The organism is Corallincola spongiicola, from assembly GCF_004284785.1.
In the GTDB taxonomy this organism is placed as follows: domain Bacteria; phylum Pseudomonadota; class Gammaproteobacteria; order Enterobacterales; family Neiellaceae; genus Corallincola; species Corallincola holothuriorum.
On sequence record NZ_SHLY01000006.1, the window covers coordinates 1 to 57,671 of the forward strand.

Genomic DNA, 57,671 nt, shown 5'->3' on the forward strand with positions numbered 1-57,671 from the left:
GATAACGTTGTTCGTCCATAGCTACGGCGGTGCGGGTGTACAACAAGTTTGATAAACGAGGAACCACCCAGAGAGCGGTGGTTTTATTTGGGCGCGTTATAGGTCCTGTTATCAAAGGCGTTAGCTGCCTTAAGTTTGAGTGAAAATGGAAAAATTTGGCCTAGCTCTTCTCATCTATGGAATTGCTCGCTCGGTGATTTTTAACCTTGTGGGCGTAGCTCGAAGTCTTTGGGCTTTAACGTGGAAAAGAGTTCCGGGATGCCTAACTTACTGCAACATTGAATCAAGCATCGCAATCCGTGGCGCTAGGCTCTATAAGCTCGAAATATGGTACTCGTATGTTGTCGAAGGTAAGCAATATACCTCGAAGCGATTTGCATTTAACTACTCTGAAAACTCTTTGCTCTCCGTGCACAAGCTAACTCGTTGGCAAGCCCGCAGGCCAAGGAGTTTAAGCGTAAGGGTAAATCCAAAAAATCATGAGCATGCGGTTATCTTTGCTGGTGTTACCGGTTTCCATGTCATTAACTTGTTGCTACCGCTGCTCTCCGGTCCAATGCAATTCGTCGAGCGGCAGCTTATAAGGCAGCTAACAAGTAAATCTTAGGGATGCTAAATAGAGCGCGGCTGCGCCGCATTTATCACCCCAAATTCAGGCGTTACGTGTTTCTGGAGAGTTGAGTGCTAGGAAAATTATTTGGAAAGAAGAAAGAACCTAAGCAACTTGAAGCAAAGGTTTCAGATATGGAGTTTCTCGGTGATATAGAGGGGAACGGAGTTGATGCATTAAGACTTGAAGTCGGGAAGATTCTTTTGAAATTTCCGCAAGTCAAGAATGCATATTTCTCAAAGCTGAAGTATAAAGGCGAGGAAAAATTCCGTATTGCGCTTGTGATTGATGCTTCTGAAGCATCCAGCAAATTGGGCAAAGATATAGCCGAGCAATGTGCTGGTATATCACCAATGGACGTAATGTTTTCGAATTCTTGTGCAAACGCCTTGCTTAGCGACATTGTGGCCAGTTCCGAGCCTCTTTTTAGCGATGGAAATCTCTTGTTTGAGTGCCCAATTATTGTTTCGCGGGGCACAAATCAGGAAATGCCCCAAGAGTGGAATGGAGCAATTCTTTGTTATTACGTAGCAGCTGCAGATTACGAGTCAGCATTACTTAGAGCCGCTGATGATTTAAAGTCTGACGGCTACAAATATGAAAATGTTCACGATGGCAAGGTTAGTCAGTTAGATCCAGCCGTTTGGTGGGATCAATATGTCATGGAAAAGTGGTCTGAGTACTCTGAACATTTCCCTTCTCAAGAAGATATGCAAGTTTTGGTAGTTACAGGCGGCATGCACAAAGGGCCAGCTTTGGGGTGGGAGAATGAAACAGTCAACACTTAACAAGCGCATGTTGTCGGACTGGTTTTTCGCTGCGCTCCAAACCAGCCCCAAATGCGGGCGTTAGGTTTTTATTCAAATGACACTAAAGATAGAAGGCTACGGTACAGTTGCGATTGCTTTTGCCCTTATGACTGTTGTGGGATGTGGGTACGTGCTTTCTCAGACCTTGCCGGATGCTTTTCAAATGGAGCGCTACGAAAGGGCTTCAGTTCCAGCTTTCGAAATCATTAATGTCGTAATGGGAAATGTTGGCAGAGCCTTGGCGACAATTGCGGCATTTCTGGTACTGGCCAAGAGAAGATCTGCGTTCCCGATTATGGCGGCAGCTTTTATCCTTAGCTTGGCTAACTCTGTTCTATACAGCTATCCCACGTTTGGAGCAGTATTTGCGAATCCTTCAGTTTCCAACATTGCTTGGCACTATGTACCACTGCTTTTTTACGGGCTGTTTCTCATAGTTCTTTTAACAAAGGCTAAGTCGCTCTTGCCAGGGGCGGAACCTAACAATGCAAGTCACTAACTCGTCGCTGCGCTCCTCGGGAACAACGAACACGACGCGGCAAGCCGCTGTCCGTTGCCCGTGCTTGCGGCGTTAGGGCCTTGCCAACCAACATTTAATAAATCAAGGAATAGTTATGATGAAGTACACAGCATTAGCACTTGTGCTCTCGACTCTAATGGGCTGCGCGGCGACGCAATCGGGTAGCGAAACGAAGGCGGGGAATTTTGTTTTAGCCGGCCCAGCGAGTGCAGATGGGGATACTGTGTCAATGCGTTGGCGGTATGGGATGGCGCTCAGCTTCGATGTAAATGAAATCGAAAAAGTAGACTTCGCCTGCAGCCCAATAAACGGCGCGAAATTCTCAAAGGCGGGTTCTGAGTTAAAGGTGCTAAAAAATGGCGTCGTATTGGCCGAGGGGCCCGTGCTTGAAGTGTCAGTTCAATCAACGCCTTGGCTATATGCTGAGTACACGACTAACGCTATTTGTACCGCCAATATGATACTTATAGACGGAACAGAAGCATCACTGGTGGCTCCAGTTAATTTTACGGCAGCGGTAAAAAAGACGACGTTGCAGCAATTCGCTTTGACTCATCAAGTTAACAAGGGTTAGCCTTAACAATGCAAGTCACTAACTCGTCGCTGCGCTCCTCGGGGACAAAGGCCACAGCGCGGCAAGCCGCTGTCCTTTGCCCATGCTTGCGGCGTTAGCACTCAAGGAAGATTATGAGAAAAATTCTACTTTCATTTGTTGTTTCAGTTTTGCTTCTCGGATGCGCTTCAAATGGCCAAGTGCAAGATGCATCAGGGAGCCGATTTAGCCCGTACTGGCAAGCTAAGACAGAAATAGAGAATGTCGAGTTTGATACACTTGTCACTCTTGGAGAAGAGCGTTTGCCTGAGGAGTATCGCCTTACGGAAGATGAACTCAAATTTTTAAAGTCTCCTGATATGATTGAAAGTGTTCATGAAATATATATTCGCAACAATTCCGTCGACGACGTCGTTGTTGAGGTGTTGGCATTTAATGCAAATGGGCATTTCGGTAGTCACAAGGGGCATGAGTACACCGTCAAACCAGGTGAATGGGTAAAGACTGCACCTCATGTCTCGGTGTCATCAATCTATAGTGCAGAGTTGTTCAATTATGGGTTCAAGTGCCTGATTAACGGTGTTGAACACGACGTGAAGGGTAAAACTCGTCGCCTAACCGTTGAAGAACTCGAGCGCTAACAAGCTCAACCAATGCAGTACTTTGTGAATGACAGAGTACAGAAGTTTGATAAGGTCATTTTTGACATTCGAGCACCAGACTTGGCTGAGCGAGAGTTGTCAGGGTGTCGTCTAATGGTTAATTATTGATGGGCGATTTTACTGCTAACAAGAAAAATCGGAGCGCCGCAAATAGACGCGGTTGAGACTCCCTACGCGAGCTCCGGTCGCCCCTGTTTTAGGCGTTATATTCCTTGAGAGATATGCGAGACATCAGCGATATAATCCGAGATCTAGATGAGTTCAAACCTGTCAATGATGACTGGAGTGCTCTCGACCTACTAATCGACGAAGCAATTGAGGCAAACAGCCCTCAGCTAATTACTCCTCTTCTCAGTATTCTTGAGAGAAACCAGTCGCATGACGGGTTTGGAGTATTCTGGTCTATTGTCCATGGGCTGGAGAGCATGGACGGATATGAAGCTGAGCTAAAAAATTCCGTCCTACGCAAGCCACATGAACTAAGCGTTGTAATGCTTAATCGCCTTGTGAATTCGAGTGTTTCTGACATTGCCGGAACCCCGATAAATGCTCTGATTGAGCAAGTGGCTATGGATGTGAATGTCCCAGAAGACATAAGAGAGACTGCCAAAGATCTTCTTGATGATTAGTGTTTCGGAATGTACAAGCAAATTAACTAGGCATTCGTCGCTGCGCTTCTCGCGGGGATAAATGCCACGACGCGGCGAGCCGCTGACTTTTGCCCGTGGCGTTAAGTGCACAAATGAATATGGAACTAGACAACGAAACTTGGCTAATTGAGTTCGGTGATGATGTAATCGAAAAGAAAGCCGAACTCGGAATTGAGGCTCTGACTGACTACGAAAAAGTAGTGTACTGTTTCTGGGTCATTGATTACTCGATTAGAAACTCAGGCACACTAGATGCGATCGAAGATATCTATCCTGAAGCTATATCTGAGTTTGAGGCTTTAGCCGGTAAGAATCATTGGTTGTCAAAGTTCAACATCAAGGAAGTTAGCAGCAGTGAGGAAGCGTACTACCGTAATTTTGAGGTTTTTTGCAGTGAATTACGTTCAGTTCAAACCCGTATTTAATAAGTCAAAGCACGCGGACCTGGCATAGTTGTCATCTTTTTTATAAAAAAGCCGCTAACTTGCTCCCTGTTTTAGGCGTTATGAGTATCATGAATTTTAAGTACTTTAGAGATCCCGACAATTTTGCTTTTAAAACAGACGAGCCAATGAAGTGTTCAGTTTGTGGCATGCTTGGTGTCTGGTTTGATGCTGGTGGATTCTACGGTATCGACGAAATCGAATGCATCTGTGATGATTGCTTAGCTGCGGGAAAGCTCAAAGCACTTGAGATCGAGGCTAATGAAGCTTTTGGTGGCAGTGCTGAAGAGATTGAAGAGATTGAAGAGATTATCTTTGCTACGCCTGCGCTTCCAACATGGCAAGGCTGTGTTTGGCCTTATGTGGATGGAAGCTTTTGTGTATTCGAACGAATAGCGTCAAAGCAGGATTTTGATAGTAAAGAAGAGTTTAAAAGGGCCTTCTCTAATAAAGTCGCTGAACAATCTGATTTGGAGTGGTTGTGGCAAACCCTTCCCGAAAAAACGGTTGAGAACTATCAGCAAGGCGGTGATGTCACAGTTTACTTGTTCTCAAATAATGGAGCTAAGTACTGTACCTGGGATGCTAACTAATACTCATAACAAACAAATTAACCAAAGCACTCGTCGCTCCACTCCTTAGCTTAGCCTGCTCAAGCCAACCCATGGTTGGGGCATTATATTTTCAAAAATCTGGGCGTTAGTTTTACTCGTGCTCTCTCTAGTTTAAGGATTAAATAGAGCTGTTATGACCAAGAGTTTCTACTTTTCTTCGGCAGTCACATCGTTAAGCCTGTTGTTGATATCTGGGCTATTTAGCTTGGGCTTTTTGGGCGTTGATAGTGGCATTGGAGTCATCTGGTATTGCACATTGTTTACGAGCTTTATTTTGTGGGGAATGGGGTGGCTTTTGATTGTCAGGTTGCTAGGCGTTGACAATGTTTATATATCCATACCATTTTTGCTTTTTATCAATATCACAGTGATGCTTTTACTACTAATGCCATCCGTTATTTTTATCGCTGGAATTTTTAACGAGTGGCTGGCTCTGCTGTTTGGTGCGATGGCTTTTGGTGGTTTTCTCATTCCAGTGATTACAAAGTTAAGCAAACGGAATTGGTATATAAAGGATGCTATTTCAAGAGGGCGATTTTCTATCTCGGCGTCAACATCAATCCGATTTGATCCTGAAGTTGAATATAGTATTTGGAAATTAGCGGTAAATGAAAATTCTAACGTGTCAGGGAAAATTAGTAAGATTGCCATGGGGCTGATTCTACCTGTTTCAATAGCATTTTCCCCTCTCGCAGCAGACTCTTTGTGGTTTGCGTTTATCTCGTTGTTCTCACTCTATTTTGCTTATGCTGCATCAATCTTTATTCGTTTGCCCTTGCTTGATAGCCTGACCCTTCTCAGTTTTCGTAGGAACATAGATTATGGAAAACAAAGTGGCCACGAGCTATGAAAATATAACAAACGCATCAAGTCGCTCGCAGGCTCATTTGGGCAACAAAACTACACGGCATTTTGGTTTTGTGCTGTTTATTGGCCGAATAGCAGAAATTCTTGTTTAGACGGGCTGGTAGGCTTCAGCTTATGCTGTGCTTAGTCGAAGTAATCGTATGGAGCTTTTAGTTTCCAAATGACGGCCTTAGTCACGCCGGAATCGTCGACGATCTCTCCCGCAATCACATTATTTTCATTAATAGCGTAAGCAGCACCTTGATTGTCATTGGTTGGTAGTAGATGCATCACTTTAGATGCGAAATTTAGATAAAACGGCAGACGGAGAGCATCAGCATTATCAGCTTCACCTATGATGCGTTGCTGAGCATTGATGTCATGAGCGATACTGCTCGCGCCGCCCAGCGTGCCTAAACGTACCGCTCCGGTAGAGGTAAATAGTGCTGCAATTTTGTGTACGGGACCGGGAGGTTCGCTGTGGATCCAACCCACTACATCTCCGGTGTCATTAAGTCCAAGTGCTTCACTCCACGAAAGATCATGCTGAGGGAGGTGAGTCAGTATCTCATTTTCCCAGATAAACGCTCGAGTAGCAGATTGGTCTTGCCCCACAACAGTACCTGATTGATTTATCGCATTGGCTGCTCGTGGCAAGAAGTGAGTTACTAAAGGGGCGGGTTCTAGGTTGTTTTTCCAAATAACAGCGGTTGTCATAACTGAACCGATTATCCAGTTATCGTTATTAATTGCTGTGGCTTCCCCAAACGCCTCATCAGCAAGCTCGTCGTAAAGATCGATGATATAACCGTTACGCCAAACGACAGGATGATAATTACCATTTGAGTCCTGACTTCTCCCGACGACAGCACCTCTGTCATTGATGCCAAGTGCAGCACTGTTGAGGCCACCATCTAATGGCCCCAAATCAATCATGGTATTGTCGCGATAAAGGAAGCCATGAATAGATCCAGACTCGGTGTCTGCAATACCAACCACTTCGTTATTCACATTGATGTCACGGGCTGAACTGAAGCTCCCGCCGGGTAGCGTGCCAAGCTCAATGACTTCATAATGTCCAGCGCACCCTGCGGCAAACATCAAACATAGTAGCAGCGGCAGATACCAAGACAGTTCCCTCTGAGGGATTATCATCGTTGACTCTCAAGTTAAGTGACAAAGAACAAACGTATAGATGTAAGGTAGCAGTATTCCATTTAGTGTGCTTTTGAGGGCGCGGCTGCTGTTAGGATATTTCGCTGGCATTGCTGCTGTGGCGCAGCAGTCCTTGGCCGAGCTGAGTGTTTAAACGGTTTGGTGACTGTCTCTTCGCATCTTATTTGTTGCTAGGTAATGACTCAACGAAAGGAAGTAGATGAAATTCAAAATTGAGAAACCAGAGCACTTATATGCCAAGTGCAGCTCAAACGGCATCACAATATCTTTTATTTTCAATGGTACAAAAACAGGGCATTGTGGCGGTTGCACGTTAACCACTGGTTTGGGGGCGTATAACGGGGTGCCGGGCAAAAACACCTTAACCTTGAAGTTCGATTCCTGGCAAAGCGGTGCTGACATTGACTTCAAAATTGCGCTTGTTAATGCGCCCAGCTTAGCCGACGTTGATGCAGGTAAGGTGCTTCACGTATGGACTGAGAAAGATTTTGCCAGCCAGCCAGATCAGGAAGAGATTGAACTCATATTAGAGTGTGATGGCTACTTCCCGACGTTGGCGCCCTTTATTGCTAAGTATGAAAGTATTAATCGGGTCCTATTCAGTGATGTACCAGAAGCAATTTTTGAGCACGTAGTGCAGCAAAAAACTGATCAGCTTAAAGAGGAGCTACAGCAGTTTAGTGATGAAGCGGAAGCTAAAGACTTCCTTAATCAAACCATTGAAGAGGTGAGTTCCTACGTTGGCGGAACGCTTGAGGAGATGGAATCAGGCCGGTTAGATTGAGCATGGGCTGATTATGCCTTGTGTTGATACTCAAATTATGAGTATTTTCTATGGCTTACTGCATCGCAAGGTCGCAGACTCGGTTCCGCAGGCACTCAATATGTGCCTTGGGTATTTAGAGGGATCCTGCTGTGCGATTTTTAAACAACGTAATTTATCTGCTAATGAGATTAATAGGAAGTTAGATGGAAGGTACAAAATTAGGCGCGTTAATGGATTTAGCGGCCGATGCTCAACGTCTTATTCAACAGGATTATGAACAGATTAATCCCATTGTCGGCGCTCATACGCGGTTAAGAGAGCAGGGTATCCCCGCTGACGCTATGACGATTGACTGTCCCCAGTCAGGAAAGCGTATCGTCGTGATGATACTTGATGCTAATCCTGAGCAGATTATTTGTACTTTTGGCTTCAAAGATAAAGACGCCGACGAGAGTACACTTAAAATAGCTTTTTCTGACATTAAGATGGGAACAATCTATCAATGGATAGAAAGCCATTTTTCTTCAAATTAGCAAGGTTGATCTCAGGGGGGATATATCTGGGGCGTGTAGATCTGTCCTAGCTGCATTCCCCTCGCTCCGTTGTATCCGGAACCGTCAATGTGTGGCTTTGATGATTGCAGTACGGAGGTGAAAGTTCATTTGCATCATGGAGCTGTCAGGCTTGTTTGGGTCGCTTGCCAGTGACAAGCGCCAGTAAAAGATACGCTATATGGAGTAGGCTGCTAACCCTATGCACCCAAAACTCAAAGGACTGATCAAAACCATGTTGCTGGCACTATCCATCCTAAGCATCGGCCTTGTTTTTTTAGCATGGTATTTGGGCTTTTTTGGCCAATCGCTGTTTCCTACCACGCCAAGGGCGGCTTACTTCACGATATCCTCGGGAGAAAACTGGCTGGAAATCCAAACATTTAATAGCGCATTTGCCAGCAATAATCGCCAGCAACGTCATCTATTCCCGCAGTTCCTTATGGGCTATGGTTCGACTGCGGCGGGCAGTCTCACTGGGTATTTTGATCTACCGGAAGGAGAGGTGTTGCCTGATACCATCGTAATCTCTTACCGAATCGCTCCGCTGGATCGTAAAGTGGCAGAGGCGTTTTTCAGTTCGGGGGAGGGTGACTCATTGGCGCAGTGGGATGCGTTTATAAGCCAGCAGTTAAATCTTCAACGTGCTGAATATCAGAGCTTCAATTTAAGCCTCATGCAGTACAAAGATGACTTGGCGTACCAGGCATCAGCCAAAGATGGACGGCAGTTGTTGCTCCTCAATATCCGCTTTCAGGCTGATGGCCAGCCGCTGCTTAATTTCAGTAATACCTATCAAAACATGGATCCCCGCTGGATGCACTGACGCCAGAGCGCTAAATCGCTTGGGCTTAGCTTGCAAATACCAAGCGATGCCTGTGCTACGAGCACGGAACAGTATGAAAGTGAAAATGTTAATTTAAAGGTGTGAATTTTGAAATAATGTAATTAAAAAGTTGTACGTAATTATGTATTATGACTAAAAACGTCACAACTAAATCGAAGATGAACAAAAAATCACCGCTTTCTCGCAGCCAATTTCTTGGTTGTATTTTTTTTATAAGTCAGTTGTTTTTTTGGGTGCCTAATGCACTGGCGATAGTCACCTTAGACGCAGAAGTAAAAGTGTCTGATAAAGGCTTGTATTTTGATGGTGTTGATCTTGATTATGAAAATGTAGATAACCCTGATACTGGTGAAAAGTACGACTACTTCTTCGGTCGTAGTATCTCTGCTCACGGAGATGCGGTGAAAACGTATAAACATTATGTTTTCATGACGTGGTACCGCGGAGGGAAATACGACCGCCATGTTATGTTGTCACGTTACAATACCCTTACTAGAACATTAAAATCAATTGAGTTCCCTCATCAACACACCGGTTTCAGAGGTAATCCATTAGTTGGTGAGTCACATAACACCATTGGGCTTGCGGTGAGTCCCGTTAATGGGACTATTCACATGGTTTATGACATGCATGCTTATGATGATAATAACCATGATGGCAAATTTAGAGATGATTTTTTCCGTTATTCATACAGTATTCCTGGTACCGCTGAAGTTAGTGATGACCAATTTACTTTAGATAGATTTGTAAAAGACACCAGCCCGGTCAGCCAAGGCGATGATGATTATAAACACTTAACCATGACCGGTGACCTAGCAGACAAAAGTAACTTCGCCCGGTTAACATACCCTAAATTTTTTACCAATACAGACGGCACCTTACTACTCTACATGCGCTTGGGTGGTAACAATAATGGTGCGTATGTTTTTAATCGCTATGACGCAGCCAGCCAAAAATGGTCAAGGTTTACAAACTTCAATCTTAATAATCAAATCAGCCATGGTAATCATGAGAACTGGGGCTTATATGGTGATATGAAGTATGTAAATGGCAAACTTCGTGTCGGATTTCAAAAGCGAAGTGGTGATAATACAGATAAATACCAGTATCAGAATGGTGTTTACTATGCTTACTCTGATCATCCAGAGGGTTTTGGTTCTTGGAAAACTCATGATGGTAAGTCAATGACATGGCCATTAGTGGATGCAGATGAAATTAAAATATTTGAGCCAGGTGATTATTTTAATCACGATGAAGCTAACTCCATATATATTGTTGATAAGTTTGATTGGACTGTAACTGAAAAGGGTGATTTGCATATTGTCAGCAAAGCAAGATCTTCAAACAAGTCTCGCCCAGATTATCAAGAGATTAACTTTCACTCCTATAAGCCTGCTGGTGAAGATGAGTTTATCATCAGTACCGACTTTGTCGGTGCCGATGGGATTTATACTTCAGGCGATAATATTTACATTATTGGCTTAAATAATGGTCGCCCTTATGTAGAGAAAGCACAAGGTGGCACCAATGAGTTTACCCGAATATATGAATCAAACAGTGGTTTAAGCTTTAACCATGGCACCATTTTTATTGATAAAGGCAAGCTGTATTACTTCTTAATGCAACGAGGTAGTGGCAACTCTAACCCTCTTTATCTGCAGATCATAGATTTAGATATTGATCATGGTGGCCCAGCAGGGTTCGATTTTAGTGCTAATGAACAACAGACTGTCGTCGTTTCGGGGGTGATGGATATTGCTTATGGCACCCAAGGGCAGTTTAATTATTTATATGGTCAAACTGAAAATGTCGTTTGCGACACGAGTCAGTTTGGTGACCCTTTCCCACAAAAACAAAAGCGTTGTTACACTCGTACGGTATCAGATCCTAGTGTCCAGGTTGATATCAATACCAGTGCTAGCACGCTAATGGCTGGTTATGATCAATTGCTTATTGAGGTCGAAGCTCAGAGTGGCATTGTTGATGGTCAAGTCGTTAATACCTCACTGTACATTAATGATCAGTTCATTCGTAAAGAGGCTGTTGCGCCCTATTTATGGGGTGACCAAGGCCGTGATGAATTATTGGGCCTTAGTGTTGGCGAACATACAGTTAAAGTTGTTGCAATAGACGATAAAGGTTTTACCGGTGAAGCGACGTTGTTGATTAATGTTGTTCCACCATCATATGAGCTAAACGAGCAACATTACTTTGATGGCAACGAAACTGAGATTTCATTTGCTCATCCATTTTCTTTAGGTAATCAGTCTTTTGGGTTTGAAGCGAATGTGCGTCCTTTATCTAATAATGGCGTTATATTTGAATACTTTGATAACCAAGTTGGTTATCAAGTGGGATTAAATAATGGCAAGGTTATCGCCGCTATAATCAACGAAAGCGGGCAGGTTAACTTTTTGTCTTCAACCTCTTCGGCGTCATTAGGGCATTGGAGCCATATTTATGTTAATTATGATCATGGTGAAGAAACGCTGTCGTTATATTTTAATGGCGTACTTGAAGCTCAAAAAAATGTAAACAAAATCACCTCGACCACGGCTGGGAATGCGTATGTTGGTCAATCTAAATCGCATTTCTCAAATACCACGCCATATAGTGGAATGATTGATGACCTTCTGGTGGTTAGAGTTAATAAGCTGGCGCAAGAAGTTGAAGCTAGCTATACCCAGAGCCGTAAAATTCCATCTGATCAATCATCTTTAGATACAGATAATGATGGCACTATCGACCTATATGATGCGTTTCCACTCGATGCTACGGAAACATCAGACACTGATTCTGATGGCGTTGGCGACAATAGTGATGTCGACATTGATGGTGACGGCGTTGACAATGAAGATGATGCATTCCCATTTGATAGAGACGAAACTCACGACAGTGATAACGACGGTATAGGCGATAATGCGGATGTGTTTCCGAATGATCCTGATGAATCAGCAGATGCTGATGCGGATGGTGTAGGGGACAATTATGATGCATTGCCTTTTAATCCAGAGGAAAGCCTGGATATAGATAGTGATGGATGGGGAAATATTCAGGATGAACTTCCCCTGTCCCAGTTTTTTCACCGCAACAATAATATATTGCGTAACTCAGATGCAGAGCAAGATGCCGATTATTGGGATTCAGCTGAACCAAATGGTAGCAGTGCAGATATCACAAGTGCTGAATCGTACACCGGTCAGCACAGCTTCCAGCTAACTAACAATTCTGAAGGCGATGCCGTTAGTTGGAAGTCAAACTTGATCAATCTTTCGCCTAGTACGAGGGTGTTAAATCTATCTGGCTGGGTAAAACGCAGTACAAGTTCTATTGATGAAGCGCAGGTGTGGTTACGCACTGAGCAGCTAGATGACAATAGAAAATTCTTTATATCAACCATTACTTTTGAAGGTAATGATTGGCAATTCTTTAGTTTTGATTATGAGCACACAGAAGATATTGGGACTATATCGTTTGTTAGATTGCAATTAGAACAGTCTGGTACTGTGTGGTTCGATAATTTAAGCCTAAATGTGCTCACGTCGGCTGATAACGACCTTGATGGTATTGATGACGCGATAGATTCAGACGATGACAATGATGGATATCTAGACGGAGAAGATCCTGCGCCTTTCGACGGCAGCATTGGACCATTTACTGATGATGACTCCGATGGGATTTTAGACGGTTTGGATAACTGCGTACTCATAGCTAATCCAAACCAGGCCAACTTTGACAACGACAGCGAAGGCGATCTCTGTGATTTGGATGATGATAATGATGGCGTGCCGGATACTGAAGATTTAGATCCATTCAATGCCAGTATTGGTCGAGTTGCTGATAGCGATGCCGACGGCATTTCAGATGACGTGGATAACTGTGTCGCCACTGCTAATCCAAGCCAAGTGAACTTTGACAACGACAGCGAAGGTGATGCCTGTGACTTGGATGATGATAACGACGGTGTGCCTGACGCGTATGAGTTACAACATGGCTTAGATCCATACAACAGTGCCGATGCTGAGCAAGATCTGGATAATGACGGTGTCAGTAATATTGATGAGTTTTTACAAGGATCGGACATTGCTAAGGACGACGTATTACCAATATTGACCCCACCAAAGAATATACAAGTTGACTCTACTGGTCCGCTAACTCCCGTTGATTTAGGTGTTGCGACAGCATTTGATGAGAAAGACGGTGTCATCGTGCCACAAGTGGACAATGCTGGCCCCTTTATTCCTGGGCGTCATATCGTTACTTGGTCTGCAACGGATATAACCGGAAATAAAGCGCAAGTAGAGCAAATTGTTGATGTTGTTCCTATGGTTAACTTCTGGGCATCGCAAATTATTGATGAGGGGAGCGTAGCCGAACTCACTGTTACTTTGAATGGGACGCCGATTGATTACCCTGTCACCATTCCCCTTCGGATCAGAGGAACAGCAGAGAGCAGCGAAGATTTTATCGCCACTGCCAATGAAATTGTCATTGATTCTGGTACTTCTAAAACTCTACTAATATCGTCTGTTGCTGATGATATCTGGGAAGGTGAAGAAACGATAGAATTCACGATGCAAAACCCTATCAATGCAGCCTTAGGGAGTATAAATACTCATACAATCACGCTGACAGAAGAGAACATTGCACCACAAGTTAGTATATATGTAAGCCAAAATGATACCCCTGCAACCACGGTGTATACCGATTCGGGCCAAGTCGTTATTAGTGCGAAGGTTGTTGACCCTAATCCAGATGATTTACATTATTACGACTGGAGTTTGACTGATAATCGTATTGCTCCTCTGATTGTTGATGAAGCTGAGTTTAGTCTAGATCTACAATCAATAGAATCTGGATTGTACTACGTGGCGGTCAGTGTTGAAGATGACGTTGTTCCTCCTTTGTCTGCAAGTACACAGTCATTGATACGTGTTGCTAAACAGTCTCCTCAGTTAAGTGAGGAACAAGATAGTGATGGTGATGGAATTGCTGACTCAGAAGAGGGTTTTGGGGACCGTGACGGCGACCGTATTCAAGATTATTTAGACGCCACTAACGATGCGAGTTTATTGCCAACAGGAATAAATGACGCGATGATTATAGGCCAAAGCCACGCTAAACTGTTACTTGGTAATATTGCTTTTTCTACTGGAAAAAATAAGGCTTCAGTCACATTAGAAGAGCTATCAGAATTTGCAGACCAAATGATTGCTAATAGGGCAACAGCCAGGGCTATAGGCGCTCAAGCGTCACTAGATCAGTATGTAAATGGTATTTTCGACTTTTTAGTGACTCACTCTAGTACAACGTCCACGATTGATGTCGTGATCCCGCAGACGGCGACTATACCTGATGGCGCGTTATATCGTCACTATCAACGCGGCTGGCAGGATTTTATTATTGACGATCAAAATATCCTAATGTCAGCGCCAGGTGAACTAGGCGTGTGTCCAGCTCCTGGACATAAAAGTTATCAATTAGGTCTAAATTCAGGTGACTACTGTATTCAGTTATCTATTGAAGATGGTGGATTAAATGATGCCGACGGGGTGATGAACGGAATAGTTGAGCATACTGGTGGTATTGCGATGACCACATTACCGGCTCCTAACTTACAAGTCACAAACGTCCCAGTAACTGAGCGTGATTTTTCATCCGGTGATGGCGAAAAAGTGGTATTAGCTTTTAAGCTTGTCAATGATTCAACTGACGTTGTGTTAAACCAGTTAACCTTTGCTGCTAGCGGCGAGTTAAACGATGTAACAGAGATTATCGGCGTAAGCTTATATCTGGATAAAAACCAAAACGGTATTCCTCAAACTACTGAATTGTTATCTGAAAGTAACTACAGCATTGATAATGGAGAAATAACATTCGAGTTTAATTCGCCCTATCAATTGGCTGTGGGTGAGTCTCACTTTGTATTGACTTACAAACTGTAAATTAGAGATTTAAGATGAAAGTGTTAAGGTTAAACGGTGTAATAATTTTCGCTTTGATGATGTTGCAAGGTTGCGGTGGGGGCGGCGGTGATTCTGGTGACGATAACACCACACCGATACCTGAAACAGCTGAAAAAACGTTTACGGTAAAATTGATTAATATTGATGCCACACAAGTTAGTAACGGTGAGGCAATTGAGTTAGAAACAGATATGATAAGCAGTACAGGTACGGTAATGGTAAGCCAATAAATTTATATTATCAGTTTTTAAAAGCTGTTTAGGATGATGGCAATATCGCTTTTTGAAACAGCCTCTGACTGTATACCCACCTGACACGGCTACCAATTCACTCTGGCTTTGTGCTGTTTGCTGCGCCTCTGAAGGGTTTCAGAGGCGTATGTTTAGAGTGTAGGAGTGCGTGCCCCGAGCGTTTCGAACTTCCCTCTCAAGAATCGCAGCATAACTGAGCAAGGCGTTAGCACCTGCCCAAATTGCGCCTTCTGATGAATGCACACCATGCCAACAGTAAGCCGATACCATAGCTGATGCTACCGCCACCGCTAGCGTCTGTTGCTTCAGGCTCAGACTCCGGTGCTTGCTCTGGCTCCGTCTCAGGCTCTGGTTGCGGCTCAGGCTCTGGTTGCGGCTCAGGCTCTGGTTGTGGCTCAGGCTCTGGTTGTGGCTCAGGCTCTGGTTGTGGCTCAGGCTCTGGTTGTGGCTCAGGCTCTGGTTGCGGCTCAGGCTCTGGTTGCGGCTCAGGCTCTGGTTGCGGCTCAGGCTCTGGTTGTGGCTCAGGCTCTGGTTGTGGCTCAGGCTCTGGTTGTGGCTCAGGCTCAGGCTCAGGCTCTGGTTCAGTTGTCTTATCTTTGATTGTCAGCGCGACCGTGTTGTCGGTGCCGGGGGTCGCATTCTCAACGTTTGTTATGGCGATGTTCAGTGTTTCATCCCCCTCAATCAGTTCATCTGAAAGTAGTGTGACGGTGAAGCTGACTTCGGTGCCATCGCTAATAACAACACTGCCATCAGTGATGTTGTGGTCCTGATGATCAGCGGTGCCGTTGAGGGTGTATGACACGGTGACGGGGTAATCCTCTGCCTGTTCAGACAGCATCATTTTAATCGTGATATCACTGCCTTCGTCGGCAGTTACACTATCAATGGCAAAGCCATCTACAGCAAAGCTTACTACTGGCAGTTCTTTTACTGGGTCGATGCAATCTTCCCCAGGTAAACCGTAGCAACCGTTACCAGTAGGGCCAAACTCTCTGCTCCAGGTTATGCCTGCCGTCCAGTTGGCATTTTCACCGTCTTTTTCATATGCGCCAACATCGGGCAGCCCGTCGCTGACATCATCTGTAATACCGGCGATGACCCGGCCATAGTCAATCGGCGAGGTGTTTGCTTTCAGGCGGAAGTCACCATTCGCATCATCAACAAAAGGAGACTCTGCGACCGTCAGGTTATTTTGCTTATCTGATTGTGGCTCCCAATCGCTTTTGTCAGAGAGGTTGTTCCAGACACTGACATTTGAGAATGCGGTGCCGTCCTTATGCCATGCCCCCATGGTGACGCTGCCATTCCACAAGGTGTTGTTGTAGATGTTGATGTCAGTGCCGTTCCAGTTGATTTGAATATTGCTCCACTCGGTATTCCAGATCACGTTGTGGTGAACATCAAAGCCTGACGCATCGTTGTCGAGGTAGATACCAGCCGCTTTGTTTTTAGGGCCGGGTGAAAACGTGTCATGGAGCCAGTTGTGATGGATCTCTGTGTTGCTTGGTCCACCTACGGTGTAGATAAGGCCGCAGTCATCGGCAATTAAATTACTCCGGGAAATATCATTGAAGGCATATTCAGAGTTGGTATTGAATGCCTGAATCGCGTCTCTGCCAGCCCGTGTAATGGTGTTATTCAGTACCTTAGTGTTGTTACCACTGCGGGCGTTGATGATGGCGTCGTAATTACCAAGGTAGTTAAAGTCATGAATATAGGAGTTGATGATCTGTGTGCTTTCGCCGGAGTCGTAGATCCCGGTGCCAGAGCCGAAGCCGATCTCACTCTGTTCAATGATGTTATTGACGGTGTTGCCTTTCCCCCAATCACTGCGAATATTGACGCTTTGGTTATTCGACGAGAAGCCAGAAACGACACCCAAGGTGTAGTTACCATACAAGCTAGTCACACCATAAATATGGTTGTTTGATGCACCGCCAGTGATCTCTATTGAGCCACCAAACACGGCGAGGTTTCGGATCTGGATGTAGCTTCTGCCTGATAGGTCGATGGTTTGTTCACGTTGGCGCATCTGTACTTGGTTTTCAGCTGGCATGGCGCCATCTGGCAGTTGTACATATAGCTTTTGGCTGGCGGCATCAAAGTACCACTCGTTTTGATAATCTAGTGCTTCTTTAATGCCTTGCAGAAAGAAGTCACCGCCATCGGCTGGGGCGTGAAAGGTGCGGATCCATGCCGGGTTTTTATTGAGATCAAAAGAGACGCTTGTGCTGGTATTGCTGGTAATAAAAGCGCGCCAGGTTGTCCAGCCAGAGCCAGGCTTGTCGCCGTAAAAATATAATGACCCGCCTTGAGACCAATCTCCCGCAGGGATGCCGTCTGCATAATCCAGGTGAGCATTAAACTCGACTGAACCGTCGCTGCCACCTGAATTTCTAAGAGTGTCTTGCGTGAACGGATCACCGTCTTCGTTGTTTGGCCAGCGCGCCAGATCCATCGCAGTACTGCCCTGCATGACAAAGTTCGACTGGCCTAAATCCCACGCCACATCCGCCACATATATTTGGCCGGAATCTAATGCCCAGCCGTTCACTGCTTCCATCGCTGTGATAATGACTTTTTCATCTTCATAGGATTGAAAAGTGATAGGGCTTGATTCGGAGCCTGAATGACTGGGACGCAGTGTTTCGTGATAGGTGCCTTCGCGAATGTTAACTACATCACCGGCAACGGCGACATTTGCCGCTTTGGAGAGGGTTAAAAAAGGAGAGTCTAGCGAGCCAATGTTTGCGTCATCACCACTGGGGGAAACAAAGTAATTGGCGGCATTAACGGAGCTAGAAACTGCATATAGAACAAAAATTACCGCTGACCATTTGGCTTGCACAACAGACTCTCATGATTGTTAATAGTATGTTAATTTGACCAAGATATAGCATTTTTTTGTCAGTATCAATCTGTGTTAAAACAATAGTTTATAAGCGTGATCTGTTTAATTTTTGGCTGACGCTTCTACTTGTTAAAACTGACTTCAAGGTAAATGGAACTTAATAGGGTTGAGTTGTGGGCGCGTTGGGACGGGGCGTTCTGACTTCGGACTCGTTACCGCAGGAGATAATTTTATCTTTGCTGAAATGGAAGTTTGTCAGCGCTCTGTTGACTTTCCACTCTGATGTCGCGTCAAATAATTGACTCCATAGTGTCAAAAAGTTAATGTCTATCTGTTTAAGTTAATTAAAACATTAAGTTAGCGTTTGGTGTTGTAAGCGGTAGGGCATGACTTCATTGAGCTTTGGCACGCCGAATAGCTAAATCACAATAACAAACAGAGGGTACCCACAGATTATGAGAGTCATGAAGAACTTGAATTCGGTTTATGTTGCGTGCAAAAGCGTTTTGCTTATTAGTGCACTGGCAGCTTCATTTGCCCATGCTGTAGAGCCGTTAACCGTCAGTGGAAACCAGGTTTTAGCCGGTGGCGAGAAAAAAAGCTTTGCCGGCATGAGCTTGTTTTGGAGTAACAATGGCTGGGGCGGAGAAAAGTTTTACGACGCCGAGTCGGTGGCGAAAATTAAGAGTGACATGAACGCCAACCTAGTGCGGGCGGCGATGGGCGTTGATGAGAACGGCGGTTACTTTGATGACCCTGCAGGAAATGAAGCCAAGGTCCGACGGGTTGTCGAGTCGGCTATCGACAATGATATGTATGTGATCATCGACTGGCACTCCCACCATGCCCACGAGCATGATTGGAGCAAAGCGAAAGATTTCTTCTCGCGTATGGCGAAAGATTATGGTCATTACGATCACGTGATCTACGAGATCTATAATGAGCCACTGCAGATCCCCTGGTCAGACATTAAGCCATACTCTGAGGCGGTTATTTCAGCTATTCGAGCGGAAGATCCGGATAACCTGATTGTGGTGGGAACGCCGCAATGGTCGCAAAAGGTAGATGAGGCTTCGCTGGATCCTATCGATGGCACTAACATCGCTTATACACTGCACTTTTATGCAGCCACACACCGTGAATACCTTCGTTCAGCGGCCAAAACCGCCCTTGATAACGGCATTGCGTTGTTTGCAACGGAGTGGGGTGCGGTCAGTGCCAATGGTGATGGTGCGGTTGATCACAGCAGCACAGATGCATGGATGGCCTTCCTGCAAGAGCACAATATCAGCCATGCAAACTGGGCATACAATGACAAGTATGAAGGGGCATCTGCACTGACTCCGTCGGGTGCTTACACTGAGTCTGGTGAGAAGGTGCGTGACATCATCAAAGGTTGGCCGACCGCAGACGGCAGTGATGGTGGCGATGATGGCGATACCGATCCATCGACATGTGAGGCGGTGGCGGTGCCGGGCAAAATTCAGGCAGAAGACTATTGCTCTATGGTTGGGATTAAAACCCAAGCGACGGCTGATAGTGGTGGCGGTGAGAACGTCGGCTGGATTGAAACCAGCGATAGCATGACGTATCGCGTTAACGTTGCCGATACCGGTCGCTACAAGGTGTCTTACCGAGTGGCTGCCAAGGATCGTCACACTGGTTTGCAGTTACAGTCTGTTGACGGTGATGTTTACGCTACCTTAGATATTTCGCCGACGGGCGCCTGGCAGAGCTGGAAAACCATCAGTCATCAGGTTGAATTGAATAAAGGTAAGCAAGATCTGGTGATAGAAGCGACTGGTCGAGGCTGGAACTTGAACTGGTTTGAAGTCGAGAAAGCTACAAATGACGATGATGGCGGCGATACCGGAGGAGATACTGGCGGTGATACTGCGGGCCAGTGCCAGGATGTCTCTGTCTACCCAAATTGGATCCGTAAGGATTGGTCTGGTGGTCAGCCAACGCACCAAAATAAGGGTGACCAGATGGTACACAGCGGCAAATTGTACTTAGCAAAATGGTATACCAACTCGGTGCCGGGTAGCGACCACTCCTGGAGTTTTGTCGCTAATTGCAGCGAGTAAGTCGAACACCGAATCGTTAACGATAGACCTCAAGAAGCCTCCAGATACTGGGGGCTTTTTTTTAGAGCGCTAAATGGCTTGTTTACTGTTGGTCACTTTCTCAGACGTTCTTCTCGAACGGCACTGCTTGCTATATTGATAGGCTAAGTTCGAACGTTAATTATCAACATTTTGTTGATAAACATTATTCGTTGCAGTGGTTTTTATATTTTTCATCTCGGTTTACTGTGGCTGCTGGTTTTTTATTTAACCGCTGTTTAAAAGGAATCACGGGACATGAACATATTGCTATCTGAGGTACTCGTCGTTGCTGTCGCTATCGGCAGTGCGGGCTCATTGCAGGCGTCTGAAGCCGTTGTCAGTGATCACGTTGCCGCACCTAGCTACGAATTGGTGTTGCGAGAAAACGTGAAGTGGGAGCACCTTAATCCTGCTCGTGGCGATAAGAGCCCGAGAGCCGGTACCCTGTGGGGCGATCGTAATGGCTCTGAGGCGACAGGATACCTGCTAAAGCCTATGGATGGCTTTCAGTCTCCCCCACATATTCATAATGTGACTTACCGTGGCGTCGTGATCAGTGGTTTGATTCATAACGATGATCCCACAGCGGTTGAGATGTGGATGCCAGCGGGATCTTTTTGGACCCAGCCGAAAGGTGAATCACACATCACTGCGGCTAAGGGCAATAGCACCCTTGCGTATATCGAGATTGATGAGGGGCCATATCTGGTGCTGCCTACTGACGAAGCGTTTGATAGTGGTGAAAGACCGGTGAACGTTGATGTGTCCAATATCGTGTGGGTGGAAGCATCGAATATCAGCTGGCTGCAACAGGCCGGAATGCCAACCTCTGGCAACGCTCCCGAAATCGCCTTTCTTTGGGGCAAACCACAAGATGGTCATGTCAATGGCGTGCTGCTCAAGCTACCTGCTGGTTTTAACGGCACGATAGATAGTCAGGCCTCCACCTTTCGGGCGGTGCTTATTCAAGGGCAAGTTGCCTATCAGGCAACTACAGATAACAACAGCGTCAATTTAGCACCTGGCAGCTACTTTGGTTCTAAGGGCGCAGCGCAACACTCAGTGACAACCAGTGACGAATTGGAGAGCATTATCTACATTCGCACGGACGGCAGAATTAACATTACGCCAAACTAGGATTCGGGGTTTAGTCAGCCATTTAGCAAGGCGTTTGTGCTCAGTTCGGTGATTAGGTGTCACTGTTTTCGTCGCTTGAGCGGCGAAAATAGGGAATAGGGCTAAACTTTGATAGTGGTTGATTACGCCGTTCGGTTCGTCGTGCGATTACTAGGAGCTTATATTGCCTAATCCTATTGATCAGGATCTGTTTCTGTTGGAGCATCCAAGCGATTTGATTTCGCTGGGTAAATGGCAAAAAACAGTTAATCTGCTGTCAAAATTGTTTCATGCGCCAGCTGGCTTTTTGGTGCAACATACCTCTGCGGGCTTTCAAGTGACTATCTCCAGTGAGCAGAGCTCAAACCCTTACCCTGCAGGTATCGTAATTGAAAGTGATGCCAACATTTTTTGCCGCCGTATTGTTGAAACCGGACAAGCCCTCTATGTACCCAACGCGATGATCGACCCTTGCTGGGATACCAACCCAGAGGTGCATCAAGATGGCTTTCGTTCCTACTTAGGCGTGCCTGTTTTTTGGCCTAACAAGCAGCCTTTCGGCACCTTTTGTGTCATGGATTACAAAGAGACTGAATACTCAGACACCTACATCGAGTTGATTGAGCAGCTCAAAGATATCTTGGAGTCTGATCTGTCGCTGATGTCTCTGTACCAACAGATGCAAACGCTAGCCATCACTGATTCGCTGACTGATATTAATAATCGGCGTGGTTTTACTGCGTTGGCGCATCAACGGATCTTGCTTGCTAAGCGAATGAATATGCGCCAAGCACTGCTCTACTTTGATATCGACGAGTTTAAGGTGATCAACGATAAGTATGGTCATGGGATCGGGGATAAGGTGCTTATTGCCGTGGCGCAGTCCATCTTTAAAGCTATACGACGTTCGGATGTGGTTGGCAGGTTAGGAGGAGATGAGTTTGTGGCTTTGGTTGTTGTGCAGAGCCCGGATGACATTCGACAGTTGCAGAAACGGATCCTTACGGGGTTTGAAGAGGCACAACGTCAGCAAAAGTTGCCTGATTTTACTGTTTCTATTGGTGATATCGAGGTCGATCTCAACCTGAGTTTTGAAGAACTACTAGACCGTGCCGACCATGTAATGATGGAGAAAAAAGCGAAAGTGCCATAAATGCTATTCGGGTGCTGCAACTGAACTGCTTTATGATTACTAAACTCGACCACAGAACTGTGCAGGTTTATCACTTGCCGCGGCGCGCTCCTTGAATATGGTCGCAATGGTCGTTAAACAGACTTAGCCTTGTTACAATCTGTTCGTTCCCCTTAAAACAGGCTGGCTATGAGTTACATCTCTCTTTCTGAACATAAAAAACCGTGGATCTTTAACCGTACGGATCTGCCGATCAGTGATGATGATCGGTTGGCGATTAAGCCGATGACCGAAGCGCGCGCAGCCACGTTATGGAAAGCATTAATCAGCAAACAGACTGATCATCCTGATTTTTTCCGCAAAGGCGATTGGCCGTTTAGCATTGAAACCTGGAAAGAGGAAGGTGAATGGGAGTCTGTCTGGGATAGCGACGCTGTTTCGCTGCCGGAGATGATCCAGGCGCACTTACCGTGGGAAGCCAATACGGTGGTTTATTACTGCAACGATCAGCAGTCAGTGATTGAGACAACATGGGCGACGTTTCAACGCTGCTGGAAAAACTTTCTGTTTATGGATGATGGCGCTTTGCTGGTGGCGAAGAAGCGCCCTGAAGCGGTGCAGTTTCTCTCCAATGGTAGCTTTCGCATCGGTACTAAGCCTTAGCTTGGTACTGTCGCTCTTCTCTTGACTGCATCACCGCCGTGACTTGCTTAACCTGCGCGCCTCACCCATGGCGAATGGGAGTATCGCGGGGGTATCGATGCTTGGCTCTGTTTTTCATTGAGCAGATGGAACAGAGAGCGCTGAGCACTCTCTGTTGCTGAGCTATTCACAGTTTGAATCATTCTTATAAAAGATCTTCATTAGTTTTATGCCCAGTGGGGATCTACACTCGACGTCAATCCGTACATATTTAGCTGGCATGCTGGTGGTTACTGGTAGTTCGAGGCTATTTGCCGTGGATGCCGATATTGTGAGTCTTGGTTTCAGAACCACTTATTATTTTTGAAAATGGAGAACAGAAACATGAAATTGCTGATTAAAAGCGTTTTGCTAGCTGTATTGGCCTTTGCATCCACCACCAGCTTAGCCGCAGATAAAGTGTTGATGGTACTGACCAGTCACAGCCAAATGGGCGACACAGGTAAACCAACGGGGTACTGGTTAGCTGAGTTGACTCACCCCTATTATGCCTTGGCTGATGCAGGTTTTGAGGTGACGATCGTCAGTATTAAAGGCGGTAAAGCACCGATAGATCCAAATAGCCTGACAGAGGAAGACGCTGAGAATCAGAGGTTCCTCGCCGATGCCAAGTTGAAACAACAGATTGAGAACACGGCGACCTTGGCTTCAGTAAATCCTGCTGATTATCGCGCGGTTGTCTATAGCGGTGGTCACGGCACCATGTGGGACTTTCCCAATAACCCAGACGTGAATAGCGTATCTGCAGCCATCTACGAACAAGGTGGTGTGGTTGCTGCGGTCTGCCATGGTCCGGCAGCGCTGTTGGATATTAAGCTGAGCGATGGTAGCTACTTGATTGCAGGCAAGCAGGTCACTGGATTCTCTAATCTGGAAGAAGAGCAGATAGAACTAACTCAAGTGATGCCGTTTCTGTTACAAGATCAGTTGATTGAGCGGGGTGCCAGTTTCAGTAAAGCGGCGCCTTGGCAGAGCAAAGTGGTGGCTGATCAGCGCGTTGTAACAGGACAAAACCCGCAGTCAGCCAAGTTATTGGGTGAAACTGTCGCAGCGCTGCTAAAGAAGTAGATTAACAGCGTTGTTTTAACATCGCGCCTTTGCTCCATGGGGGGCGCACTCTTCCCTCTGCCGCCTATTTCCCCGATGACTCCTGTTGCCTACTGTTTCCTATCTCGCCCCGTACTTCATTGATCTTTGACTACACTGATTAAAGGTGTTTGTTGGCAAGGAAACTACAACTATGGAGAAGCATATGCGAATTCTTATTGCCGTCGTCATGTCACTGTTATTGGTGGCATGTGGTACGACAGAATATGTGGTGAGCACTAAAGATGGCACCTTGATTACGGCCTATGGTAAGCCGGTGCTGGATGAAGAAACGGGTATGTATAAGTACTATGATCAAGATGGTAAAGAGCTTTATCTGACTAAAGATGAAGTGGCGCAGATCATGGAGCGTTAATCGTAAAAAACATCTATTGGGTTAGCGATAAAGCCACATCAGACGATGTGGCTTTATGTTGTTAACATACTAATTTAGTTAATTTAATCACTGATTTTACTGGCTCAGTGGGTTAAGCTCCGTCGCTCTAAGATGTAGAGCTAAGTATTGTGGATAGTATAAAAAGCAAGGAACAGCTGAGTCGTTGGCATTGCCCCGAATTTTATAATGGCTGGGTTTTCTCCTCTATAGCACTGTTCGGTCTGAATAACTTTTACCTCAAGGCCGCCTACGGCAATTGGCTGACAGGTAAGCTGTCTGACCTGCTGGTTTGCTTCTTCCTGCCCCTGTTTATCTGTGCTGTCCTGCAATGGTTCCATGTTCATTTTAAGCTCCGCATCGTGATCGGCTTGTTTGTTACCGGAGCCGTTTTGAGCTTGGTGAAATTGAATACAGATGCATCTGAACTGCTGAAAACATCATTGACTTTGATTGGCCAACCGCTGGGTTTAGGCGCGAGTAGCAATCAAGTTGACCCAACAGACTTAATCGCTCTGCCTGTGCTAGGCGTTACCTATTGGTTTGCAAATAAACATGGAGGTTCCTCGTGAACTGGAAACACTACAGAGACAACACCCTGAAAGCGGCGATGTTGCTGCTGACCGTCGGCATGCTGATTGGTCATAGCTCTGACAGTTTAGACTTTGACCTGCCTCCTCCTGATCCTAATCCTGATCCTTGTAGCGATGAGTTGGAGGGCTTCAATTATTGTATTAACGGTGAGTCGAGTGCTGAAACGATCGCTGCGATGCAGGGAATTGAAATAATTGAGGGTACCTTATTTATTTCGAATACAGGACTGACAGATTTGTCTGGGCTGGAGTCACTTAGAAGGATTAATGGAAACCTTTTTGTCGAGGACGACGATTCCTTGACGAGCCTAAAAGGGCTAGACAACCTCGAATATGTCGGTGAAAGGTTAGGTATTATTAGTGTCGGATTGACTGATTTGTCGGGGCTTGAGTCACTAATAACCGTTGATGGTGATCTCACTGTATTTCACTCACATAGATTGGCGAACTTAGGGGGGCTAGATAATCTCGAATATATTGGTGGGCTTTTAGCCATTGCTGAATCGTCTGCGCTTGTTGATATGACTGGATTAGGTGCTGTTGAGACGATTGAGCAGGGTATCCAACTTAACTTAAATAACTCCTTGGTTAGCCTAATTGGCCTGAACTCATTGAAAAGCTTGCCTGGAGGGTTGTGGGTTGCCGAACAGCCTATTTTTAGTTCGTTAGAGGGCTTGTCAGGAGTGTCGGGCATTATGAATACGTTAAGTATCGACAATGCGCCTGTTGCCTCATTACAGCCTTTAAGCCAGTTGAGTGCCATTTCAGACCGGATCTCTCTCACTAGGACATTTTTGGACGATTTGAGTGGGTTGCAGCAGATTGAACCATTCACTGGCGCACTAATAATTGAAGATTTGGTCGATCATCCATTGAGTTCTGCAGCTCAACTCCCCGTGGGCGACTCTTTGACCGCACTATTCATGAACACGTTACTGACAACCGATGAGTGGCCAAATTTTTCCTATCTGGTTTCGGTTTCCGAAGGTGTATCTTTGTCTGTTGGCACCATGGCTGATCTTGGCGATGCTTTTCCGTTGCTTCAATCCGTTGACGGCCAATTCCACATCAGTGATGTTCCGGACGGCGTCCAGTGCGAGGATGTTGACGCTACAGATATAAACTTAAGTTTTAACAGCTTGGTAAGTATTGCTGGTGACTTTTCGATCAGTTCTGAATGTCATACCCGTTTATTCGGATTTGATGCATTGGAAAGTGTGGAAGAGAAGTTGTCTATTTCTGGTGGGATTAACAAAATACCAGAATTTCCAGCCTTGCAACGTATTGCGGGGCTAGATATCTTGGCGCCTGTCAGTGACCTCTCAGCCTTTAACGGGGTTCAATTGACGAGTGATAGAAAAGGACGCGAACCTTCAATTAGCATTGAAGGCACCAACATCGTTGATATGCCTGCTCTCCTGCTTCCTGTATCGATGAGTGATCTCTTTCTTGAAAATAATGCACGGCTCACTCATGTCGATTTGCAAGGCGGTAGTGACTTCGTTGTCAGAACTATCGAGATTCGAAGCAACGATGAGCTGATTTCTTTTTCTAGTTTTGAGTCTCTTATTTCTATCACTAATATTATTTTTTCTATGAATCCGCAGCTTGTAAATATTGATGCATTTTACGACATTGATTCAGCGAACCGTGTCACTATTGATGGTAACCCTAAGCTGACGTCGCTGGCGATGTTTAATAATATTGAGACTTTGCAATCATCGGTTGATGTGCGACAAAATGACACCCTTAGTGATTTCGGCTTTGAGGCGTTAACCGTGGTTGATGGCGATTTCGTTGTCACGGGTAATTCATTGTTATGTCAGTCTGAAATTGAATCCTTGGTTGAGAATCAAATTACTGTAGCGGGAGAGGTGAATGTTTCAGATAACCAAGAGGTGTGTGAGTAGCTACATATGAGTTTAAATTAGAGGCGCTACGGCGCCTTTTTTGATCCAGCAATTTGTTTAGCGCCTGCTTGGCACAAAATGCTCGTTATCCCATTTGTGGCTCGTTTCCTTATGATTACTTCCAGCGCTCTCTTCCAAAAAAAACTGCATAGGCTATGGTTGTAAGGTTATGAAACTTATACCCCTTTGCAGCATTGGAGGCTTGCATGCCGTTTTTGTTTCGCATTTTTAGCATTCTATTCTTTGTTATCTTGGCACCCGCACTGCTTAGCGCATGTCAGCCTAAGCAGCCCGAACCCGTCGCTTTAGGCACCCCAGCGGAGGAGATCACCGAGTTACCGCTCAGTGTCGCTGATATCGAGCTGCCTTATGAGGCGTTCGAATTGAATAACGGCTTAAAAGTGATAGTGCATACCGATCGCAAAGCGCCCTTGGTGGCTGTAAGTGTCTGGTATCACGTCGGCTCTAAAGATGAAGCACCCGGCAAAACCGGCTTCGCTCATCTGTTTGAGCATTTGATGTTTAATGGCTCTGAAAACCATGATGATGAGTACTTTGGGCCATTGGAAGCGGTGGGCGCGACCGATCTTAATGGCACGACTTGGTTTGACCGCACTAACTATTTTCAGACGGTACCTACCCCAGCATTGGAGTTGGCACTGTTCTTAGAGTCAGATCGTATGGGGCATATGCTCGGGGCAGTGACTCAAGAAAAGCTGGATAATCAGCGTGGCGTGGTACAAAACGAGAAACGTCAGGGTGACAACCGGCCTTATGGTATGACGGAGTACCGGATCCTCGAGGGTTTGATGCCGGAAGGACACCCCTATCGCTGGTCAACTATCGGCTCGATGGCGGATCTTGACGCGGCGTCGTTGGAAGATGTTCATGCCTGGTTTAAGCAATATTACGGCCCCAATAATGCCGTGATTGTGTTGGCGGGGGATATTGATCTCGTTGCAGCTAAACCGCTGATGGAAAAATACTTCGGTGACATTCCTGCTGGCCCCCCATTGCATCGTTTGCAGGCGATGGTTCCTGAGCGTACGCAGACCACGCGTGAACTTATGTATGATCGCGTGCCCAGCCCAAGGATCTACCGCTACTTTGCGATCCCCGGTCGTTCACAACCGGCACGCTTCCAGTTGGAATTGGCTGCGCAGATCTTGGGTAAAGGTAAGACATCACGACTGTATCAGCGGTTAGTGCATCAGGAGCAATTGGCAACAAGCGTTTCTGTACAGATTGAACCCCATGAGTTGACCAGCTTCTTCTACTTAGAAGCGGATCTGAAAGTGGATGCTGATCTGCATAAAGTGAATCAGATTGTCGATGAAGAGTGGCAACGCTTTTTGTCGCAAGGAGCGACTCAAGTTGAATTAGATCGCGCCAAGACCCAAGTGATGGCGGCGTATACCCGCGGACTTGAAAAAGTTGGCGGCTTCTCTGGCAAGGCGAGTCTGTTAGCGGAAAGTCAGCTCTATGGTGGAGACCCGGCGTTTTGGCGCCAAGGATTGCAGTGGTTAGTGGATGCGTCGGTTGAACAAGTTGGCGAACTTGCCGGTCGGTGGATAAGTGCGGGTGATTATCAGCTAACGGTATTGCCCTACGGTGAGCCTATGGCTCAAGACGAAGGGGTTGATCGCAGTGCCTTGCCACAGGTAGCAACGACACCTGATTTAGTTTTCCCTGCGGTCGAACGGGCAACCTTGAAAAATGGCATCAATGTGGTGTTTGCTCGTCGAGCGACGGTACCGGTGGTGAATGTCGCGTTGCAGTTTGATGCGGGCTACGCTGCGGACGCTGGCGGTAAGCCGGGGCTTTCCAACCTGACATTGAACATGCTGGATGAGGGTAGCGATGGCATTACCGGCCTTGAACTGGCTGAGCAGTTGGAAACGCTGGGGGCAAGGCTAACCACTGATTCGAGTCTGGATACATCGACGGTAAGTTTGTCTGCGCTAAAGGGCAACCTTGTTGATGCGTTAACGCTGATGGCGAAGGTGGTGCAGTCCCCCAGTTTTGATGCCGAAGAGCTGGAACGACAGCGGCAGATCGTCTTAGCAAAAATACAGCAAGAGTGGGCTAGCCCAGTGTCGATAGCGATGCATACGCTGCCGCCACTGCTGTATGGCCAAGGTCATGCCTACAGTATTCCATTAACCGGTTCTGGCACCACGGCGGCGGTTTCCGCTATCACTCAGGCCGATCTGCAGCAGTTCCATACGCAATGGTTGCAGCCAGATAACGCCACGCTGTTCGTGGTGGGCGACACAGAGCTAGCGACGGTGATGCCACTATTGGAAAACACGTTGGGTCGTTGGCAGGCAAACAAGATGGCTAAACCAGTCAAGCAGATAGCACAAGTTGAGCTACCAAAGCAGAGCCGTGTGTTGATCGTTGATAAGCCGGGTTCGCCACAGTCTCTCATTTTGGCTGGGCATGTTGCGCCGCCTACGGGGGTGGCAAATAACATTGCGGTTAAGTCGATGAATGATGTGATTGGTGGCTTGTTTACGGCACGGATCAATATGAATTTGCGTGAAGATAAGGGCTGGGCTTACGGCGCTTACTCTTTCTTCATTGATGCTAAAGGCCAACGTCCTTGGATGATCTACGCGCCAGTGCAAACTGACCGCACAGGCGACGCTATTGCTGAATTAAAACGTGAATTTACGGCTTATCTCGGCGACTCACCTGCCAGTCAGCAAGAGCTGGACAAGGTGGTGGCGTATCGTTCGCGGCAACTGCCTGGCCGTTATGAAACCGCAGGGAACGTGATGGCGGCGCTGCAAGCTAATCAGCGCTTTGAGCGACCCGACAGCTATATTGGCGCATTGGCTGGCGCTTACCGTAGCTTGCAATTAAGTGATGTGGAGGCCGCTGCTGTTGAGGTGATCCATCCGGACAAGTTAGCGTGGGTCATTGTTGGCGATAAAGCGCAGATCATCCCGCAATTGCAGGCGATAGGCATGAGCCGTATCGAAGAGTATCAGCAACCTGAGTAAACGAAAAAAAGGCTAGTTGAGCTGTCACTCTAGCCTTTGTCTTGTCATGGTTATCGTCAACATATGGAGAGGGCATAGCGGTGTCATTTGAAGTGGCAATGGTCGGTATTGCTATGCTGATCGTCATCGGTATTTTGCTTCACCATCCATCAAAAAGCTTGGGCGTGCCTTCGCTGCTGATTTTTATCGGCGTAGGCTTAGCGCTCGGCAACGGTGAATTTAACTTTGTTTATGACAACCTGCGGCTTACCTCTCTTGTCGGGGAGGTCGCGCTTAATGTCATCGTGTTTGTTGGTGGGTTAAATACCTCCACAGCAAAAATCAAAGTGGCTTATAAAGAGGGTGGGGCACTCTCCTCTCTTGGTGTCATGTTGACGACGCTTATTTTTGGCCTGATTTTATATGGCTTGCTCGATTTTGAACTGATCACCTGTTTATTGTTTGCTGCCATTGTTTCGTCCACTGATGCGGCGGCAGTATTTTCCATACTTGAATCAAAGAAACTAAAGCTTAAAGAGCAAACGGATACCGTGCTTGAGTTCGAATCAGCCACCAATGATCCCGTGGCTTTGTTGACGGTGATCTTGTTGACGGACATTGCGCTGAGTAGCGGCGGAGCTCAGATAGTTGTCAGCGAGATATTGCTGATGTTAAGCCAACAGGTGATCGTCGGTTTAGCGGGGGGATACCTGATTGGGAAGCTGGCGGTGTGGTCGCTTAATCATATCAAACTGCAAGAGTATGGCTTGATCCCTGTGTTTATTTTCGCGAGTTTTATCATCGCCACCTATGGCACCGATCTGCTTGGCGGCAATATATTGATCGCCGCTTATGTTGTAGGGGTCATAATTGGCAATGAGCTACAGCGGGGCAAGGAGGTGAGTAAGCACTTCTTTAACAGCTTGGCTTGGCTGGCTCAGTCGTTGATGTTTGTGGTGCTGGGGCTACAGATATTTCCGCAGCAACTTTGGCCTGTGTTTATTATCTCTATTTTGCCCGCTTTGTTATTGGTGTTTGTCGCCCGTCCGCTGGCTGTGCAGATATGTTATCTGCCATTTCGCCGGGCGAGCTGGCGTAAACGCCTGTTTATTTCTGCGATTGGCCTGAAAGGCGCAACCCCGATTGTTTTTGCATTGATCCCCGCCGCGGCAGGCCTTGCTGAGGGCACTCAAATCATCCATATGGTGTTTTTTATTGTCTTGGTGTCGGTACTCATGCAGAGCGGAGCGATCGAGCCATTGGCAAAAGCATTGCGACTTAATGATAACGTTGAAAAAAGTCCGCCAGATAAAATTGAACGCCGTTAGACAAAAGTGTCTAACTTGAAGAGCGGAATATTGGTAAACCTAACGGCACGTAGCACACTAATGTGTAACCAATCTCCATGGTTTTTAAGGAATGAAGAATGGCTAAAGAAAGAGTATGGGTAACATCGCTGTCCGTTGTTATTTTACTGGTACTTATCGGTGTCAGTGGTTATTTGGGTAACTTGGTGAGCAAGATGGAAACCATGGAAGACAAGCTTGGCTATGGCCAGCTTAATAAGCAGCATGCGACGGTACCGCAGCTAAAAAGCGCCACCCCCGAAGGGGCGATGATGCGTACAACCTATATTCCTAGCTATTCCCATGTGTATGGTGACGGTGGTAAACCGCTGCTACTGGAAAGCGCCTTGATAGTGCGTAACACCGACAGCGAATATGGCATGACCATTCATTCTGTAAACTACTATGATTCATCCGGTCATTTAGTAAAAGAGATGCTGGCTACGCCGATCCAACTCAACCCATTAGCTAGCGCAGAGTATCTTGCAGAAAAAAGTGATATCAGTGGTGGTTCAGGGGCTAACTATTTGGTGGTTTGGTCAGCCGTTCCTGACCTGACGCCACCGATCCTAGAAGCTGTGATGGTTGGTTCGTCGGATTATACTGAGGTCTCTTTTACCAGCCGAGGGATCACCCATTAGCGTGCTTACAACCGCATGTCCTAAATTGCTGCTGCGACCAATAGGCTAAAACCAACGTTTAATGTAAAAAATAGCCACTTGGATCGCCGCGGTGACGAGAATAAGCCCACATACAAGGGTAAAGCCCCACTCATTATCGGCGAGAGGGATGCCTCCGACGTTGATACCCAGCAAGCCAGTGAAGAAACCCATAGGTACAAAAATACCGGCAAATATGGTTAGCAGGTAGATACGTTTTTCACTTTTAGCTGCCAGCTGGCCTTCCACTTCAGCTTTAATAAAGCTCAGTCGCTCCTTGAGGGTGTCAATTTGTTCAATCAACCTTTGTGTGGCATCGGCGCGTTCCCGAAGTCCAAAGCGTGAATCTTCGCTTAACCAATCGGGTTTAAGGCTGATCAGGGCGAGGATGGCATCTTTCTGTGGTGCAAAATAGCGACGAAAGTGGATCAGTTGCGTACGTAGTGGGTAGATCCGTTCACTGACAGACAAATCACCCTTCTCAAAAAGTTGGTCTTCGGCTAAGTCGGTCTGATCTTCGAGTTGGTCAATCAAGTCGCGCATGCGGTGAGTTAAGTGCTTTGTTAATGATGCCAGCAGTTCGTCAATATGTTTCGGCCCATTGCCAGCGTGCAATTGCGTAGTTACATCTAATACTGAATAAATTCGGCGCTTTCTGACACTGATAAGGCGGTGGGCTTGGCAAAGGATCCGCAGTGACACCATATCGTCTGGTTCTGCGCCGGGGTTGATATTGATACCGCGTAAGTTTAGGAGGACGCCTTCTTGGGCTTGAACACAGCGAGGGCGTGTATCTTCGGCGCACAGCATATCTACGGTTGTAGGGGATAACCCCAGTTCGTTTTGCAGTTGTTCTGGTTGCAGTTCGTTAAGGTCTAAATGTAGCCATCTGGACTCGGTATGGGAGCTACTGGTTATCTGTTCTGGTGGCAGCGCACTTGCTCCGCCTGTGCCGTCGAGTTGAAGTGCATGTATTACCCCAGCTACAGTCGCCATCATTTTCTCTACTCTGATTCTTATTGGGTTGCCAGCAACGACTATTAGACGATATCGACAGAGGTGCGCATCTCTTCGCCGACCAATAGGCGGGTAACTTTGAGCAGCATTTTACCTGCATTGTTGCCGTAAAAATCGGGTAAGTCATTAGCGAACGGGCAAAATTCTCCTGACTTACGTGGGGTATAACTGCTCTCTAGGCCGATGGGAAACAGTTCATTGTCATTGGCACCGATGGCGCCACACAGTGCCAGCCAGTTGACATTGGGTAGCCTTCGGAGCGGTTCATAGACTGCGAAAGGTTGATGGTGGGGACCTAAACTGACCGTGCTGCGATTCCAACCATTGGCGTCGCACTGAATATCTGCATCGCGCCATGATTGTTCAGGTAGCACTTCGAATTGATAGTGCTCTCCGGCTATCAGCACTAGTCCAGTGCGGTTAAACTTTTCAGCGGCAAAAACGGTGACCGTGACGCTGGTATCTACATCCAAGCGGCGTAAATTTTGTATGGGCAGTTCGATGTGGGGATTGATCCCTTGATAAACCAGTTTGCTGCCATCTTGAGTTAGTAGTTTGTGCGTACGCCCTTTTAAAGAGGCTGGGCGGTAATCATGAGCAGCGTGGATCCGCGTGGCGACAGAGTGATGCACCAGCGGTGCCTGGGTTGTTGCCGTATCATTTTCGATAACGCAACAGAGGCGGTGGTCACAGGTGATCAGCCCAGACAATGGGCCGCGCTGCTGTTGGTGATTTGTGCCTAGCGGATCCGGCTTAATCACGACATCGTCTGCTGAGATCTGGTAATCGGCATTGGCAGGTAATATGTTGCGGTAATCGACTGCAGCATGACGTTTAACGGTTAATGGGAAAGGTTGCTCATCCAACCATTGCAGGCAATATTGCAATGCGTTGTCGGACAAGCCGTCCTGGTGATAGCCTCCGCCGACGTCCGCATGGGCACCAGCAAACCAGACTTCATGCACTTTATCCTGTTGATTCATTAACGTGGGTTGAAATGCGCTGCGTTTCTCATCCAGTGCCACCAAGTGCAAGGCCTTGATCACTATTTCAGGTAAGCTGCAGTTCTCAAATAGCACATCGGTTTTTGGTCGATCTTCTTTCTGCAGATCTGCGCCGCCGATAGACGCGACGGTATCGAAAACTGCCTCGTAGATACATGGCGTTGTGATGGTGCGGGCAAGGATCGCGGCAAACCGTCGGGCTAAGGCTGCCCCGCGGCTGAAACCTGTGACCAGTAAAATATCTTGTTCAGGATTAAAATTTGCGCGGGTGAAATCGATCAAAGCGCGTTTCAGTATCTGCGCCACATCACTGCCTTCAGGGGCAAAGATAGCGTTGATTGCCTGTTGCATCGCGTTGCCGTAAGCACCGATGCCAGCATAGTAATAGCTGCGCTGATTGTTGTCCCAGCCGCGGCCCTGTTCGCCTAACGAGCCGCCACAAAGTAAGTGCAGCTTTAATACGTTGGTAATACTGCTGTCTTCCAGTTGGCCTAGGCTATCAACGGCTTGTTCCGCATCACTAGGATCATTACAGGTGCCATCGAAGTTAAATATAAAGGTGCGCGCCATCCGTGTGTCTCTCTCTTTATTGGTCAATGCAGCCCATAAAATCACTGTATTTAGTTTAGCAGCCAATAGCTTAGCTGCAGGTAATTCCTTTTCGTAACGGCCTTTAGAATGAACTGTTTTGACAATTTACAGCGTCACTGTCTATCCCCCCTCAGAAGCCATTGTTAGTGCTATTTCCATATGAATTAAGCGGTAACAGAAGAATTGGTATTGGAATTGCTGATACAGAAGATGACCTAAATTTGGTGGCTCGCGGCTTTGATCCGCACAGTGGTGATACATGAGATTGATTAAACAGGAACATCTACAAGCAGAGTTCTTTGATGAACTGGTGAATACGCAAGGAGAGCCACGTAAAGAGTTTTCTCAAGTCACTGATTTTCTTGGTGGTATGACGCCAGTTGAACTTGGCGAACGGCAGCAGGATGTACAGCTTTGCATTCGTGAAATGGGGATCAGCTTCACTGTCTACAGTGAAGGTGAAAACATAGATCGGGAATGGCCATTTGATTTGATCCCTAGACTTATCTCGTTGAAAGAGTGGCTGCGCACCAAAGACGGGCTTGTTCAAAGGCTGACTGCACTTAATTGCTTCATTGATGACGTTTATAACGAGCAGAAAATCGTGCGCGATAATGTCGTCCCCGCCTATGTCATCGAACAGTCAAAGGGGTATCGTCCCGAGTGTCAGGGCTTCTCGCCCGCCTATGGTGCGTGGGCCAATATCTGTGGTTCTGATTTGGTGCGGGATGATACGGGCGCATTCTATGTTTTGGAGGATAATCTTCGGGTGCCGTCTGGCGTCTCCTACATGCTGGAAAACCGCAAAGTGATGAAGCGTATTTTTCCTGAGGTGTTTCAGAATCAAGACATTCTTCCTAATAGCGACTATCCCAATCAGTTGCGTCAAATGCTCACCGATATGTCACCGCGACAAGACGTGACGCCGACCATTGTGGTGCTCACGCCTGGTATTTATAACTCTGCCTATTTCGAGCACAGCTATTTGGCTCAGCAGATGGGGGCCTCCTTGGTAGAAGGGCAGGATCTTGTTGTTGAGGATGACAAACTTTACATGAAAACTGTCGATGGTTTGTGTCAGGTGGATGTGGTTTATCGTCGGATTGACGATGAGTTTATTGATCCTGAGGTGTTTAATCCGGACTCAATGCTCGGTGTGGCGGGACTAATGCGTGTTTGGCAGCAGGGTAATGTTGCCTTAGTTAATGCCCCCGGTGCTGGCGTGGCGGATGACAAAGTGGTTTATGCCTTCGTGCCGGATATGATCCGCTACTACTTGAATGAAGAGCCGATACTCAACAATGTTCCGACCTATCTCTGCGTTAAGGACGACGACCGCGCTTATGTGCTGGATCATCTGGAGGAATTAGTGGTGAAACCCGCCAGTGAATCGGGTGGCTATGGCATGTTGATCGGCCCCCATGCCAGTGCTGCAGAGATCGAAGAGTTTCGTCAGGTGATCCTCGACAATCCGAGAAACTATATTGCTCAGCCTACCCTTAAGTTGTCCACTGTGCCTACCCTGTGTGATGCCGCGGTAGAGCAGCGACATGTCGATTTGCGGCCGTTTATTTTGCAGGGCAAAGACAGCTATGTGACAGAGGGAGGGCTAACCCGAGTCGCACTGACCCGGGGATCGTTGGTGGTTAACTCCTCGCAGGGCGGCGGCAGTAAAGACACTTGGATAGTAGACACGGCGGAGTAAAGATTTATGTTGTCGAGAGTTGCTGAAAATATTTATTGGATGGGCCGTTACGCCGAGCGTGCAGACAATACCGCACGATTAGTGAAGTCTACCTACGAAATGATGTTGGATCTGCCACGTACCGTCCCCGTGAGTTGGTCAGGTTTACTTGATGTATTGGGCTGTTGGCCTGAAAAAATGAACCATGAGCAAGTTGATGAAGCGATGGTGATGGCGTCGATCATTGGCGATAAAGAGAACAGCTGTTCGGTGATCTCTGCGGTGGGCGCGGCCCGCCAGAATGCGCGTAATACCCGTGAAATGCTGCCACAGTCTAGTTGGGAGGTGCTTAATAGTTGCTTTCTTTATACCCGTGCCAATCAGGGAATGTTGTCCAATCGACAGGGAAGGATCCGTTATTGTCAGCAGGTGCAGAAACAGAGCGAGCAGTTTGTTGGCATTATGATGAACTCGATGGATCGAGACTTGGGTTTTTCATTTTTCCGCATCGGCCAGCTGCTTGAACGTGCCGATATGATCACGCGTATTATCGATGCGAAAGCCACATCGTTGCTGCAGCTGGAAGAGGATGACTCCTTTTCTCTGGATAAATATCGAACATTTTTTTGGTTGAATGCGTTGGATTCACTTGAGGCGACTCAGAGCTTTCGTAAGTTAATTAAGCGCGGCGTTCGGCGAGAAACCGTGATGGCCTTTCTGTTGGAGGATCCACGCCAGCCTCGCGCCGTGATGTACTGTCTCAGCAAGGTTCAGGCGCTGCTTACCGAGCTGCCTAAAAATGCCGATCTGATAGAGAGCGTGAGCAGTATTCAGTCCGCGGCAGTTGATTGTTCCGTGTGCGAATTGGAAGAGGTCACCGAGAAAATGGATGTATTACAGCGGCAGCTCGCAAATTTACATGACTCGATCGGCATGAATTACTTTGCATTTCGCAACAATTAACTAACAATCAGCGCAGATGCTAAGCGTTGTAGAGTAAGAGATGCAGAACGAGGGTGATACTAAGAAGTATGCTAGCCTGATTGCTGGCTATCGTGATATCGATAGTCGGCGGTTTGACGAGATGTGGTCGAAAGAGGGAACGATTCAACCTCACTGGCGTGACTTTATGCGTGCGCAGGAACGTTTTGGGCCTGACGATATTGATGCGCGTAAGCTTGAGTTGGATGGTTTACTGCGTGAAAACGGCGTGACCTATAACGCCTATACCGAAGGTGCTAGCGACAACCGGCCCTGGGATCTCGACCCTTGCCCGCTGGTGTTGGCAGGTGACGAGTGGGGACAGTTGGAACCCGCTTTGATCCAGCGTGGTGAACTGCTTAACGCACTTTATAAAGATCTGTATGGCCCGCAGCGCTTGATGAAAGCGCGCATTCTCCCCCCTGATCTGATCTTTCAGCACCCTGGCTTTTGTCGTGCAGCGGTGGGCATGCCTCTGCCCGGTCAGTATGCGCTGGTGCAGAGTGCGTTTAACCTGGTGCGCGGTACTGATAAACAGTGGTGGGTGCTGTCGGATAGATTGCAGACCATGCAAGGGGCAGGCTACGCTCTGGAAACCCGGTTGGCGATGTCTCGGGTTTACCCTAACCTAATTCGTCACTGCGAAGTTCAGCGTTTAGCTGAATATTTCCGTCATGCGCATCAGTCGCTGGTGGACGCTGCTGAGGTGGATGACCCACATGTCGTGTTGCTTTCACCGGGTCCGAGTAACGAAAGTTATTTTGAAGATGCTTATCTGGCCAACTACCAAGGTTACACCCTGGTACAAGGTGACGACTTGGTGGTTCGGGATGGCTATGTTTGGCTGAAAACTCTGCATGGTTTGAAAAAAGTCGATGTGATCCTGCGGCGCATTTCTGATCAGTTTTCTGATCCTCTGAGTCTGCGCCCTGATTCTTTTATTGGCGTCCCTGGGCTGATTGAGTCGATGCGCCAGCGCAAGGTGGTGGTGGTTAACCCTATCGGTGGCTGGTTACTGGAAAGCCCCGGTCTTTACCCATTTTTGGAGCGCTGTTGCCAGTATTTGTTGGGGGAGCCATTAAAAATCCCTAGCGCGGCAACTTGGTGGTGTGGACAGCCGACAGCATTTGCGCATGTGATAAAAAATATCGACAAGATGGTGGTCAAGCATGTCAGCGAGCGTGCCGATATCGCATTTGGACACCTGCTTTCAAAGCCGCAGCAACAGCAACTGATCGACCGTATTAAGCAGAACCCTGCTATGTATGTCGGCCAGCAGATGCTCAATGTATCGACCATGCCCAGTTGGACCGATCAGCAGTTAAAGCCTAGGCATGGCTTCCTGCGCACCTTTATGAGTGCTTCACGTAGCGGTTATCAATTGATGCCTGGGGGCTTGGCATGTGTAGCGAGAGAGCAGGGTCAAAGCGTGGTGAATACCCAAGCGGGTGCGGTTAATAAGGATACTTGGGTACGGGCGTCAGAAGCGATGCCACTGCGACCCTATGCGCCGAAGGAGCATGGCGCTGCGGTACAGGAGCGGGAGCTGCGAGTTATCTCTAGCCGCACCGCGGAAAACTTGTTCTGGTTAGGACGTTACAGTCAGCGGGCTGAAATGGTCGCCCGGATCATGCGGCAGGTGATCAACAGTTTTTATGATGAATTTAGCGAACAAGGCCAGCCCCTCGCCAGCGCGGGTAAATTGATGGCGGCACTGCGTCAGTTCACTGATGATTTGCCGTTGATAGCTGACACGGGGGCGGAGGTCGACCTAAACCAAAGCCAATCCCAGTCACAAAGCCAAACCCAATCCCCAGATATCACCGCCGAGCTTTATAATATCGCGGTCGATAAAAACATGAGTCGTGGCATGCATAGCATCTTGGCGTCGCTGCATCGCTCCGCCTTTCATAGCCGTGATGTCTGGTCCAATGATAGTTGGCGGGTGATTGATGATATTGGTGAAGTGGTTACTAAGCTAAGGGGGCACAGCAGTCTCGGATCGCTGCAGCGCGGCTTGGATAAGTTGCTAAGTTCGCTCATGGCACTAAACGGTTTGATCGCTGACAGTATGAATCACGACGATGGTTGGCGAATGCTTGATATCGGGCGGCTATTGGAACGCACGATAAATTTGAGCCATTTGCTGGAATTCACTGTGTCTTGCAAGGTCAGCGACAATGAAACTGAAGTGCTGACGGCCTTACTGTCGGCCAATGACAACGAGATGAATTATCGACGCTATTATCGTGGCGAAATGGATGCTCAATCGGTACTTGATTATGTGCTGCTGAATCGCTTCAACCCCCGAGGTATGGTGTACCAACTGGATCATCTGCAGCAACATATCAGGCAAATTTTTGCTGACGATGGTAGCCAAATATCCGCGGCTGAGCGTTCGGTGCTATCAGCGTATTCGCAAGTGCAGTTGGCGGATGTATCGCAACTTGTCGTAGAGAATGAAGTACATTGTCGTCCTGGCTTAACGCAATTAATGAAACATATTCAGCAGTCACTTGAAGTGACCTCGAGCGAATTATCCAATGAGTGCTTTGTTCATTCGCAAAAGTCGCGCAGCAGTGAATGGTCAGGGAGTGAATCGTGAGCATCTATTACCGTATTGAGCATACTACGACTTACGATTACCCCTCTGATATTAGTTATGGCCAAAATTTAGGATGTTTGATCCCCCGTACCGAAGCATTGCAAAAGGTATTGAGTTGGCAGTTAACTACTGATCCTTTAATCCATGGACATACTCGCCATACTGACTATTTTGGTAATGATCAGACCTATTTCGCAGTAGAGCAGCGGCACCAGCGTTTAGCGGTGACCTCGACCAGTTTGGTGCATGTGATGCAACGCCAGGAGTCGTTGCTGGCGGATATGCCTTGGGAGCTGGTGGCTAAACGCTTGGCTGAACCCTCTTCTGAAGAAGAGGTACTCGCGCGCCAGTTCTGTTTTGCTTCTCCGCGGGTGGAAAATAACGCTCAGTGTGGAGAGATCGCCCGAGCTTGCTTTCAGCCGGGGGTAGGTATTTTGCAGGCTTCTACCGCGTTAATGGCGAAGATATTCGAAGAGTTTAACTATTCTCCGGCAGCGACCGACGTAGACTCATCGGTGGCAGAAGTAGTAAAGCATCGGCAAGGGGTTTGTCAGGACTTTGCCCATGTAGCGATTTCCGGCTTGCGTGGCTTAGGGCTCGCCGCTGGCTACGTCAGCGGCTATCTGGAGACGCTGCCGGCACCGGGTAAACCTAAGCTACGCGGTGCCGATGCCTCCCACGCCTGGTTCAGTGTGTTTATTCCCGGTTGTGGCTGGATCGACTTTGATCCGACCAACAATGTTATTCCTAAAGGGCAGCATATTGTGGTTGCTCGCGGGCGAGACTTTGGCGATGTCACGCCACTAAAAGGGGTCTATCTGGGGAACTCGGTACCGGAACTGTCGGTGTCGGTGGATGTGAATCGTATTCCTAAAGAGAAAGCGCTAGCGCTCGCGAACACAGTGGTCACCCCTTAAGGGCGACCACAGTGCTATTGCTGAGGTTAGTATTTCGGCTTGCGCCTTAGATCCAGAGTGGTGGGATATTCATGGTTGGTGCTTTCCTCTGGTGGCACCACAAAATCAGAGATAGCATCGTGTTGTTTGAATCCTCGTTTAGCGACGGCTGGTGACCAGGTTTCGGTGTTGACAGTGACCGTGGCTGGAGAATGGCCGTGGTCCCAATATCTGGCAATGCGACGCCCTTCCGCTTCAAAGGCATTGACTGGGAATGTGTCAGGATTTCGCCCGCCGGGGTGGCTGACATGGTAAGTAAAGCCACCCAATGAGCGCCCTGACCAGGTATCAAACAGATCGAAAGTGAGGGGGGCATGGATCCCTATGGTTGGATGTAACGAAGAGGGAGCTTGCCAAGCGATATAGCGGACACCAGCGATAAATTCACCCTTGGTCACCGTTTCTTTTAACGGCACCCGCCGTCCGTTACAGGTCAATACGTAGCGGTTGCTAACGATATTGGTTAACTTTACCTGTACCCGTTCCAGTGATGAATCGACGTAGCGAGCGGTACCGGTTGACGAAGATTCTTCTCCCAACACATTCCATGGCTCGATGGCAGTGCGCAACTCCATCTGTATATCGTCAATTTGGCGCACACCACAGGTGGGAAAACGGAACTCAAAGAACGGCGCAAACCAGCTCGGGTCAAAGTTGAATCCTGCATTTTGCAGGTCGCGACAGATACCATTGATATCCTGCTGCACGAAGTAGGGCAGGAGAAATTTGTCATGCAGTTCGGTGCCCCAACGCACTAAAGGCTTGTGGTATGGCTGCTGCCAGAACCAAACCAGCAGCGTGCGCAGTAACAGCATTTGCATCAAGCTCATACGGGAGTGTGGAGGCATCTCAAAGCCGCGAAACTCGACAATACCAAGGCGGCCTGTTGCCGAATCTGGCGAGTAAAGTTTATCGATACAGAACTCTGCTCGGTGGGTATTACCAGTTAGATCTGTCAGCAAGTGTCGCAGTAGGCGGTCAACTAACCAGGGTTGGGGCACGTCACCGGAGGGCATGTTTGAGAAGGCTATCTCTAACTCATACAGAGACTCATCTCTGGCTTCGTCGACCCGTGGTGCCTGACTTGTTGGTCCGATAAACAGGCCGGAAAAAAGATAAGAGAGTCCGGGGTGGTGCTGCCAGTAAGTAATAAAACTGCGTAGTACATCCGGGCGACGTAGAAAGGGGCTGGTTGCCGGTGTGTTGCTACCCAAGGTGACATGGTTACCACCGCCCGTTCCAGTATGCCTGCCATCGAGCATGAATTTGTCGGTGCCAAGGCGCGACTCTCGTGCCAGTTTGTATAGGTCACTGGTCCGTTCTACCAGCTGTGGCCAGGTTGATGAAGGGTGGATATTGACTTCGATGACGCCGGGATCTGGGGTCACCGCAAATTTTTCTACCCGTGGATCGTGGGGGGGCGTATAGCCCTCTAATACCACCGCAATGTCGAGTTTATTTGCCACGGCTTCAATGGCATTACACAGTGCGATGTAGTCCTCCATATGGGTCAGCGGTGGCATAAACAGATAGAGCAAACCGTCGCGGATCTCGATGCTAATGGCTTGCTTGACCAGCGCTTCACTGACATAGCCCGCTTGCGCTGCCATGTAATCACTGTTTTCGAATTGCGCTGGTATATCGAATGGGTCTCGCTCTGGGATTGGCGCGGCGTCGCCTAAACTATCTAAAGGTAGGCGATAGCCAAGGGGTGAATCGCCGGGGATAAGAAAGCAATAATCGCGCTTAAATTTCCAATGGCAACTTTGCCATTTAGCGGAGGCTGGATCCCATAACAGCGGGAGTACGTATCCCGCTACTTTATCCAAACCCCGTTCCATCTTTTTTAAGAACCCTTTGCGGCTAATGGCGTTTAAAAGTTCAGGTGACTTAGGGCTGAGCTCTTGGGGTAGGTTACCCTCCTGCCACAAGTGATAGAGCATGTCTTCATAGGCTGGAATGAAACAATCAGGCTGGAGCCCAAGTTGGATGGAAAGGGCATCAGCAAACGTTTTTGCTTCTTTTTCACCGTAATCATACTCAGCGTTGATGTCCGCCAGTAGCTTGGGGTTGCGCCAAAACGCGGCGCCATCTTTGCGCCAGTAACAGGCATATTGCCAGCGGGGCAGGGGCTCTCCGGGGTACCACTTACCTTGACCATAATGACGCATTGCACCGTGGGCGTAGTGCTTGGTCATTTTCATAAACAGCTGATGCGCCAAACGACGTTTATCTTCGCCGTCAGCGCCAGTATTCCACTGGTCACTTTCCATATCGTCGATAGAGATAAAAGTAGGCTCGCCGCCCATGGTCAGTTGAATGTCATGTTCATTAAGCAGTTTATCGACCCGTAAACCCAACTGATTTATTTCCGACCATTGGCTATCGCTGTAAGGCTTTGTGACGCGAGGGGTTTCATGGACACGGGTGACCTTGTTGTAGAAATTGAATTCGGTTTCGGCAGGATCAACACCGCCAGTGACAGGAGCTGCACTGCTGGGCTCTGGCGTACATGCCAGAGGGATATGGCCCTCACCCGCAAATAATCCCGAGGTCGGATCTAAGCCAATCCAACCGGCACCGGGAATATATACCTCGGTCCAGGCATGCAGATCGGTAAAGTCTTCGTCCGGCCCACTGGGGCCATCGAGGGATTTTTCATCCGTAGTTAACTGCACCAGATAACCGGAAACAAAGCGCGCTGCTAATCCTAGATGGCGCAATAATTGGACTAATAACCACGCAGAATCGCGACAGGAGCCTGATTTTTTCGCTAGGGTTTCAGCACAACTCTGAACCCCGTGTTCTAGGCGAATGGTGTAATCGACCAGTTCATAAACTTTCTGGTTTACCGCCACTAGAAAATCGACAGTTAGCATTGAGGTCGACAGATCGACGCTTTTAACCAGCTTTTTAAACAGCATTGATGATGATTCTTTGAGCAGATAAGGCTGTAACTCTTTGCTTAAACTCTCTTCATAGACGAATGGAAATTCGTCAGCGTATTCTTCAAGGAAAAAATCAAAGGGGTTGATCACTGTCATCTCTGCAACGACATCGACGGTGAATGAAAATTTCTTGGTTTTTTCTGGAAACACGACTCTGGCTAAATAGTTACCGAAAGGATCTTGTTGCCAATTGATATAGTGCTCTTCAGGGTGAATTTTTAGTGAGTAACTTTTTATCGGCGTGCGGCTATGGGCTGCGGGACGCAGGCGGAACACATGGGGACCAAGGGTGACAGCTTTGTCATATTTGTATTCAGTGTGGTGAGTAATACCGACAGTGATGGTCATCTGATATGCCTTTCCCTTTGATTACGAGTAAACGTATGTTTCTGCAAAAATACTATTTCACAGCATCATTATGACGTTGGACGCTTTACTTAAAGTTGCCCGTTAACTATGCCGTTAACCTACAAATATCGCGCCAATATGATGGTGACTGGATTTATCATCAGCAGTCGCTGTTGAATGGCGCTGATTTAGCATTTTGCTGCGACTTTTCCGACCAGATCTGGCGTTAGCGAAGAAAGCGAGCGTTAATGATGGCGCATAATTAGTTTTGAGTTTGCAGTATGCGCCACTTTGACTCGCTTGGCGGCGGCTTTTTGCACCAACATCGTGCTAATGACGGGTGAGTTTTTGTCGATAGTGAGCAGATAACCGGCGTTTGATATTTGCTTTATATTTGACCATGTTAAGTCAATCACGTTAGTTAAACTCGAAATATCAAAACGTTAGTTTTGCGGCTATGTTAATAATATGGACTGAAAGTTCCGCTTTCCGTTACTACGATGACAACAAGCTATTATCATTTTTGTAAATAGCGTGAGTGCCTCTGTCTTGTTCGGCGCACCTCTTCGATGGGATTGCTTGAACACTGAGCACTTAGCAATGAGTACTGTTTCGCCACTATCAATTTGTGTGGGGCGACATGGGTTATTCCCTAGGGGAACTCTTAGTGAGCTTGAAATCAACTGAGCGCATAAAAATACCGCCGCTATCTGCCAAGGCTAAGCATTCGATAAAGTTTGGCTTGGCGATGGTGATCAGCTATTTCCTTGCGTTGAACTTTTCCTGGATGAGCCCGACTTGGGCTGCGATTGCAGTGGCAATGATTGCGCTCCCCACCGCTGGCCAGTCTCTTGCCAAAGGAATGTTAAGAGCAAAGGGCACCATTCTTGCCTTTGCTGCCGGCCTGTTTTTCCTTGCTATGTTTCCCCAAGATCGTTGGTTGTTAATGATCGCAGTTACCCCTTACTTAGCGTTCGTTACTTATAAAATGACCGGTAAAGATGGTCAGTACGCTTGGTTTGTCGCTGGCTTCGTTGCCTTAATGATCTTAACGGCAGGGCCAGGGGAACCAGGACATGCGTTTCTGTTTGCCGCATACCGGGTGTTAGAGACATTAATCGGCATTCTCATCTGGACCTTGATATCGGTGTTTATTTGGCCGGTGAGCAATCGCAACGCATTGCATGAACTGAGCGAGCGTCTCATTGAATCTGAACGAATGGCGCTTGATCATTATCGAGCGCAGCTATTAGGGTGTGAGACCGAACAAGACGCTGTGGTGAGCTTTCAGTCTTGTGAGACGCTCATTGCGCAACTGAAGCAAACGGTGGATGCGGCTGGCGCAGAAAGCTATGACGTAAGAATGGCAAAGGCTGAGTGGCAACGGTTACAGCTCCTGTCTAAATCGTTTGTCAGTATGGGGAGGCGCTTTGATGGGGGGATCGCCGACTTACATCAGGTCGACGTTGCTAAGGCGTTACCAAATATTGATGTGTACTTGGCTGAAATATCCTCTCATTTGCAACAGGTGGGTGATTTTCTGCGGGGCGATAGCGTCAATCTATCTGATAACGTGAAGCCGTTAGTGGTTGAGCAGAGCTATATTGATGGACTTAATCACTTTCAACGCGCTGCGATCGCCGTGGCGATTAAAGAGTTGTCACATTGTGCGAGTATTGTCAGCAGCATCATTGATTGTGTTACCAACATTAAAGCGTATGAGCGGGGTGGTGAACAGCAGAACCGCCAAGGATCAGAAAACCCTGTTGATAATAAAATAGTACCTTTGGGTTTTGCTTTGACGCCACTGGATCCGGATCGGATTCGATACAGTTTTTTTGCCGTGGTGTCATTGTGGGTCGGCTTCCTTATCTGGATCTATATTGACCCGCCAGGGCATGTCAGCTGGCCATACTTTTTGCCAAATCTTGCTTTAGCGGCAATGCAGGTACCGCATATGCGATTTAGAATGGCAAAGGTATTTGGTACTGCTTATCTCTGTTTGATGCCGATATATATCTTTGTTATGCCGGAGCTTTCTCAGTTTTGGCAACTAGCCATTCTATTGTTTGTTATATCTGCACTTATTTCCTACATTTTGCCGCCTCTGATTGCGATCGCCTTTTACCTGGGAATGTTCAATATGCTGGGTATTACCAACACCCAACACTATGATGTTGCCGCCATGATGAACACCTTGGTATTCAATGTGATTGCACTCGTCATCGTCTATGGCCTCTCTCATATTGCTGGCTCACCTCGTCCACATAAAAAATGTTTGAAGATGCTAAATCGCTACTTTCATAGCAGTGGGGTGGTACTCGCATCGTTGGCTGAACCCAACACCAAGCGTTCTTTCTTTGCCCGCCAGCGACTCGCTTATCACCAGCAAGAGATGCGCAGCTTGCCTGCAAAGCTGGCGATGTGGAGTGCACAGGTTGACGGTAAACAATTACCTGATGATGGACGTCTGAAATTGCCATCTCTGATTTCAACGCTGGAGATGATGTCACTTCGAATTGATGATCTTTATCGCCTTCGCCAAACGGTATTCGCTGCTCCCTTGGCTGGTGCGGTGAATGAAGAGATTGCAGAGTGGCGGCGAGCATTGGCTCGAACATTTGGTCATTTGGCGAAGGGTAAAGCTTTGGACTCTGTAGACAAAATCAGCTTGTTGCTGCAAGCGCGGTTGCAGAGGTTGGATAGGTGTTGTGAGACAGCTATCAATCAATGTAATCGAGCGAATGATGAAGAGCTCAAGCATCTCTATGTTGTGCTTGGCTGCTATCGTAATTTGTCGCAGGTGACCTTGGCATATATTGGTTTGTCGCAGCAATTTGATTGGCAAATGCTACACGAAGAACATTTTTAGCTTTTGGCCTGACTCGCTAGCTTGCGTCACTCGTCAATGCTGGCTCAGTTGTTGGAGCAAAGGAAGGTACTTGATGTCCGAATTTCCACATGAATTTTTTATCGCTGATGTCTACATGCCGCCGCTATTGGTGGCGAGCGTGTTAGGGATCTTAGCGACCAGCGTGACGGTTGGGCAGCTAGAAAAGCGCCGCTTGGCTCGCTACTTTTTTTATCCGCCTTTGGTTTACGTCGCGTTAGCCGTTATCTACACAGGCGTTATTGGCATTTTTATCGTTAAGGTATGACAAATATGCTCGGTTTAAACAGAAAGCATCTTGCAACAGCTGCAGTGGTAGCGGTGGCGATTGCCATCGTGCTGTATATGTATAGACATTATGTCCTTAACCCCTGGACCCGTGACGGTCAGGTGCGGGCTCAGGTTATTCAGATCGTGCCTAGGGTATCCGGCCCTATTATTAACCTTCCGATTAAGGACAACGCCAGTGTCAAACAGGGGGACCTGCTTTGGCAGATTGACCCAAGAACGTTTCAGGCTGCTTTAGATCAGGCTAGTGCCCAGCTCAGTTCTGCGCAGGCGCAGTTAGATGAAGCGAAAGATGAAGAGCATCGAGCTCGACGTATCCGCAAGAAAAACCCCGGGGCTATGTCAGTTGAAGATATGAATGCGCGGGTAAATGCACGTAAGGGAGCTGAAGCAGGGGTTAAGCTGGCGGAAGCTGCGCAAGAGAGTGCCCGTTTAGACTTGGAATTCTGTGATGTGAAAGCGCCAGTTGACGGTTACGTGACGAACCTGCGCTTACGCTTAGGTAGCCAAGCTGTAGCTAACTCCCCTGCGCTGGCCTTGGTGGATGTCAATAGCTATTGGATTGATGGTTATTTTCGCGAGAACTATATTGCCGATATTCGCCGTGGTGATCGCGCCGTGGTGACTTTGATGACTTACCCAGATAAGCCGGTGGAAGGTGTGGTTGATAGCATCGGCTGGGGGATCGCGCAAAGCGACGGCAGTACGGGGGAAAATCTCTTACCTACAATTAGCCCTACGTTTGAATGGATCCGTTTGGCTCAACGAGTGCCCGTGCGTGTCCACGTCACCGAGCTACCAGAAGGGGTGGAGTTACGAGTTGGTACCACCGGATCGGTGTTGGTGATGACCGGCACAGCAAGTGAGACTGATGAAGAGATGCCGTTGGCAGCCCCTGAACCATTATTATAAAAATCGTTGTTTGACGAGGGATCGGATATGAAGCGCATGTTTCCAACGGCTAAGTCAGCGGTATGTCTGGCGGTAGTTTTAGCAGTGTCGGGTTGTACTACGTTAGGGCCTGATTATGTTGAACCTGACAGTCGGGTTGAAATGGATTGGTTGGAGGCCAAAGATCCTGCTTTGTCGGCCACCGAACCAACAGATCCTCAATGGTGGAAGTCATCGTTTAACGATCCAGTTCTGGACAACTTGATTACTGCAGCTTTGGCTGACAACTTAACCCTGCGCTCTGCTGGGTTACGTGTACTTCAGGCGCAGGAAAACCTACGCATTGCCGCGGGACAACAATATCCGACCCAAACCTTAAGCGGCGGCATCGGTCGTGAAGGCTTAGCGCCGAATAGCACAGGCCCAGGTGTTGACCGTAATTTCTATAGCGATGACCTGGGTTTTGGATTGGGTTGGGAAGCTGATGTTTGGGGCCGCTTTCAACGCTTGGTTGAGTCAGCTTCCGCCGAATTAGATGCCTCTGTTGCTAGTTACGATGGTGTGGTGATCACCCTGTTAGCACAGGTGTCACAGACCTATCTGAATATACGTACCTTGGAGGAACGCCAGCGTTACCTGCGGGATAACATCAAGGTACAGAGTGCCAGTTTAACGATCGCCGAAGATCGCTATGAAGGTGGCTTGGTGACCGAACTGGATCCGGAACAGGCGCGAGGTTTACTTTACAATTCACAAGCTACGCTCAGTTCCTCTGAGATTGCCTTAGCCCAGCTTAAGAACAACCTATCACTGCTGTTGGGACAGCCGCCAAGCAAGGTGCGAGAGCTCTTGGGTGAGCCTCGAGCCATTCCTACCGCACCAGCCCAAATAGCCATTGGCATGCCGCAAGATCTCATTCGTCGTCGCCCAGACATTCGTCAGGCGGAACGTCAGTTAGCCGCGCAAAGCGCGCAGATAGGTTTTGCTATTACCGATCTTTATCCGACCTTTACCTTGGGCGGAAATATTGGTTTTGCCAGCACCGACAGTGGTAACAATGAGCTGACAGACCTATTCCAGAGTGACTCACGTAGCTGGAATTTTGGTGCAGGCTTTTCTTGGAATCTTTGGAACTATGGTCGCATCAAGGGCAACATTCGGCTGCAAGATGCGCTGTTTCAGCAACTCAAATCTGACTACCAAAATAGTGTGTTGAGTGCCCAGGCCGAGATTGAAAATGCGATCGTTTCTTATCTGGTGAGTCAGGAGCAGTTAGCCTGGTATGTTAAGGCGACGGAGGCGGCGCAACGTTCAGTGACATTGTCACAGGTACAGTATGATGATGGCTTAGTCGATTTTGACACCGTGGTGAATAACCTCACTGCGTTACGTGATCAGCAAGATCTCCTTGCCAGCACCCAAGGCGCGGTGGCGATTAATTTGGTTGATCTCTATAAAGCGCTTGGTGGTGGCTGGCAGATCCGCACCAGCAGTCGTGCTGATGATCTGCTTCCTGAAGCAGTGAAACAGGAGATGCGAGAACGAACGGACTATTGGGACGGCGTGCTGGAGTGATAGGTTACGGCCATCTGGTGACTCGGGAACCGATGGCTGTTAACTATGGCCGTTGACCTGTAACTGCTTCGCAAGCCGTTACAAATTCGTCGATAATTCCACTGTTCGACAGCATATTACGTGTCGCGTGTATGCTACTGTATAACGATATTAACCCTGTCTTTTTAGTTATTAATGACCTCCGAGACATCACCGTTGTTGTCCTCCCGCTGGCTGAAATTTGGCATTTTCTTAGGTGTCATTGTGACAGTGCTGAGCTTTTTGGCGGCACTGGCCGTGGCCGTAGTTTGGAAATTCTATTGGCCGACATCGGTTAGCGTCGAACAGGTTTCTATTGAGCTGGATCCGCTACAGATCTCTGTTGTGCAATTACGTTGGCAGTCACCGCAACGGGCGGCATGCTATATCGATATTGAGCAGCTTGATGCATCCCACATGCGCAAGTTTGTTGGCGACAAAGGACGTGGATTACGAATGCTGATCGATTCGGTATTTGTTGCCGAAGCTTGCTTGCAGGGCACAGCTACTGCCGCAGGTAGCTCTGATGACTCATCATCGGCCGACGATGGCGGTGAGGCTGCCAGCATTGATTTGCCCCTGTGGTTGTCGTGGATTGAGCTCGATGTCACTCATCTGGTGGTGGAGCAGTGGGGGCGTGGTGAAGTTGCAGTCGAGATAAGTGAGAACGGTTTGCAGCTCCGTGGTTCCCTTTATCCTCAAGCCAACCTGCTTACCGCGACGCAATCTTTGCCCACTTTGTTAAGTGAAGAGTGGCCAGTTGATCTTAATTTTCATTGGTCTCCCAACAAGGAAGTAATTTCACTGACGACCGGCTTAGCCGAGCAGTGGCAGCTGCAATTGGGAGGTACCCTGCAGCAAAGCGATGGGCTTAACTATCAGTTATCCGGTGCGTTGGATTGGTATCCGTCACCTAAGATCCATCTGCCGTTTTCTGTCTCGGGGGAGGGAGACAAGCAAGTGTTGCAGATCAGCCAAGCAACGCTGGCTAATCAGCCTTCGCCGTTGTTGGTTGATAGCGAAATTGAACTTGATTGGCCCAACTATGAGTTGGCACTAGAGGTATCGACAGATCTGAGTGCCGATTTAAGTGCGACTCAGCCGGTGGTCGTTACGCTGACCAGTATCGGTGATCTGCAACAGGTGTTGCCGAAAGATGAGTTGACGGGACGTGAGGCGATCCCATTATCCGGAGAGCTCAACGCACGTTATCAACAGCTCAAGCCTAGCCATAATCAGGTGAACTTGACGGCGCCAGCCATGATCGCAGAACTGACCGCGCCGTGGACGTTGACGCTTAAGCCGTTATCCGTAGATCTGTTGCCTAAGGTAATCGTTACCCAATATGGGGCAAGCGATAACGATGAGAGTGCCGAGGAGCCTGCCGCTTCTCAGTCCGTTCTTTCCGCCGAATTTTCTGGCCAGTTACAGGTGAATAACGAACAGGCGCAGACGAAATTAACTGGGCAGATCCAACATCCATTATTGGCAAACAATCGGCAGCAATTTGATGGCCAGTTGAGCTTTGCTGATATGGCGTTGCTTGGGCACTGGCAGAGCAGTGGGGTGCTAGCGGATACGCCGCTGCGTTATCAGTTGTCTACCCAGCTGGCGGGTGACACCAAGCAGTTAGTGTTCATTGTCGATCAAGGAGAGGCGCAGTGGCAGGGGGTACTGCTCGGGGAGCAGGCCGAAACGGTGACGGTAAGCATTCAACCCGATAGCCGAGGGATGTTTGATCTTGAGAAAAGCTCACTGCTTGCTGCGATTGACCTGGCCATTGCTCACCCCTATGGCGCTGATGCCGAGCAGCCCGCATCCTTGAATATTGCCCTGGAGACTGAATTGGCAAGCGCTCGCGTGGCAGGTATCGCCTCATTGGTATCGCCGTTAACCTATCATCAAGATGCCGTGTCGGTGAATGGCCACAGCATGGCGGAGGTGCGCTTAGATGGACTGTTATCTGCCCCAGAACTGATGTTGCATCGTTTTGACCTGTATGCGGATATCGAAAAGCAGGCATCAATGACTGAGCATGAACCTACTGCTGGCGCTAGCAAGCCCTTTGTCTTACGGCAATTGCATAGTCAATTGGCGACGCCGTTTGCGCTATTGCCACAGCCTGAGACGGCTTGGTTGCAGCTCAACAGCAGTGCCGTCTCGGCGCAATGGGGCTTAGATCCGCTACCTTTGCCGCAGGTGTCTGCGCGGTTAAAGCCGTATGACTTGAATCAGCCTATCGACATTCTCGTCGACTACTCGGCCAGTCCTGTGGCTGATGCACTGCAACAGGCATTTAGCCTTGAGTCTCCGCAGGCGTTGCCGCAAACCATCGCCGGGCAGCTGTTGCTTGCAGATAATCGTGGCCAGGTTTCGATAAACGCGCTTGATATCACGCCGTTTGCACCCTTGATCGACCCTGTTCTAACCTTACGTGACGGGCGATTCAGTGGCGAGTTTAAGGCGCTGAATATTTTGCCCGTAGTAGAGGAGGCTGGGGAGCCGGTGCAACCGATAGCGCCAGCGCCTGAGGTTGATGGCAGATTTACGCTGTCGGACGTTAGCGGTGAATACACGGGAATGCTGTTTGAGCAGGTTGATATAACTGCAACTGAGTTTACGACGACTCTCAACGACGCGCTCGTTATTAATGCGCAGGGGCAGCTGAAAGCGGGGGAGGTGTATACCGGTGTATCAATGCAACAAGCAAGCACTGACTGGGTATTTGAACAATCTGCTGACATGCAAAAAGCCGTGGTGACAGATCTCAGTGTTGATCTGCTGGGTGGTCATGTGACAGCACCGAAGTTAAGTTATCCGTCGCAGCAGTATCAAGCGGTGTCGGTTAGCGGGTTGGATCTGCAACAAGCTGGCGCTTTGCAATCAGAGCCAGTAGTGGCATTGAAAGGTAAGCTAGATGCCATGTTACCGTTGCAGCTTTCTGAGGCAGGCGTGAGTATACAGAACGGGCGTTTGGTTAATCGGGGCATGGTTGATATTGTGGTTAGCGACCCGACGGTGATTGACCAATATGCGCTAGCCAATCCGTCGCTTGCTTTGGTGTTAAATAACCTGAAGCAGATGCAGGTTAATCTGCTAAGTGCCGATATCTCGATGCAAGCTGATGGCCTGGCGGATATCAAAGCGGTCGTCCATGGTCGCAATCCGAACGAAACCAGACCGATACATCTGAATTATAGCCATCAAGAGAATCTGTATGAGCTGTTAAAAAGCCTACGAATGGGCGATAGTTTCCGCAAGCAGATAGAGCAACAGCTTGAGAAATAACTTTGGGACTAGCTAAGTAACTAGCTATCTAATTAACTAACGATGGGAGCAGTCAGACCATCGTGGCAAAGGAGCCAGTATGAATAGACAACGCCTGATCATCATGGGGTGTTTGTTAATGTTCGCCGCCGCATGCACGCCAAGGGTGGAGCTCGCCGCCCCTGAGAAGCCAATAACCATCAACCTTAATGTCAAAATCGAGCACGAGATTAAGGTTAAAGTCGATAAAGAGCTGGACGATCTGTTCAGTGACGATTCAGGTTTATTCTAAGGAGTTCATTATGATTAAACGGATATCTATGGGGTTGTTAGCCCTGCTGTTGAGTGCTTCAGTGTTTGCCGCCATAACGCTGGACGCAGCTAAATCTCAAGGCTTGGTCGGTGAGCAATTAGATGGTTACCTGGGGATCGTCGTGGCGTCAGATGATGTGTCTGCACTTGTCACCGATATTAATGCCAAACGCCAGCAAGCTTACGCAAAGATTGCCAAGCAAAACCAGCTGACGTTAGAACAGGTCGCTGTGTTGGCAGGGAAGAAAGCGATTGATAAAACCCCGTCAGGGCAGTTTATTCAGGCTGCCGATGGTACCTGGATGAAGAAGTGATTTTTCATCGCTAAACCTTCTCCCATTATGGGAGAAGGTTTGCATCATACTCTTTCGGTTCTGACCTTAACGAGCCAGTGACAAAGCGTTTACCCAAAGAACTTTTGCCACGCCACATACGAAAAAAACAGCAGTGTGATAAGCAGCATGCCATTGTATAGCATGCTGTTTTTGTCTGACTTCATCCCTTTTTGGTTATTGAAGTAGAGCAGCGCGACGGCCAGAAATGGCATAAAGAAAGTGCCAAATACTGAATAGATTTTCTGCACCTCTTTAAAGCTTACCCAGAGGCTCATGATCGGGAGCAGCGCCAGGGCTAACTGAAACAGTTGGTAGCTGGATCTGTCTGCTAACCTGGTCGTCTGCTCTTTGCCTGCTGGCGTTAAGTGTTTAACTAGATCTGCAAACATATAGGGCACCGCCTGCCAAACGCCCAGCAAGCTACTAAAGATGGCGAAGAAGCCTCCCACCAAAAACATCCATTTACCCGTCGTGCCTAGTGCGGTTTCCAGACTGGCAGCGAGGTTAATGATAAGGCCACTGCCTTTACCTTCAACCGAGACCGTACTGCCGATAATCACCATGGACAGGCCAAACAGAATCGTTACGGCATAGCCCACCAATAAGTCGATACGGCAGGTAGCAATATCTTCTCGTGAGATACGCTGTTTTTCACGGATCCAGTAGCCGTAGGAGAAGATAGTCAGTGTGCCGCCGACACCACCAATAAGCGCGACCGTCCAGGTCAACCCTTTGCCATCAACATCTGGGATCGAGGGGAGAAATAAACCTGATAGCACTTGGGTGTTGCCGGGCCAAAGGATAAGCGCGGTGGTAAAGACTATCAGCACCATAATGGCGACCGAGAAGCCCATGATTTTTTCAAACAGGGCAAAGTTGCCGGCTCTGACCAATAACAACCCCAACAGACTGCAGGTAATGCCAAACACAATTTTTCCAGTGCCTGCGCTAAACACGGGGAACAGCGCATGCATCGCCACACCGCTGGCACTGATCAGCGCCGAGCCAACAAAGAAAGACCAGAGTACGAGGTAAGCAAGAAAGATATAAACAAAAGGTTTGCCAAAGCGCTGGGCAAAACCGTCGATCAGGCTGTCACCATTGACCAATTGCCAACGGGCGATCCCCTCGGTTAAAGCGAACTTCAGCAGGCCACCTAATACAACCGCCCATAATACGGCGACCCCCAGGTGGCTACCGGCAAACCCTGCGGTGGCTAAGTCTCCGGCTCCAACGCCGGTGGCTGCGATAAGCAAGCCGGGAAGGATGATAGAAAGTGTTTTCTTGTCCATGTTATCTGCGCCTTCTAGACACTCTTTTATTATTCCTATCTTTTCAGTGTGCTAGTAACACCAGTCAGAGGCAATCCTAACCCCGTCAAAGTGGTGCTTGTGGTCACAATAATCTTGATAAAAATTAAGGGGGTAATGGGGTGGTATATCGACAGAGTTTAGGCAAGCGGGAGTCTACGCATATCACAACGCGATTGTTTTACACTTTTTATATTGCCGTTAATGGGCTAGGTTGAGAACAAATAATTATTAGAATCGCAAGCATATGAGTCAAGCAGTTACCTGGTTAGTGGCGGATGACCATCCGTTGTTTCGGCAAGCGATTATGGAAAGTCTGAAGCCAGCCTTTCCCGATGTTGAGTGGCTTGAAGCGGAAAACGTGGAGCAGCTAGAGCGGCGCCTGAATATGCCGCAAGAGATCGAGTTGCTGTTGTTGGATCTGAAAATCCCCGGTGCCCATGGCTTTTCTACGTTGATCCATATGCGCAGCCACTACCCTGATCTGCCGGTGGTGATTGTTTCTGCATACGAAGATCTCGACACCATACAACGTGCCATCCAATCCGGTGCCAGCGGTTTTATCCCTAAATCATTGTCAGCAAAAGCGATGGTTGCAGCGGTACAAACTGTGCTCGATGGTGGCATCTCTGTGCCCGACAAGGGCACTTTGAAACCGAAAGGTCATGATGCTGACGATATGGTTGAAAAAGTTGCTTCACTGACGCCGCAGCAATACCGCATCCTGATGATGTTTGCTGAAGGTTTATTGAACAAACAGATAGCCCCTGAACTGGAAGTTTCTGAGGCGACGGTCAAAGCGCATGCGACTGCGATCTTTAAAAAGCTTGGCGTTACCAACCGCACGCAGGCGGTGATCGCCCTAAGTCATCTGGACCTTGATAAGGAAACGACTGGGTTCGAGCACTAGTTATTGCACTTCAGGTTTGATACTCGATATGAAGCAAGGGGGCGTTATCGCCCCCTTGCTCTATCGGTTGATTTACAGTCTTCGCCGTGGCGTTGTTAGCTTACAGTGAGAAGCAAACTACCTAAGCCAAGGAAGATAATGAAACCGACCACGTCGGTGACCGTGGTCAGGATCACTGAGCCAGCCACGGCAGGGTCAACTTTCATCTGTTTCAGTACAAATGGGATCACCGTGCCAGACGACGCTGCCGCCAGACTATTGAATACGATGGCGACAAAAATGATCCCGCCGAGCGTAAATGAATCAAACCAATACCAAACCACAGCACCGATCAACAGCCCCAGCCCGATACCGTTAAATGCAGCAATTTTTATCTCTTTATCCAGTAGTAGTTTCAGGTTGCCACGCTTTAAGTGGTTTAGTGCGATACCGCGTAGGGCTACCGCGAGGGTTTGGCTACCGGCAATGCCACCCATACTGGCCACGACTGGCATCAGGATCGCCAGTGCGACAACCTGTTGTAATGCCGCTTCAAATAGGCCAATCACCGCCGATGCTAAAAAGGCGGTCAGCAGATTCGCTGTCAGCCAGACAGCACGGACACGGGCAGCGACAGCAACCGGGGTAAATAGATCTTCTTCGCTCTGAGGCGTATCCGAGGCTAGTACCTCTAAGCTTTTATCTTTTAGGCGTTGCATCAATAGTGACACGGCAAATGCGCCAACAATCTTTCCCTCTTTCTGTACTGGCTGCCAGGCAAAGCCTTCCACAGGATTAAGTAGCCGCGCAGCGGCACTGATATCTTGACGATCAGAAAGCAATTCCATTGGCGTGCAAATATCTATCAGCTTGGCTTCCGATGGCGCGCTAAGTACCTGACCTATGGTGCAGCCGCCATGAAATACACCGTTGGCATCTACCACATACACACCAACAAATTGCCGCGGCTTCGCCTTATCCATCCGCTCCATGGTGCGGGCCACAGTAGCGCTGGGACGAGCACGCAGTACATCATAAGTGGTGTAGCGACCCACCTCTTCATCTTGGTACGTGAGTGCTTTTTGTAGTTGCTCAGTGGCAGCCGCTTCCTGTTGGTCGACAAACTCATCGACCAGTTCTTGCGGTAATATCTCGGCAAAAGTGAGGATATCTTTCTCAACGGCTGCCGCAATCAGCAGGTGCAATTGGCCTCGACTGAGCTGGCCGATAATGTGTCGTGCTGTTTCATACTGTAACAGGTGCAGTATTGGCCAAGCACGCGCTGGAGAGATAACGTGGCACAGTGGTGCCCGGTACTTCTCTGGCATCGACTCCAGCAGATTCGCAATGTCTGCGTCGTTGAACTGCTCTGTCACATTCAGCGTGGCTAATGCGGCCGGATCACCACTATCAATGGCACCAATAATCTGGGCTAAAACCACCGAGTTGACGTGCGGTTGGTTGAACTCTGGGACGGCAGTATTCTCGACCATGATGGTGTCCTATGTGATATGACGCTTGCTTGTGATGAAGCGTTCAACCCCATTAAATGGGGTTGAGTTTTACCCTTCGCTAACCAGAAAAGTCGCAGACGGATCGACATACACTCTG

Annotated in this window: 45 protein-coding genes (1 of these 45 running past the window's edge); 37 read left to right on the top strand and 8 right to left on the bottom strand. The window is 48.0% G+C overall.

The window, feature by feature from the left end; all coding sequences use genetic code 11:
• The first annotated feature begins 145 nt into the window (after positions 1-145).
• From EXY25_RS19020 to EXY25_RS14870, 9 genes are all read left to right on the top strand, one after another.
• Positions 146-607 (top strand): DUF3592 domain-containing protein, encoded by a 462-nt coding sequence (locus tag EXY25_RS19020; protein WP_130567378.1) that lies wholly within the window; start codon positions 146-148, stop codon positions 605-607.
• 74 nt (positions 608-681) lie between these two features.
• Positions 682-1,398 (top strand): enhanced serine sensitivity protein SseB C-terminal domain-containing protein, encoded by a 717-nt coding sequence (locus EXY25_RS14835; protein ID WP_130567380.1) that lies wholly within the window; start codon positions 682-684, stop codon positions 1,396-1,398.
• Between the two features lie 76 nt (positions 1,399-1,474).
• Positions 1,475-1,918, top strand: a complete 444-nt coding sequence (locus tag EXY25_RS14840; RefSeq protein ID WP_130567382.1) for a hypothetical protein — start codon at positions 1,475-1,477, stop codon at positions 1,916-1,918.
• Positions 1,919-2,033: 115 nt separating this feature from the next.
• Positions 2,034-2,513: a hypothetical protein gene (locus EXY25_RS14845; protein WP_130567384.1), complete on the top strand. Its 480-nt coding sequence runs from the start codon at positions 2,034-2,036 to the stop codon at positions 2,511-2,513.
• Between the two features lie 113 nt (positions 2,514-2,626).
• Positions 2,627-3,133 (top strand): hypothetical protein, encoded by a 507-nt coding sequence (locus EXY25_RS14850; RefSeq protein ID WP_130567386.1) that lies wholly within the window; start codon positions 2,627-2,629, stop codon positions 3,131-3,133.
• 233 nt (positions 3,134-3,366) lie between these two features.
• Entirely contained in the window at positions 3,367-3,783 is a 417-nt protein-coding gene (locus EXY25_RS14855; RefSeq protein ID WP_207232181.1) for a hypothetical protein, read from the top strand.
• 113 nt (positions 3,784-3,896) lie between these two features.
• Positions 3,897-4,229 carry a hypothetical protein gene (locus EXY25_RS14860; RefSeq protein WP_130567389.1) on the top strand — a complete coding sequence of 111 codons (333 nt, stop codon included), beginning with the start codon at positions 3,897-3,899 and terminating at the stop codon, positions 4,227-4,229.
• Positions 4,230-4,318: 89 nt separating this feature from the next.
• Positions 4,319-4,840 (top strand): CbrC family protein, encoded by a 522-nt coding sequence (locus EXY25_RS14865; protein ID WP_165419378.1) that lies wholly within the window; start codon positions 4,319-4,321, stop codon positions 4,838-4,840.
• Between the two features lie 154 nt (positions 4,841-4,994).
• Positions 4,995-5,711 (top strand): hypothetical protein, encoded by a 717-nt coding sequence (locus tag EXY25_RS14870; RefSeq protein ID WP_130567393.1) that lies wholly within the window; start codon positions 4,995-4,997, stop codon positions 5,709-5,711.
• Between the two features lie 140 nt (positions 5,712-5,851).
• Here EXY25_RS14870 and EXY25_RS14875 read toward each other — a convergent pair whose 3' ends face one another.
• A complete protein-coding gene (locus EXY25_RS14875; protein ID WP_130567395.1) occupies positions 5,852-6,862 on the bottom strand; it encodes a hypothetical protein in 1,011 nt (336 codons plus the stop codon).
• Between the two features lie 220 nt (positions 6,863-7,082).
• Here EXY25_RS14875 and EXY25_RS14880 point away from each other — a divergent pair, with 220 nt between their 5' ends.
• The 5 genes from EXY25_RS14880 (at position 7,083) to EXY25_RS14900 (ending at position 15,243) form a co-directional block, all read left to right on the top strand.
• Complete coding sequence (locus EXY25_RS14880) at positions 7,083-7,667, top strand: hypothetical protein (protein WP_130567396.1); 585 nt, start codon at positions 7,083-7,085, stop codon at positions 7,665-7,667.
• A 185-nt stretch (positions 7,668-7,852) separates the two neighbouring features.
• Positions 7,853-8,182, top strand: coding sequence for a hypothetical protein (locus EXY25_RS14885; RefSeq protein WP_130567398.1), 330 nt, complete (start codon positions 7,853-7,855; stop codon positions 8,180-8,182).
• A 220-nt stretch (positions 8,183-8,402) separates the two neighbouring features.
• The gene (locus tag EXY25_RS14890) at positions 8,403-9,026 is read left to right on the top strand and encodes a hypothetical protein (RefSeq protein WP_130567400.1); all 624 of its coding nucleotides are present in this window, start codon (positions 8,403-8,405) and stop codon (positions 9,024-9,026) included.
• A 149-nt stretch (positions 9,027-9,175) separates the two neighbouring features.
• Positions 9,176-14,992 (top strand): BNR-4 repeat-containing protein, encoded by a 5,817-nt coding sequence (locus EXY25_RS14895; protein WP_130567402.1) that lies wholly within the window; start codon positions 9,176-9,178, stop codon positions 14,990-14,992.
• 14 nt (positions 14,993-15,006) lie between these two features.
• Positions 15,007-15,243 (top strand): hypothetical protein, encoded by a 237-nt coding sequence (locus EXY25_RS14900; protein ID WP_130567403.1) that lies wholly within the window; start codon positions 15,007-15,009, stop codon positions 15,241-15,243.
• A 226-nt stretch (positions 15,244-15,469) separates the two neighbouring features.
• Here EXY25_RS14900 and EXY25_RS14910 read toward each other — a convergent pair whose 3' ends face one another.
• Positions 15,470-18,115, bottom strand: a complete 2,646-nt coding sequence (locus EXY25_RS14910) for a right-handed parallel beta-helix repeat-containing protein (protein WP_213014114.1) — start codon at positions 18,113-18,115, stop codon at positions 15,470-15,472.
• Positions 18,116-18,582: 467 nt separating this feature from the next.
• Here EXY25_RS14910 and EXY25_RS14915 point away from each other — a divergent pair, with 467 nt between their 5' ends.
• From EXY25_RS14915 to EXY25_RS14965, 11 genes are all read left to right on the top strand, one after another.
• Entirely contained in the window at positions 18,583-20,205 is a 1,623-nt protein-coding gene (locus EXY25_RS14915; protein WP_246019574.1) for a cellulase family glycosylhydrolase, read from the top strand.
• A 276-nt stretch (positions 20,206-20,481) separates the two neighbouring features.
• Positions 20,482-21,363, top strand: coding sequence for a DUF4437 domain-containing protein (locus tag EXY25_RS14920; protein ID WP_130567407.1), 882 nt, complete (start codon positions 20,482-20,484; stop codon positions 21,361-21,363).
• A 163-nt stretch (positions 21,364-21,526) separates the two neighbouring features.
• The gene (locus EXY25_RS14925; RefSeq protein WP_246019575.1) at positions 21,527-22,495 is read left to right on the top strand and encodes a sensor domain-containing diguanylate cyclase; all 969 of its coding nucleotides are present in this window, start codon (positions 21,527-21,529) and stop codon (positions 22,493-22,495) included.
• 168 nt (positions 22,496-22,663) lie between these two features.
• Positions 22,664-23,137 (top strand): DUF2947 family protein, encoded by a 474-nt coding sequence (locus EXY25_RS14930; protein ID WP_114339529.1) that lies wholly within the window; start codon positions 22,664-22,666, stop codon positions 23,135-23,137.
• 363 nt (positions 23,138-23,500) lie between these two features.
• Positions 23,501-24,244 (top strand): type 1 glutamine amidotransferase domain-containing protein, encoded by a 744-nt coding sequence (locus EXY25_RS14935; protein WP_130567410.1) that lies wholly within the window; start codon positions 23,501-23,503, stop codon positions 24,242-24,244.
• 172 nt (positions 24,245-24,416) lie between these two features.
• Complete coding sequence (locus EXY25_RS14940; protein WP_114339531.1) at positions 24,417-24,638, top strand: YgdI/YgdR family lipoprotein; 222 nt, start codon at positions 24,417-24,419, stop codon at positions 24,636-24,638.
• 149 nt (positions 24,639-24,787) lie between these two features.
• A complete protein-coding gene (locus tag EXY25_RS14945) occupies positions 24,788-25,228 on the top strand; it encodes a hypothetical protein (RefSeq protein ID WP_130567412.1) in 441 nt (146 codons plus the stop codon).
• A 38-nt stretch (positions 25,229-25,266) separates the two neighbouring features.
• Positions 25,267-27,159 carry a leucine-rich repeat protein gene (locus EXY25_RS14950; RefSeq protein WP_130567414.1) on the top strand — a complete coding sequence of 631 codons (1,893 nt, stop codon included), beginning with the start codon at positions 25,267-25,269 and terminating at the stop codon, positions 27,157-27,159.
• 206 nt (positions 27,160-27,365) lie between these two features.
• Positions 27,366-30,167: a M16 family metallopeptidase gene (locus tag EXY25_RS14955; RefSeq protein WP_130567416.1), complete on the top strand. Its 2,802-nt coding sequence runs from the start codon at positions 27,366-27,368 to the stop codon at positions 30,165-30,167.
• Between the two features lie 80 nt (positions 30,168-30,247).
• Complete coding sequence (locus EXY25_RS14960) at positions 30,248-31,474, top strand: potassium/proton antiporter (protein ID WP_130567417.1); 1,227 nt, start codon at positions 30,248-30,250, stop codon at positions 31,472-31,474.
• A 98-nt stretch (positions 31,475-31,572) separates the two neighbouring features.
• A complete protein-coding gene (locus EXY25_RS14965) occupies positions 31,573-32,133 on the top strand; it encodes a DUF3124 domain-containing protein (RefSeq protein ID WP_130567419.1) in 561 nt (186 codons plus the stop codon).
• Positions 32,134-32,178: 45 nt separating this feature from the next.
• Here the strand turns inward: EXY25_RS14965 and EXY25_RS14970 are convergent, their stop codons facing one another.
• Positions 32,179-33,150, bottom strand: coding sequence for a zinc transporter ZntB (locus tag EXY25_RS14970; RefSeq protein WP_130567421.1), 972 nt, complete (start codon positions 33,148-33,150; stop codon positions 32,179-32,181).
• A gap of 41 nt (positions 33,151-33,191) precedes the next feature.
• Complete coding sequence (locus EXY25_RS14975) at positions 33,192-34,742, bottom strand: phospholipase effector Tle1 domain-containing protein (RefSeq protein WP_114339539.1); 1,551 nt, start codon at positions 34,740-34,742, stop codon at positions 33,192-33,194.
• Between the two features lie 280 nt (positions 34,743-35,022).
• On the opposite strand from EXY25_RS14975, the gene EXY25_RS14980 reads away from it, so the two are divergent.
• The 4 genes from EXY25_RS14980 to EXY25_RS14995 are packed head-to-tail and all read left to right on the top strand — an operon-like array spanning position 35,023 to position 40,950.
• Positions 35,023-36,468 carry a circularly permuted type 2 ATP-grasp protein gene (locus tag EXY25_RS14980; RefSeq protein ID WP_130567423.1) on the top strand — a complete coding sequence of 482 codons (1,446 nt, stop codon included), beginning with the start codon at positions 35,023-35,025 and terminating at the stop codon, positions 36,466-36,468.
• A gap of 6 nt (positions 36,469-36,474) precedes the next feature.
• Positions 36,475-37,410 carry an alpha-E domain-containing protein gene (locus tag EXY25_RS14985; protein WP_114339541.1) on the top strand — a complete coding sequence of 312 codons (936 nt, stop codon included), beginning with the start codon at positions 36,475-36,477 and terminating at the stop codon, positions 37,408-37,410.
• A 40-nt stretch (positions 37,411-37,450) separates the two neighbouring features.
• Positions 37,451-40,033 (top strand): circularly permuted type 2 ATP-grasp protein, encoded by a 2,583-nt coding sequence (locus EXY25_RS14990; protein WP_130567425.1) that lies wholly within the window; start codon positions 37,451-37,453, stop codon positions 40,031-40,033.
• Positions 40,030-40,950: a transglutaminase family protein gene (locus tag EXY25_RS14995; protein WP_130567426.1), complete on the top strand. Its 921-nt coding sequence runs from the start codon at positions 40,030-40,032 to the stop codon at positions 40,948-40,950. The genes EXY25_RS14990 and EXY25_RS14995 overlap by 4 nt, the downstream gene beginning before the upstream one ends.
• Positions 40,951-40,976: 26 nt before the next feature.
• On the opposite strand, the gene EXY25_RS15000 is transcribed toward EXY25_RS14995, so the two are convergent.
• Complete coding sequence (locus EXY25_RS15000) at positions 40,977-44,285, bottom strand: transglutaminase family protein (RefSeq protein WP_130567428.1); 3,309 nt, start codon at positions 44,283-44,285, stop codon at positions 40,977-40,979.
• Positions 44,286-44,952: 667 nt separating this feature from the next.
• Here EXY25_RS15000 and EXY25_RS15005 point away from each other — a divergent pair.
• The 7 genes from EXY25_RS15005 (at position 44,953) to EXY25_RS15035 (ending at position 53,840) form a co-directional block, all read left to right on the top strand.
• Positions 44,953-47,157 carry an FUSC family protein gene (locus tag EXY25_RS15005; protein ID WP_165419380.1) on the top strand — a complete coding sequence of 735 codons (2,205 nt, stop codon included), beginning with the start codon at positions 44,953-44,955 and terminating at the stop codon, positions 47,155-47,157.
• Positions 47,158-47,230: 73 nt separating this feature from the next.
• Positions 47,231-47,443, top strand: a complete 213-nt coding sequence (locus EXY25_RS15010; RefSeq protein ID WP_114339546.1) for a DUF1656 domain-containing protein — start codon at positions 47,231-47,233, stop codon at positions 47,441-47,443.
• Positions 47,444-47,448: 5 nt separating this feature from the next.
• On the top strand, positions 47,449-48,375 hold the full coding sequence (locus EXY25_RS15015; protein WP_130567431.1) for an HlyD family secretion protein: 927 nt from the start codon (positions 47,449-47,451) through the stop codon (positions 48,373-48,375).
• Positions 48,376-48,402: 27 nt separating this feature from the next.
• The gene (locus EXY25_RS15020; protein ID WP_130567432.1) at positions 48,403-49,929 is read left to right on the top strand and encodes an efflux transporter outer membrane subunit; all 1,527 of its coding nucleotides are present in this window, start codon (positions 48,403-48,405) and stop codon (positions 49,927-49,929) included.
• A 243-nt stretch (positions 49,930-50,172) separates the two neighbouring features.
• Positions 50,173-53,235, top strand: coding sequence for an intermembrane phospholipid transport protein YdbH family protein (locus tag EXY25_RS15025; RefSeq protein WP_165419381.1), 3,063 nt, complete (start codon positions 50,173-50,175; stop codon positions 53,233-53,235).
• Positions 53,236-53,314: 79 nt separating this feature from the next.
• Positions 53,315-53,506 (top strand): YnbE family lipoprotein, encoded by a 192-nt coding sequence (locus EXY25_RS15030; RefSeq protein WP_130567436.1) that lies wholly within the window; start codon positions 53,315-53,317, stop codon positions 53,504-53,506.
• A 10-nt stretch (positions 53,507-53,516) separates the two neighbouring features.
• On the top strand, positions 53,517-53,840 hold the full coding sequence (locus EXY25_RS15035; protein WP_130567438.1) for a YdbL family probable chaperone protein: 324 nt from the start codon (positions 53,517-53,519) through the stop codon (positions 53,838-53,840).
• An 89-nt stretch (positions 53,841-53,929) separates the two neighbouring features.
• On the opposite strand, the gene EXY25_RS15040 is transcribed toward EXY25_RS15035, so the two are convergent.
• On the bottom strand, positions 53,930-55,153 hold the full coding sequence (locus EXY25_RS15040; RefSeq protein ID WP_130567440.1) for an Nramp family divalent metal transporter: 1,224 nt from the start codon (positions 55,151-55,153) through the stop codon (positions 53,930-53,932).
• A gap of 265 nt (positions 55,154-55,418) precedes the next feature.
• Here EXY25_RS15040 and EXY25_RS15045 point away from each other — a divergent pair, with 265 nt between their 5' ends.
• Positions 55,419-56,081 (top strand): response regulator transcription factor, encoded by a 663-nt coding sequence (locus tag EXY25_RS15045; protein WP_114339553.1) that lies wholly within the window; start codon positions 55,419-55,421, stop codon positions 56,079-56,081.
• A 95-nt stretch (positions 56,082-56,176) separates the two neighbouring features.
• Here EXY25_RS15045 and EXY25_RS15050 read toward each other — a convergent pair whose 3' ends face one another.
• Both EXY25_RS15050 and EXY25_RS15055 read right to left on the bottom strand, forming a co-directional pair.
• Positions 56,177-57,553 carry a magnesium transporter gene (locus EXY25_RS15050; protein ID WP_130567441.1) on the bottom strand — a complete coding sequence of 459 codons (1,377 nt, stop codon included), beginning with the start codon at positions 57,551-57,553 and terminating at the stop codon, positions 56,177-56,179.
• Positions 57,554-57,622: 69 nt separating this feature from the next.
• Positions 57,623-57,671, bottom strand: the final stretch of a protein-coding gene (locus EXY25_RS15055) for an ATP-dependent zinc protease family protein (RefSeq protein ID WP_114339555.1). It continues 383 nt past the right edge of the window; the window shows 49 of its 432 coding nt (coding positions 384-432); its start codon lies beyond the right edge, outside the window; it ends in the stop codon at positions 57,623-57,625.

Excerpts from the sequence above, each read along its gene's own strand:
- EXY25_RS14985 (WP_114339541.1), top strand. The coding sequence starts at position 36,475 with ATGTTGTCGAGAGTTGCTGAAAATATTTATTGGATGGGCCGTTACGCC.
- EXY25_RS15010 (WP_114339546.1), top strand. The coding sequence starts at position 47,231 with ATGTCCGAATTTCCACATGAATTTTTTATCGCTGATGTCTACATGCCG.
- EXY25_RS14885 (WP_130567398.1), top strand. The coding sequence starts at position 7,853 with ATGGAAGGTACAAAATTAGGCGCGTTAATGGATTTAGCGGCCGATGCT.
- EXY25_RS14965 (WP_130567419.1), top strand. The coding sequence starts at position 31,573 with ATGGCTAAAGAAAGAGTATGGGTAACATCGCTGTCCGTTGTTATTTTA.
- EXY25_RS14935 (WP_130567410.1), top strand. The coding sequence starts at position 23,501 with ATGAAATTGCTGATTAAAAGCGTTTTGCTAGCTGTATTGGCCTTTGCA.
- EXY25_RS14870 (WP_130567393.1), top strand. The coding sequence starts at position 4,995 with ATGACCAAGAGTTTCTACTTTTCTTCGGCAGTCACATCGTTAAGCCTG.
- EXY25_RS14940 (WP_114339531.1), top strand. The coding sequence starts at position 24,417 with ATGGAGAAGCATATGCGAATTCTTATTGCCGTCGTCATGTCACTGTTA.
- EXY25_RS19020 (WP_130567378.1), top strand. The coding sequence starts at position 146 with ATGGAAAAATTTGGCCTAGCTCTTCTCATCTATGGAATTGCTCGCTCG.
- EXY25_RS14900 (WP_130567403.1), top strand. The coding sequence starts at position 15,007 with ATGAAAGTGTTAAGGTTAAACGGTGTAATAATTTTCGCTTTGATGATG.
- EXY25_RS14930 (WP_114339529.1), top strand. The coding sequence starts at position 22,664 with ATGAGTTACATCTCTCTTTCTGAACATAAAAAACCGTGGATCTTTAAC.
- EXY25_RS14840 (WP_130567382.1), top strand. The coding sequence starts at position 1,475 with ATGACACTAAAGATAGAAGGCTACGGTACAGTTGCGATTGCTTTTGCC.
- EXY25_RS14860 (WP_130567389.1), top strand. The coding sequence starts at position 3,897 with ATGAATATGGAACTAGACAACGAAACTTGGCTAATTGAGTTCGGTGAT.
- EXY25_RS14970 (WP_130567421.1), bottom strand. The coding sequence starts at position 33,150 with ATGATGGCGACTGTAGCTGGGGTAATACATGCACTTCAACTCGACGGC.
- EXY25_RS14865 (WP_165419378.1), top strand. The coding sequence starts at position 4,319 with ATGAATTTTAAGTACTTTAGAGATCCCGACAATTTTGCTTTTAAAACA.
- EXY25_RS14915 (WP_246019574.1), top strand. The coding sequence starts at position 18,583 with ATGAAGAACTTGAATTCGGTTTATGTTGCGTGCAAAAGCGTTTTGCTT.
- EXY25_RS14845 (WP_130567384.1), top strand. The coding sequence starts at position 2,034 with ATGATGAAGTACACAGCATTAGCACTTGTGCTCTCGACTCTAATGGGC.
- EXY25_RS14890 (WP_130567400.1), top strand. The coding sequence starts at position 8,403 with ATGCACCCAAAACTCAAAGGACTGATCAAAACCATGTTGCTGGCACTA.
- EXY25_RS15045 (WP_114339553.1), top strand. The coding sequence starts at position 55,419 with ATGAGTCAAGCAGTTACCTGGTTAGTGGCGGATGACCATCCGTTGTTT.
- EXY25_RS15030 (WP_130567436.1), top strand. The coding sequence starts at position 53,315 with ATGAATAGACAACGCCTGATCATCATGGGGTGTTTGTTAATGTTCGCC.
- EXY25_RS14990 (WP_130567425.1), top strand. The coding sequence starts at position 37,451 with ATGCAGAACGAGGGTGATACTAAGAAGTATGCTAGCCTGATTGCTGGC.
- EXY25_RS14850 (WP_130567386.1), top strand. The coding sequence starts at position 2,627 with ATGAGAAAAATTCTACTTTCATTTGTTGTTTCAGTTTTGCTTCTCGGA.
- EXY25_RS14975 (WP_114339539.1), bottom strand. The coding sequence starts at position 34,742 with ATGGCGCGCACCTTTATATTTAACTTCGATGGCACCTGTAATGATCCT.
- EXY25_RS15035 (WP_130567438.1), top strand. The coding sequence starts at position 53,517 with ATGATTAAACGGATATCTATGGGGTTGTTAGCCCTGCTGTTGAGTGCT.
- EXY25_RS14880 (WP_130567396.1), top strand. The coding sequence starts at position 7,083 with ATGAAATTCAAAATTGAGAAACCAGAGCACTTATATGCCAAGTGCAGC.
- EXY25_RS15015 (WP_130567431.1), top strand. The coding sequence starts at position 47,449 with ATGCTCGGTTTAAACAGAAAGCATCTTGCAACAGCTGCAGTGGTAGCG.
- EXY25_RS14980 (WP_130567423.1), top strand. The coding sequence starts at position 35,023 with ATGAGATTGATTAAACAGGAACATCTACAAGCAGAGTTCTTTGATGAA.
- EXY25_RS14895 (WP_130567402.1), top strand. The coding sequence starts at position 9,176 with ATGACTAAAAACGTCACAACTAAATCGAAGATGAACAAAAAATCACCG.
- EXY25_RS14875 (WP_130567395.1), bottom strand. The coding sequence starts at position 6,862 with ATGATAATCCCTCAGAGGGAACTGTCTTGGTATCTGCCGCTGCTACTA.
- EXY25_RS15020 (WP_130567432.1), top strand. The coding sequence starts at position 48,403 with ATGAAGCGCATGTTTCCAACGGCTAAGTCAGCGGTATGTCTGGCGGTA.
- EXY25_RS14950 (WP_130567414.1), top strand. The coding sequence starts at position 25,267 with ATGTTGCTGCTGACCGTCGGCATGCTGATTGGTCATAGCTCTGACAGT.
- EXY25_RS15040 (WP_130567440.1), bottom strand. The coding sequence starts at position 55,153 with ATGGACAAGAAAACACTTTCTATCATCCTTCCCGGCTTGCTTATCGCA.
- EXY25_RS15050 (WP_130567441.1), bottom strand. The coding sequence starts at position 57,553 with ATGGTCGAGAATACTGCCGTCCCAGAGTTCAACCAACCGCACGTCAAC.
- EXY25_RS14955 (WP_130567416.1), top strand. The coding sequence starts at position 27,366 with ATGCCGTTTTTGTTTCGCATTTTTAGCATTCTATTCTTTGTTATCTTG.
- EXY25_RS14920 (WP_130567407.1), top strand. The coding sequence starts at position 20,482 with ATGAACATATTGCTATCTGAGGTACTCGTCGTTGCTGTCGCTATCGGC.
- EXY25_RS15000 (WP_130567428.1), bottom strand. The coding sequence starts at position 44,285 with ATGACCATCACTGTCGGTATTACTCACCACACTGAATACAAATATGAC.